General features: G+C 71.3%; 50 protein-coding genes (1 of these 50 running past the window's edge). 30 read left to right on the top strand and 20 right to left on the bottom strand.

Annotation, left to right across the window (positions count from 1 at the left end):
- Positions 1-78: 78 nt before the first annotated feature.
- On the bottom strand, positions 79-1,386 hold the full coding sequence (locus AC07FN_RS26565; protein WP_478398086.1) for an MFS transporter: 1,308 nt from the start codon (positions 1,384-1,386) through the stop codon (positions 79-81).
- A 459-nt stretch (positions 1,387-1,845) separates the two neighbouring features.
- Here AC07FN_RS26565 and AC07FN_RS26570 point away from each other — a divergent pair, with 459 nt between their 5' ends.
- From AC07FN_RS26570 to AC07FN_RS26600, 7 genes are all read left to right on the top strand, one after another.
- Positions 1,846-2,979, top strand: coding sequence for a lytic transglycosylase domain-containing protein (locus tag AC07FN_RS26570; RefSeq protein ID WP_478398087.1), 1,134 nt, complete (start codon positions 1,846-1,848; stop codon positions 2,977-2,979).
- Positions 2,980-2,996: 17 nt separating this feature from the next.
- The gene (locus tag AC07FN_RS26575) at positions 2,997-3,866 is read left to right on the top strand and encodes a helix-turn-helix domain-containing protein (RefSeq protein ID WP_478398088.1); all 870 of its coding nucleotides are present in this window, start codon (positions 2,997-2,999) and stop codon (positions 3,864-3,866) included.
- On the top strand, positions 3,841-4,284 hold the full coding sequence (locus AC07FN_RS26580; protein ID WP_478398089.1) for an acyl-CoA thioesterase: 444 nt from the start codon (positions 3,841-3,843) through the stop codon (positions 4,282-4,284). Before AC07FN_RS26575 ends, AC07FN_RS26580 begins: the two co-directional genes overlap by 26 nt.
- A gap of 263 nt (positions 4,285-4,547) precedes the next feature.
- The gene (locus AC07FN_RS26585) at positions 4,548-5,360 is read left to right on the top strand and encodes a hypothetical protein (RefSeq protein ID WP_478398090.1); all 813 of its coding nucleotides are present in this window, start codon (positions 4,548-4,550) and stop codon (positions 5,358-5,360) included.
- Positions 5,357-6,127, top strand: a complete 771-nt coding sequence (locus tag AC07FN_RS26590; RefSeq protein ID WP_478398091.1) for an energy-coupling factor transporter transmembrane component T family protein — start codon at positions 5,357-5,359, stop codon at positions 6,125-6,127. Before AC07FN_RS26585 ends, AC07FN_RS26590 begins: the two co-directional genes overlap by 4 nt.
- The gene (locus AC07FN_RS26595; RefSeq protein ID WP_478398092.1) at positions 6,124-6,978 is read left to right on the top strand and encodes an energy-coupling factor ABC transporter ATP-binding protein; all 855 of its coding nucleotides are present in this window, start codon (positions 6,124-6,126) and stop codon (positions 6,976-6,978) included. Before AC07FN_RS26590 ends, AC07FN_RS26595 begins: the two co-directional genes overlap by 4 nt.
- Entirely contained in the window at positions 6,975-7,769 is a 795-nt protein-coding gene (locus AC07FN_RS26600) for an energy-coupling factor ABC transporter ATP-binding protein (protein ID WP_478398093.1), read from the top strand. The genes AC07FN_RS26595 and AC07FN_RS26600 overlap by 4 nt, the downstream gene beginning before the upstream one ends.
- 97 nt (positions 7,770-7,866) lie before the next feature.
- Here AC07FN_RS26600 and AC07FN_RS26605 read toward each other — a convergent pair whose 3' ends face one another.
- Together AC07FN_RS26605 and AC07FN_RS26610 are read right to left on the bottom strand one after the other, a co-directional pair.
- On the bottom strand, positions 7,867-8,559 hold the full coding sequence (locus AC07FN_RS26605) for a DUF2306 domain-containing protein (RefSeq protein ID WP_478398094.1): 693 nt from the start codon (positions 8,557-8,559) through the stop codon (positions 7,867-7,869).
- A 57-nt stretch (positions 8,560-8,616) separates the two neighbouring features.
- A complete protein-coding gene (locus AC07FN_RS26610; protein ID WP_478398095.1) occupies positions 8,617-8,874 on the bottom strand; it encodes an SHOCT domain-containing protein in 258 nt (85 codons plus the stop codon).
- A gap of 239 nt (positions 8,875-9,113) precedes the next feature.
- On the opposite strand from AC07FN_RS26610, the gene AC07FN_RS26615 reads away from it, so the two are divergent.
- The 3 genes from AC07FN_RS26615 (at position 9,114) to AC07FN_RS26625 (ending at position 12,062) form a co-directional block, all read left to right on the top strand.
- Complete coding sequence (locus AC07FN_RS26615) at positions 9,114-10,106, top strand: NAD(P)-dependent oxidoreductase (protein WP_478398096.1); 993 nt, start codon at positions 9,114-9,116, stop codon at positions 10,104-10,106.
- A complete protein-coding gene (locus AC07FN_RS26620; RefSeq protein ID WP_478398097.1) occupies positions 10,103-11,089 on the top strand; it encodes a DUF1015 family protein in 987 nt (328 codons plus the stop codon). Before AC07FN_RS26615 ends, AC07FN_RS26620 begins: the two co-directional genes overlap by 4 nt.
- Positions 11,090-11,300: 211 nt before the next feature.
- Positions 11,301-12,062, top strand: a complete 762-nt coding sequence (locus AC07FN_RS26625) for an NPP1 family protein (protein ID WP_478398152.1) — start codon at positions 11,301-11,303, stop codon at positions 12,060-12,062.
- Here AC07FN_RS26625 and AC07FN_RS26630 read toward each other — a convergent pair whose 3' ends face one another.
- A complete protein-coding gene (locus tag AC07FN_RS26630; protein ID WP_478398098.1) occupies positions 12,063-12,905 on the bottom strand; it encodes an alpha/beta fold hydrolase in 843 nt (280 codons plus the stop codon). It abuts the gene before it with no gap.
- A gap of 117 nt (positions 12,906-13,022) precedes the next feature.
- Entirely contained in the window at positions 13,023-13,214 is a 192-nt protein-coding gene (locus tag AC07FN_RS26635) for a hypothetical protein (protein WP_478398099.1), read from the bottom strand.
- A gap of 118 nt (positions 13,215-13,332) precedes the next feature.
- On the opposite strand from AC07FN_RS26635, the gene AC07FN_RS26640 reads away from it, so the two are divergent.
- On the top strand, positions 13,333-14,295 hold the full coding sequence (locus AC07FN_RS26640) for a GlxA family transcriptional regulator (RefSeq protein ID WP_397528588.1): 963 nt from the start codon (positions 13,333-13,335) through the stop codon (positions 14,293-14,295).
- A gap of 4 nt (positions 14,296-14,299) precedes the next feature.
- Here the strand turns inward: AC07FN_RS26640 and AC07FN_RS26645 are convergent, their stop codons facing one another.
- The 5 genes from AC07FN_RS26645 to AC07FN_RS26665 form a co-directional block, all read right to left on the bottom strand.
- Positions 14,300-14,683, bottom strand: coding sequence for a TraR/DksA family transcriptional regulator (locus tag AC07FN_RS26645; protein ID WP_478398100.1), 384 nt, complete (start codon positions 14,681-14,683; stop codon positions 14,300-14,302).
- Positions 14,684-14,724: 41 nt separating this feature from the next.
- Entirely contained in the window at positions 14,725-15,744 is a 1,020-nt protein-coding gene (locus AC07FN_RS26650; RefSeq protein ID WP_478398153.1) for a TerC family protein, read from the bottom strand.
- Between the two features lie 311 nt (positions 15,745-16,055).
- Positions 16,056-16,739: a class I SAM-dependent methyltransferase gene (locus AC07FN_RS26655; RefSeq protein WP_478398101.1), complete on the bottom strand. Its 684-nt coding sequence runs from the start codon at positions 16,737-16,739 to the stop codon at positions 16,056-16,058.
- Positions 16,736-17,434, bottom strand: a complete 699-nt coding sequence (locus AC07FN_RS26660) for a TIGR04282 family arsenosugar biosynthesis glycosyltransferase (protein WP_478398102.1) — start codon at positions 17,432-17,434, stop codon at positions 16,736-16,738. The genes AC07FN_RS26655 and AC07FN_RS26660 overlap by 4 nt, the downstream gene beginning before the upstream one ends.
- Positions 17,428-18,081, bottom strand: a complete 654-nt coding sequence (locus tag AC07FN_RS26665; RefSeq protein WP_478398103.1) for a glycosyltransferase family 2 protein — start codon at positions 18,079-18,081, stop codon at positions 17,428-17,430. Before AC07FN_RS26665 ends, AC07FN_RS26660 begins: the two co-directional genes overlap by 7 nt.
- A 141-nt stretch (positions 18,082-18,222) precedes the next feature.
- On the opposite strand from AC07FN_RS26665, the gene AC07FN_RS26670 reads away from it, so the two are divergent.
- From AC07FN_RS26670 to AC07FN_RS26680, 3 genes are read left to right on the top strand one after another with little or no spacing between them, the layout of a single operon-like run.
- Positions 18,223-19,551 (top strand): hypothetical protein, encoded by a 1,329-nt coding sequence (locus AC07FN_RS26670; RefSeq protein WP_478398104.1) that lies wholly within the window; start codon positions 18,223-18,225, stop codon positions 19,549-19,551.
- Positions 19,552-19,555: 4 nt separating this feature from the next.
- Positions 19,556-20,260 carry a response regulator transcription factor gene (locus AC07FN_RS26675; RefSeq protein ID WP_478398105.1) on the top strand — a complete coding sequence of 235 codons (705 nt, stop codon included), beginning with the start codon at positions 19,556-19,558 and terminating at the stop codon, positions 20,258-20,260.
- Between the two features lie 58 nt (positions 20,261-20,318).
- A complete protein-coding gene (locus AC07FN_RS26680; protein ID WP_478398106.1) occupies positions 20,319-21,347 on the top strand; it encodes a sensor histidine kinase in 1,029 nt (342 codons plus the stop codon).
- Here the strand turns inward: AC07FN_RS26680 and AC07FN_RS26685 are convergent.
- A complete protein-coding gene (locus tag AC07FN_RS26685; RefSeq protein ID WP_478398107.1) occupies positions 21,309-22,373 on the bottom strand; it encodes an NAD-dependent epimerase/dehydratase family protein in 1,065 nt (354 codons plus the stop codon). The two genes, AC07FN_RS26680 and AC07FN_RS26685, sit on opposite strands and share 39 nt — an antisense overlap.
- A 136-nt stretch (positions 22,374-22,509) precedes the next feature.
- On the opposite strand from AC07FN_RS26685, the gene AC07FN_RS26690 reads away from it, so the two are divergent.
- Positions 22,510-24,030, top strand: coding sequence for a molybdopterin-dependent oxidoreductase (locus AC07FN_RS26690; protein ID WP_478398108.1), 1,521 nt, complete (start codon positions 22,510-22,512; stop codon positions 24,028-24,030).
- 294 nt (positions 24,031-24,324) lie between these two features.
- Here the strand turns inward: AC07FN_RS26690 and AC07FN_RS26695 are convergent, their stop codons facing one another.
- The 3 genes from AC07FN_RS26695 to AC07FN_RS26705 form a co-directional block, all read right to left on the bottom strand.
- Positions 24,325-25,086: an SDR family NAD(P)-dependent oxidoreductase gene (locus tag AC07FN_RS26695; protein WP_478398109.1), complete on the bottom strand. Its 762-nt coding sequence runs from the start codon at positions 25,084-25,086 to the stop codon at positions 24,325-24,327.
- Positions 25,087-25,156: 70 nt separating this feature from the next.
- Complete coding sequence (locus AC07FN_RS26700) at positions 25,157-26,008, bottom strand: helix-turn-helix transcriptional regulator (protein WP_478398110.1); 852 nt, start codon at positions 26,006-26,008, stop codon at positions 25,157-25,159.
- A 23-nt stretch (positions 26,009-26,031) separates the two neighbouring features.
- Complete coding sequence (locus AC07FN_RS26705) at positions 26,032-26,907, bottom strand: lysostaphin resistance A-like protein (protein WP_478398111.1); 876 nt, start codon at positions 26,905-26,907, stop codon at positions 26,032-26,034.
- Positions 26,908-26,952: 45 nt separating this feature from the next.
- Here AC07FN_RS26705 and AC07FN_RS26710 point away from each other — a divergent pair, with 45 nt between their 5' ends.
- A complete protein-coding gene (locus AC07FN_RS26710; protein WP_478398112.1) occupies positions 26,953-27,591 on the top strand; it encodes a TetR/AcrR family transcriptional regulator in 639 nt (212 codons plus the stop codon).
- 17 nt (positions 27,592-27,608) lie between these two features.
- On the opposite strand, the gene AC07FN_RS26715 is transcribed toward AC07FN_RS26710, so the two are convergent.
- Complete coding sequence (locus tag AC07FN_RS26715; RefSeq protein WP_478398113.1) at positions 27,609-30,998, bottom strand: NAD-glutamate dehydrogenase domain-containing protein; 3,390 nt, start codon at positions 30,996-30,998, stop codon at positions 27,609-27,611.
- Between the two features lie 686 nt (positions 30,999-31,684).
- Between AC07FN_RS26715 and AC07FN_RS26720 the strand changes: the two genes are divergently transcribed.
- The 7 genes from AC07FN_RS26720 to AC07FN_RS26750 all read left to right on the top strand — a co-directional run bounded on the left by AC07FN_RS26720 (position 31,685) and on the right by AC07FN_RS26750 (position 40,714).
- Positions 31,685-35,404: a nitrate reductase subunit alpha gene (locus tag AC07FN_RS26720; RefSeq protein ID WP_478398114.1), complete on the top strand. Its 3,720-nt coding sequence runs from the start codon at positions 31,685-31,687 to the stop codon at positions 35,402-35,404.
- 25 nt (positions 35,405-35,429) lie between these two features.
- A complete protein-coding gene (gene narH, locus AC07FN_RS26725; protein ID WP_478398115.1) occupies positions 35,430-36,998 on the top strand; it encodes a nitrate reductase subunit beta in 1,569 nt (522 codons plus the stop codon).
- A complete protein-coding gene (narJ, locus tag AC07FN_RS26730) occupies positions 36,995-37,612 on the top strand; it encodes a nitrate reductase molybdenum cofactor assembly chaperone (RefSeq protein WP_478398116.1) in 618 nt (205 codons plus the stop codon). The genes narH and narJ overlap by 4 nt, the downstream gene beginning before the upstream one ends.
- The gene (gene narI, locus AC07FN_RS26735) at positions 37,609-38,340 is read left to right on the top strand and encodes a respiratory nitrate reductase subunit gamma (RefSeq protein ID WP_478398117.1); all 732 of its coding nucleotides are present in this window, start codon (positions 37,609-37,611) and stop codon (positions 38,338-38,340) included. Before narJ ends, narI begins: the two co-directional genes overlap by 4 nt.
- A gap of 5 nt (positions 38,341-38,345) precedes the next feature.
- On the top strand, positions 38,346-39,278 hold the full coding sequence (locus AC07FN_RS26740; RefSeq protein WP_478398118.1) for a tellurite resistance/C4-dicarboxylate transporter family protein: 933 nt from the start codon (positions 38,346-38,348) through the stop codon (positions 39,276-39,278).
- A 251-nt stretch (positions 39,279-39,529) separates the two neighbouring features.
- Complete coding sequence (locus AC07FN_RS26745) at positions 39,530-40,369, top strand: endonuclease/exonuclease/phosphatase family protein (RefSeq protein WP_478398119.1); 840 nt, start codon at positions 39,530-39,532, stop codon at positions 40,367-40,369.
- 84 nt (positions 40,370-40,453) lie between these two features.
- Complete coding sequence (locus AC07FN_RS26750; RefSeq protein ID WP_478398120.1) at positions 40,454-40,714, top strand: hypothetical protein; 261 nt, start codon at positions 40,454-40,456, stop codon at positions 40,712-40,714.
- Here the strand turns inward: AC07FN_RS26750 and AC07FN_RS26755 are convergent.
- Positions 40,668-41,576 (bottom strand): LysR family transcriptional regulator, encoded by a 909-nt coding sequence (locus AC07FN_RS26755; protein ID WP_478398121.1) that lies wholly within the window; start codon positions 41,574-41,576, stop codon positions 40,668-40,670. The genes AC07FN_RS26750 and AC07FN_RS26755 overlap by 47 nt on opposite strands.
- 82 nt (positions 41,577-41,658) lie before the next feature.
- Between AC07FN_RS26755 and AC07FN_RS26760 the strand changes: the two genes are divergently transcribed.
- The 3 genes from AC07FN_RS26760 to AC07FN_RS26770 all read left to right on the top strand — a co-directional run bounded on the left by AC07FN_RS26760 (position 41,659) and on the right by AC07FN_RS26770 (position 44,992).
- Positions 41,659-42,570 carry a DMT family transporter gene (locus tag AC07FN_RS26760; protein ID WP_478398122.1) on the top strand — a complete coding sequence of 304 codons (912 nt, stop codon included), beginning with the start codon at positions 41,659-41,661 and terminating at the stop codon, positions 42,568-42,570.
- A 182-nt stretch (positions 42,571-42,752) separates the two neighbouring features.
- Positions 42,753-43,640, top strand: coding sequence for an AAA family ATPase (locus AC07FN_RS26765; protein ID WP_452614497.1), 888 nt, complete (start codon positions 42,753-42,755; stop codon positions 43,638-43,640).
- Positions 43,637-44,992: a vWA domain-containing protein gene (locus tag AC07FN_RS26770; RefSeq protein ID WP_358569314.1), complete on the top strand. Its 1,356-nt coding sequence runs from the start codon at positions 43,637-43,639 to the stop codon at positions 44,990-44,992. The genes AC07FN_RS26765 and AC07FN_RS26770 overlap by 4 nt, the downstream gene beginning before the upstream one ends.
- A gap of 64 nt (positions 44,993-45,056) precedes the next feature.
- On the opposite strand, the gene AC07FN_RS26775 is transcribed toward AC07FN_RS26770, so the two are convergent.
- The gene (locus AC07FN_RS26775; protein ID WP_478398123.1) at positions 45,057-45,857 is read right to left on the bottom strand and encodes an APH(3'') family aminoglycoside O-phosphotransferase; all 801 of its coding nucleotides are present in this window, start codon (positions 45,855-45,857) and stop codon (positions 45,057-45,059) included.
- Positions 45,858-45,968: 111 nt separating this feature from the next.
- Here AC07FN_RS26775 and AC07FN_RS26780 point away from each other — a divergent pair, with 111 nt between their 5' ends.
- Both AC07FN_RS26780 and AC07FN_RS26785 read left to right on the top strand, forming a co-directional pair.
- Positions 45,969-50,717, top strand: a complete 4,749-nt coding sequence (locus AC07FN_RS26780) for a CHAT domain-containing protein (protein WP_478398124.1) — start codon at positions 45,969-45,971, stop codon at positions 50,715-50,717.
- A 107-nt stretch (positions 50,718-50,824) separates the two neighbouring features.
- Entirely contained in the window at positions 50,825-52,543 is a 1,719-nt protein-coding gene (locus AC07FN_RS26785; RefSeq protein ID WP_478398125.1) for a hypothetical protein, read from the top strand.
- On the opposite strand, the gene AC07FN_RS26790 is transcribed toward AC07FN_RS26785, so the two are convergent.
- The 3 genes from AC07FN_RS26790 to AC07FN_RS26800 form a co-directional block, all read right to left on the bottom strand.
- On the bottom strand, positions 52,534-54,609 hold the full coding sequence (locus AC07FN_RS26790; protein WP_478398126.1) for a hypothetical protein: 2,076 nt from the start codon (positions 54,607-54,609) through the stop codon (positions 52,534-52,536). The genes AC07FN_RS26785 and AC07FN_RS26790 overlap by 10 nt on opposite strands.
- Before the next feature lie 92 nt (positions 54,610-54,701).
- Positions 54,702-55,148, bottom strand: coding sequence for a DUF3574 domain-containing protein (locus AC07FN_RS26795; RefSeq protein WP_478398127.1), 447 nt, complete (start codon positions 55,146-55,148; stop codon positions 54,702-54,704).
- Positions 55,149-55,221: 73 nt separating this feature from the next.
- Positions 55,222-55,983: an alpha/beta fold hydrolase gene (locus AC07FN_RS26800; protein WP_452614505.1), complete on the bottom strand. Its 762-nt coding sequence runs from the start codon at positions 55,981-55,983 to the stop codon at positions 55,222-55,224.
- A 211-nt stretch (positions 55,984-56,194) separates the two neighbouring features.
- Here AC07FN_RS26800 and AC07FN_RS26805 point away from each other — a divergent pair, with 211 nt between their 5' ends.
- Together AC07FN_RS26805 and AC07FN_RS26810 are read left to right on the top strand one after the other, a co-directional pair.
- Entirely contained in the window at positions 56,195-56,578 is a 384-nt protein-coding gene (locus AC07FN_RS26805) for a hypothetical protein (protein WP_478398128.1), read from the top strand.
- A protein-coding gene (locus tag AC07FN_RS26810) for a caspase, EACC1-associated type (RefSeq protein WP_478398129.1) crosses the window boundary here: on the top strand, positions 56,575-57,369 show its beginning. Its footprint extends 2,910 nt past the window's final position; 795 of the gene's 3,705 nt are visible here — the first part of the coding sequence; the start codon lies at positions 56,575-56,577; the stop codon falls past the right edge of the window. The genes AC07FN_RS26805 and AC07FN_RS26810 overlap by 4 nt, the downstream gene beginning before the upstream one ends.

Here is a 57,369-nt window from a genome sequence, read left to right on the forward strand (position 1 = left end):
CCTTTTGTGCCAACCCCTCCTGCGTGCGTCGCTCCCCCCACCCCTCCCCCCCCCCCCCCCCCCCCCACGACCGGTGGTTCAGCCGAGGATGCGCGCGGCGTCCCGGTCCGGGTTGACCAGCAGCATCGTCGCGATGCCGCCCACCATCACGGCGAGGCCGAAGACCTGGAACGCCAGCGCGAATCCCTCGCCGGGGCTGGCGGCCATGTCCACCAGCACACCGGTCAGCGCCGGGGCGATGAGCCCGGACGACGTCTGCAGCGCCAGGAACACGCCCAGCGCGCCGGCCTGCTGGCGAGGCGGGCAGATCTGCGACAACGCCGCGTTCGCCAGCGGCAGCGCCACGACGCCGATGCCGTATCCGAGCACGACCGCCGAGATGGCCAGCGCCGGCGAGCCGACGTACGGCAGCAGCGCCAGGAGCCCGCCGCCGATCAGCAGCGACACCGCGGGCACGATGCCGCGCTGCACGCGCGAGCTGGAGCCCGCCGACACGCGGCGGTCGCTGATCCACGACACGCCCAGCATCGCGATCATGCCCGAGATGCTGGGCAGGCCGAACATGGCGCCCGCCTGCAGCCGGTCGATGCCCAGGCCCACCTCGAAGTACGACGGCAGCCAGGTGAGGATCACCGACACCATCCCGTACATGGTGAAGGTGCCGATGACGCCGCCGACGAAGGTGCCGGAGAGCGCGATCTTGCGGAACGGGACCCGCTGCTGCATCGCGGGATCCTCGGCCGCGGCGGCCTGGCTCCGGTGCGGCGAGAACGGGCCCTCGCGGCCGATCAGCGCCCAGGCCGCGCACCACACCACGCCGATCAGCGCGAGCGACAGGAAGGCCGCGCGCCAGCCCCACATCGCGACGATCAGCGCCAGCACCGGGGCGATCGCGATCTTGGCGATGGAAGCGCCGGAGGACAGCCACGCCGACGGGAAGCTGCGCTTCTCCTTCGGGAACCACTCGAACGCCCCGGCGTTGGCCATCGCGCCGGCCGGGCCTTCCGCGGCGCCGAGGCCGATGCGGCTGATCAGCAGCGTCACCGCGCTGGCCGACACCAGCACCGGCACCATCGTCAGCGACCACAGCGCGGCCAGTGCCAGCAGCACCCACTTGGTCCGCACCCGGTTGCCGATGAACCCGACGAGGAGCCCGGTGATGCTGAACAGGAAGAAGAAGGCGCTGCCGATGAAGCCGATCTGCGACGAGGTCAGGCCCAGGTCTTCCTTCAGCGGCTGCGCGGCGATGCCGAACACCGTCTTGTCGGCCCAGTTGACCACGATGAACAGCACGAGCATGCCGGTGATCGCCCAGGCCATCACCGGCCGGAACTCCGGCGGCGCGGCGGTACCGGGGGTTGCTTCATGCACTCTGTTTGCGGACATGCGCACGTGGTCCCTTCGGCGGAAGCGGATTGCGGTGCGGATTGCCGGGCGTGGGCGCGCGGCGGCACCGGAGGATCACTACCGCCGATTGAACGAGACGCACGTCACATGGTCAAAGAGCGGGGCGCTAACGCACCGATAGGCAGCCACTATGGACGGTGGTGCCACCAATTCGACGAGAAACCCGTTACCGGTCAACTTATTTCGCGGAACGAAGCAGTTCAAGAGTCTCGATGGATCCGGTCGCCAAACCGGCGTCGTATATCCACATAGGACAATTCGCCGGATCGCGAAAGCGGGCCGCACGCCCGATCGGACGCCGCTTCGCTGATCCGTTCGCCGCAACCTGCTGGTCGCCTGGAATTCGTGGTCCGGACCTCTTCTGGTGGTTCACAAGGCCGTCACCTTCCGGAAAGGTCGGGGCCCAGCATGGCCAGACCGGCATGGAGGTGACGGAAGTTGGGCCCGGACGCGCAGAGCCGCGGCGAGCGCTTCACGTCGGTGACGACCGGTGTGCTGGTCGCGTTGCTGCCGCTGCTGGCGATCAGCGGCGACGCCCTGATCGACCCGGCAACCGGTCCCGCGCGGGCCGCACCGGAACTCCCGCCGGACGTGGGGACCAACGGCCGGTTGCCCGTCGACGACCGGCTCAGCCCGGAGTTCCTGGACGAGGTGCGCACCGAGCAGGACCTGGCCGCGCACGCCGAACCGGCCGACCGGGTGCCGGCCGGCCCGCTGGGCATCCCCGCGCCGGTGCTGGCCGCCTACCAGCGCGCCGATCGAACGCTGGCGAGCACCGATCCGGGCTGCGGACTGCACTGGTCGGTGCTCGCCGGGATCGGGCGCATCGAGTCGAACCACGCCCGGTCCGGCCGGGTGGACGTCAACGGCCGGACGCTGTCGCCGATCCTGGGCCCGCAGCTGGCCGGCGGGCCGGGGGTGGCCGCCATCCGCGACACCGACGGCGGCCGGCTGGACGGCGACCGCGCGTGGGACCGCGCGGTCGGGCCGATGCAGTTCATCCCGTCCACGTGGCGCAGCCACGCCGCCGACGGCAACGGCGACGGAACCCGCGATCCGCACAACGTCTTCGACGCGACGCTCGCATCGGGCCAATACCTGTGCAGCGGCGGCGGAAATCTGCGCGACCGAACCCAGCTGGCCGCCGCCGTGCTCCGCTACAACCACTCCGAGTCGTACGTCCGATCGGTGCTCAGCTGGGCCGACGCCTACGCCCGTGGCGTCATGCCGACCCCGAGCGATACGACGACCCCGGGCGACCCCGTGCTGCTCGCGTTCACCCCGCCGCTCCCTGGCGCTCCCCCACCGCCGGGCGCACCACTGCCGCCGGGTGCTCCGCCGCCCGCCGCCGGAGCTCCGCCCGCCCCCGCGCCGCCGCCCTGGACACCTCCGCCACCCCCACCACCAGGCACGACAGCGCCACCACCGCCGTCCGAACCGCCGCCGCCACCGCCGTCGTCGGCGCCGCCATCCGAGCCGCCGCCGTCCGAGCCTCCACCCACGAGCTCGGCGCCTCCGAGCAGCTCGCAACCACCGCCCAGCGGCGAATCGACCACGCCGCCGAGCGCATGACGAGGCATGCTGGGCGCATGGGAATCCCGCTGCGCCCCTGGGCCGCCTCGCCCGCCGGAACCGGCACGCGGTGGTCGCACTACCGCGAATTCGGCCCTGCGAAAGAGGTTTCGAGCGCCGTCTCGCTCTGCTGGCAGGGATTCGCCGGATGGGACCGGGAGTTGCGGATCCTCCCGGACGGCTGCGCCGACCTGGTGTGGGACGGGCGCAGCCTCGACGTGGTGCTCACCGCCGGAGCCCCGGCACGCCGCTGGCTGCCGGGAACCGCCCGGACGCTGGGCCTGCGGCTGCGCCGCGGCGGCGCAGGCTCGCTGCTGGGCCACGGGCTTGCCGAGCTGCCGACCGGGACGACGAGGCTTGTCGACCTGTGGGGCCGGCGAGCGGGGCGGGCCGAAGAGCTGCTGGCAGCGTCGAAGTCCTTCGAGGCGCGGCGGAACGTGCTGGAGGCGCTGGTCGCCGACCGGCTGCGAGACGTCCAGCCGGACCCACGGGCCATCGCTGCGGCGCACGGTCTTGGTACGCCTGGGGCGAAACCCGCGGACGCCGCCGACGAGCTCGGCATCAGCGAACGAGGACTCCGACGGCTCCTCCGGCGCGAAACCGGGTGCGGACCCAAGCAACTGCAACGCATCCTCCGCTTCCAGCGGTTCCACCGCCGCCTGCCCGCGCTGGCGCGCGGACGCACGTCGCTGGCGGTCGTCGCCGCCGAACTCGGCTACGCCGACCAGTCGCACCTGGGGCGCGAATGCCGCCTGCTGTCCGGCTCATCGCCCGCTGCGCTGGTGCGCAGCTGGGCCCGGCAGGACGCGTTGGCCGAAACGTTCCAGACGGCGCGGCCCGGGACGGCCAGGATCGGTCTCCGTGACAACCCGTTCCGAAACCGCTGAAGCCTTCCGCATCACCATCTCGGTCCGCAGCGACGACCTCGACGTCAACGGCCACGTGCGCGGTCCCGCGTACCTCGCCTACGGCGACCACGCGCGGTGGGCGTGCCTCGCCGCCGCCGGTGTCGACCCCGAGCGACTGCGCGCCCAGCACGACGTGGGCCCGGTCAACCTGGAGACCACCGTCCGCTTCCACCGCGAACTGCGACCGCTGGACCAGGTCGAGGTGACGTGCGCCTTCCGGTGGGGCGACGGCAAGACGTCCCGCGTCGTGCAGGAACTCCGCGCCCCGGACGGCACCCTGGTCGCGGAGGTCGAAAGCGTCTCCGGCCTCCTGGACCTCACCCGCCGACGCCTGGTCGCCGACCCGGCGCGCTACTGGCGCGAGCTGACCACCCACCCGGAACTGCTGGGCCTGTAAACCACTTCCACAGCGGGTTTCCGCTGATCACTGCGGAAACATCGCCCCGGAAGCCCGTCGCGCGCAAAACCGCCGGAACTCCCTTCAGCAGCACCCGAAACCGCGGGCCGGCCTTCGGGGGAAGCTCGGGGTTTACCGGCGGGGAACGGTGTGGCAGGCTGCTGCAAACGCTTGCAGTGGCCGGGCTGCCGCCCGTCGTCGCTGGTTATCGCCCGTCCAGGGCCGCTCGGCGCTCCGGTCGGGCCGGCGCGGGAGGAATGCCCATGAGCACCGTCCACTCCGGTCACCGGCTGCCCCCGTGGGGTTATGTCGCCGCGGGCACCGCCGTCATCCTGGCGACCTACCTCTACCTCCTGATCGAGCGACCGTCGAGCCTGCACGAGAGCGGGCACGGCAGCTCCGCCGCGCTGATCGCGCTCGGCGGCTACCTGATCGGCTCGCTGCTGGTCATCGCCGGCGCCAGCGCCCGGCTGCCGACCTCCACGGTGGCGATGCTGCCGGTGGCGATCGCGATCAACGTGGTGATCGGGCAGCTGGTCAACATGCTGGGCCTGCCGGTGTACCTGGACTCGATCGGCACCGTGATCGTCGGCGCGCTCGCCGGGCCCGCCGCGGGCGCGGCGACCGGGGCGCTGTCCAACATCATCTGGGGCTTGACGATTTCGCCGCCGCTGCTGCCGTTCTCGGTCGCCGCCGCGGCGATCGGCGCCCTGGCGGGGCTGGTCGCCCGCATCGGCGCGTTCCGCCGCCTGTGGACCGCGCTGCCAGCGGGCCTGCTCGCCGGTGTCGTCGCCGGGATGCTCTCCGCGCCGATCGCGGCGTTCGTCTTCGGCGGCGGCGGCTCGCCGGGCCGCACCGCGCTGCAGGCCGCCTTCCAGGCCTTCGGCAACAGCCTGCTGGACGCCGCGACGCTGACCGGGCTCGCCACCGATCCGCTGGACAAGGTGGTCACCTTCGCGATCGCTTTCCTGATCCTCGCCGCGCTACCGGCGAGGTTCCGGGAACGCTCGCCGTTCGTCCGCAGGCACGCGGTGTTCGGACGGCGCACCGCGGTGCTGGAAGGGCTGGCGCGATGACCTTCTACCAGTTCGGCGAGTCCAGGGTGCACGGGCTCAACCCGATCACCAAGCTGGTTTTCGCGATCGTCGTGATCATCGCCGCCTTCGCCATCAACGCGGTCTGGTTCCCCGCGCTGCTGTGGCTGCTGCTGGCCGCGGCGGCCGCGACGGCGGGAGTGCTGGGCCGGTTCGGCTCGGTGACGCTGAAGTTCTTCGCCCCGTTCCTGCTGCTGATCTTCCTCGCACAGGGCCTGTTCTACCCCGGCGAAGGACCGGTGCTCGCCGAGTTCGGCCCGCTGCAGGTGCAGCAGGACGGGCTGCTGTTCGCCACCCAGACGGGGCTCAGACTGCTGGTGCTGGTCGACGCTTTCTTGTTCCTGCTGCTGACCACGCACCCCGGCAGCCTGATGACCGCGCTGGTGCAACGCGGATTGCCGCCCAACATCAGCTACGTGGTGTCCGCGACGCTGCAGATCATCCCCACCTTCCGGGCCCGCGCGCAGCTGATCCGACAGGCCCAGCAGGCTCGCGGCCTCGCGCTCGACGGCGGCCCGGTGCGCCGCGCCCGGACGCTGCTGCCGCTGGTCGGGCCGCTGGTGCTGGGCGCCTTCACCGACGTCGAAGAGCGGGCGATCGCCATGGAAGCGCGTGCCTTCGGCGCCCCGACGCGGCGCACCAACTTCGAGGTCATCCCGGATTCGGCCGGGCAGCGGGTGGCGCGCTGGGCGTTGTGGATCTGCGCGGCCGCCGCCCTGGCCGCAAACGCGCTTGGAGTGTTCTCGTGATCGAGTTCAGCCGGTTCAGCTACGCCTATCCGACGAGCACCGCTCCGGTGCTGCGCGACATCGAGGTGGCGATCCCGGAGGGCCAGGTGTGCGGGCTGGTCGGCGCCGGCGGCGCGGGCAAGTCGACGCTGGGCTACGCCGCGGCGGGGCTGATCCCGCACGCGCTGGGCGGCGACTTCACCGGCCGCGTCACCACCGCGGGCCGGGTCGTGGCGGCCACGCCGCTGGCCGAGGTGGTCACCGAGGTCGGGCTGGTGCTGCAGAACCCGTTCAACCAGATCTCGGGCGCGAAGTACTCGGTGCGCGCGGAACTGGCCTTCGGGCTGGAGAACCTCGGCGTGGCGCGCACGGAGATGGTCGACCGCATCGACGGGATGCTGGAGCGGCTGCAGATCGCCCACCTCGCGGAGCGCTCGCCGTACGAGCTCTCCGGCGGCCAGCAGCAACTCGTCGCGTTGGCGGCGGTGCTGGTGATGAAGCCGCGGGTGCTGGTGCTCGACGAGCCGACGTCGCAGCTCGATCCGGCGGGCAGCCGCCTGGTGTTCGCGGCCCTGGAGGAGTTGCGCGGTACGGGCATCACGGTGCTGCTGATCGAGCACAAGCTCGAACAGCTGGCGGCGTACGCCGACCGCGTTCTGGTCCTCGCCGAAGGATCGGTCCGGCTCGACGGCGAACCGGAGCGCGTCCTGGCCGATCCTCGCCTGCCCGAGTGGGGCGTCGGCACGACGCGGTTCACCGACGCGGCCCGCAGGGCGGCCGAACTCGGGCGCTGGCCCGCGGGCCGGGATCTGCCGGTCACCCTGCCGACCGCCGTCGCCGGCTTCACCGAGGCGCTGGGAGAACCCCGATGAGCATCGAGATCGAATCGCTGGTCTACCGCTTCCCGAGCGGCGTGACGGCGCTGGACGGCGTTTCGCTGAGCATCCGCGCGGGCGAGAAAGTGGCCGTGGTGGGCCAGAACGGCGCGGGCAAGACGACCTTGGTGCGTCACCTCAACGGCATGGTCAAGCCCACCGCGGGCCGGGTGGTGGTCGACGGCTGGAACACCGCGGACCACACCATCGCCCAGCTGGCGACCAAGGTCGGCTACCTGTTCCAGAACCCGGATCAGCAGCTGTTCGCCCGAACGGTCCGCCAGGACGTCGAGTTCGGGCCCCGGAACCTGGGCCACCCGCAGGCCCGCCGGGCGGAACTGGTGACCTGGGCCCTCGAAGCCACCGGCCTCACCGCGCGCGCCGACGCGCACCCGTACGAACTGTCCCTGTCGGACCGCAAACGCGCCGCCCTGGCCGCGGTCCTCGCGATGGACGCCCCGATCGTCGTCCTCGACGAGCCGACCACGGGCCAGGACCACAACGCGGTCCAGAACATCGCGAAGATCATCGAAACCTTGCACGGCCGAGGCAAAACGGTCGTGGCGATCACCCACGACATGGACTTCTGCGCGGAGAACTTCGACCGGGTGATCTCGATGTCGGCCGGCCGAGTCCTGTCGGACGCCCCACCGGAGCAAGCCTTCGCCGACGAGGAAGCGGTGCGGAACGCGGCCCTGGAATCTCCCCAGATCCTCCGCCTGTCCCGAGCCCTGGCGCTGCCCCCGACCACCTCGGTCACCACCTTCACCGAGTACTTGACCAGGTGAGCAGCAACGTTTCCGCACCACTCCGGCCGTGAGCCTTTTGGTCGCCATAGCAGCGCAAAGGACTCACGGCCCGTGACCGGCATCGCGCCCCGGGCACTCACGCACGTGCTGCCTCGGGGCGGCCCTGTGAGCTGGGGATCGCGCGGGTTCTCTCGCGGCGGAGGACGAATTCCACGATCGTCAGGTTGATGATCCAGCCCAGCCACTGGCCGATCGGGATCGTCATGTCCACCGCCGCCGGGACCGAGCCACCGTACATCTCGCCGATGAACGGGAACTGGGCGAGCAGCAGCAGCGGCACCACGATGCGCGACGTCACGGCCAGGAACGTCAGCGCGTAGTTGCGCATCATCCACGCCCGGTGGGCCGCGAGGTCGCGCCGCCGCGCGGCCCGGACCGCCAGCGCGCCCGTCACCAGCCAGCCGACCGCCGGGATGAGCAGGCCGACCCTGGTGAGGGCGTGCTCGGCCAGCAGTGCCACCGGGATGCCGGTCAGGCCCGCCGGCAGCACCCCGGCCAGCAGGTAGGCCCGCCCGACCACCCGGTGCAGCCGGCGGCGGGCCCGCAGCGCGGGGATGAACTGCAGCGGCCCGAGCACGAGCGCGACCGCCGCCGTGAAGATGTGCACGAGCAGCAGGATCCAGTGCGCCTCGCCGCGCACCTGGATCCTGCTCGCGTCCACGTCGAGGAGCACGTACGGCACGACCAGCGCGGTTCCGCCGACGACCGCGGTGGTCAGCAGCAGCCAGCCGCGCCGCGCCGATCTCCGCACGCCCGATTTCGCCGTCATCGTTCCGCCTTCCGTCGAGGTGGCCGCCGGAACCGCGGTCCCGGCGGCCACCGGAGATCAGCCCAGCTCGGTCAGCCGCTCGCGGTACTCGTCGGCGCCGATCTCCCCCTTGGCGAACCGCTCGGCCAGGATCTCCTTCGCCCGCTCGACGGCGGAGCGCTTCCGCGGCCGGCCGCGAACCGCCAGCCAGACCACCGTCGCGATCAGCGCGGCGACCAGCACCAGGAAGAACAGCCCGATCAGCCATCCCGGGCCGCCGTGCGGCCCGTGCCAGCCGGGATTCGGGCCCCACTGCACCAAGAACTCGGTCAACATCACTGCCACCTCCGAAACCGCTCCCGTTCGTCGGATCGAGTCTCGGCCCGGCGGGCGGCGCTGTCGTCGGTCACCGAGCGACACCCGGACTACCGCGCACGACGTAGCCGGCGTACGCAGCACCGCGGATCGGGTGTTGACGCCGCTTCTCCCCGGCGGTCACCATTGCGCCATGCGCAGCTCGATGCGCATTGAGGAACAGTCCCGCTGCCGCTTCCGTTCCAGGTGGGGAGTTGCCGATGAGGATCCTGCTCGCCGACGCGTTCCCGGACGCGCACCTCGCGGAGCTGGCCGACCACGGCCACGACTGCGCCTACCGGCCGGACACCACCGCCGATCAGCTCCCCGACCGGCTCGACGGGTTCGACGCGCTCGTGGTCCGCAGCACCCGGGTCGCGGCCGCCTCGCTCGAACGCGCCGACGGCCTGCGACTGGTCATCCGGGCGGGAGCCGGCACCAACACGATCGACTGCGACGCGGCGTCCCGGCTCGGAATCCGCGTCTGCAACGTGCCCGGGCGCAACGCCGCCGCGGTGGCCGAGCTCGCGTTCGCGCTGCTGCTGGCGCTGGATCGCAACATCTGCGACAACGTCGCGGACCTGCGGGCCGGACGTTGGGACAAGAAGCGCTACTCGCGCGCACGCGGCATCTTCGGCCGCCGGGTCGGCGTCATCGGCCTCGGCCAGATCGGCCTGGCCTTCGCCGAACGCGCCGCGGCGTTCGGGATGGCGGTGCACGCCGTGGCCAGGCCCGGACGCGCGCCGGAGACGCTGGAGCGCGCGAACGCGATCGGCGTTCGCTTCGTCGACGACCTGACCACCCTCGCCCGCACCTGCGACGTGCTCTCCCTGCACGCGCCCGCGACCGACGCCACGCGGCACCTGATCGACGCCGACCTGCTGGCGCACGTGCAGCCTGGCACGATCATCCTCAACACCGCGCGCGGGGAACTCGTCGACGAGGAGGCGCTCATCGAGGCCATGGCGGACAAGGACATCCGCGTCGGCGTCGACGTCTACGCGGACGAGCCGGCGACGAGCACCGGGCGCATCGAGTCCCGGCTGGCCCGGCATCCGAACGTCTACGGCACCCACCACATCGGGGCGTCCACCGAGCAGGCCCAGCAGGCGGTCGCCGCCGAGGTGGTGCGGATGGTGGACGCGTTCGAGTCGGGCACGGTGCTGCACTGCGTGAATCCGCAACCCGCAACGCATTCCGGCGAGCGCTCGTGAACGCCACCCGGCAGGACGGCGCCGGGATCACCGCCCGGCCGCCGCGCGTGCTGCTGCGCGGGAGCGGAGACCCCGGACCGGCGGTGGTGGTCTACCGGCTGGAATCCGGCGGGCACCGGCAGACCGGTGTCGTGGTCGAGGTGTCGATCGACGACTACCGCGGCGGCCGGATCCGGCGCCACGAAGCCACCCAACCGGCCCGGGTGCGCGAGCTCGAAGAGCAGGCCGAGGCGACCGGGGTCGAGCGGATGCCGGTCATGCTCGTCCACAGAGGACACCTGTCGATCGCCGACATCACCGCGGAGGCTCCAAGCGCACGGCTGCACGACGGGAGCGCCACGCACACGGTGTGGGTCCGTCGCGACGAAGCGGGCGCGCGGGCGTTGTGCGACGAGATCGGCCGCATCGGCAACCTCTACATCGCCGACGGCCACCACCGGATGCTGGCCGCCGATCGCTACGCCGCCCGGCGCGGCCTCGCCTCCGACCACCCGAGCGCCTTCACACTCGCGGCGCTGTTCCCCAGCGACGAGATGCGCATCCTCGGCTACCACCGCTGCTTCGCCCTGGCACCGGGCAGCACCGCGCGGGACGTGCTGGACCGCCTCGCCGAGCATCCGCTGACCGAGCGGATCGAGGAATCCCCCACCGCGGACACGGAACCCGGTGTGGTGGCGGTCGGCCTCGGCGACCGGTGGTACCGCCTGCGGCTGCGCGCCTCGGGCGTTCTCGACGCCTTCGCCATCGAGCAGGAGCTCCTGCCGAAGCTGCACGACCTCACCGCGGGCGAGGCCGCGGCCGACCGGCAGCACGCGGTGGAGACCTGCTGGTGCGGCGACCGGAACGCGTTCCGCCTGATCCCGCACCCGCCGACGATCGACCAGGTGCTGACCACCTCGGACGAGGGCCGGCCGATGCCGCCGAAGTCGACCTGGTTCGACCCGAAACCGACCGCGGAGCTGTTCCTCCGCCCGCTCACCTGAGCGAGTTTCCGGAGCAGCTAGGGCACATCTCACTTCCCGACGGGACACCGGACCGCGAAACTCCCGCCCGCACGGCAGATTCCGCATTACGATCACGCGCCGACCGCGTCGATCAGGAGGTTTCGCCGTGCTGGAGAACGCCGCGGAGGAAAGACCGCGAACGAAGCAAGCCGAACACCCGAACGGCGCACCGGCCGGGCGCCGAAGCCGATTGCGGCCGGGCAGCCGGTCGTTGACCGCCATCGCGGGAGCCGCGCTGCTGGTCGTCGGGCTTCCGGGGACCGCCTACGCAGAACCGCCCGCGGCGCTGCCCGCGAGCTTCGACGAGGCAGACGGCAAGTGGCAGCCGGCCTTCGACTACGACGGCGACGGCTGCTACCCCACCCCGGCGATCGGCCCCGACGGCTCGATCGCCGAGGGTCTGAAGCCTTCCGGCGCGCTCGACGGGAACTGCCACGACCGGTCCGACCTCGACAACACCAACTCGTACTCCCGCGCCAAGTGCGACGACAACGGCTGGTGCGCATACCTCTACGACCTGTACTTCGAGAAGGACCAGGCCCTCGGCGGTGTGGACGACATCTTCGGACACCGGCACGACATCGAGCACGTCGTGGTGTGGGTGCGCGACGACGAGGCGAAGTACGTGTCGACGTCGGCGCACGGCAACTACTCCACACAGCCCGCTTCCGAGGTGTCCTGGGAGGGGAACCACCCCAAGATCGTCTACCACAAGGACGGCGCCAGCACGCACTGCTTCCGCCTGGCGGGCCGCGACGAGCAGCCGGAGAACCACTACGGGACCTGGCAGTACCCGGACCTGGTCAGCTGGGACAACTTCCCGCCCGGCATCCGGGACAGGCTGACCGGGGCCGACTTCGGCTCGGCCAGCCTGGCGATCAAGGACGGCGCCTTCGAGCAGAACCTGGCGAAGGCCAAGCCTGGCGAGGTCGAGTTCAACGCCTACGGGTGATCACTGCGGCGGCTGGAGGACGGCCTCGGCGAGCGCGTCCGGGGCCTCCTCCGGAATCCAGTGGCTGACGCCTTCGAGCTGCACGAACCGGTAGGGCGCCGCCACGTGGTCGCCGCACCGCAGCGCCCCCGCTCGGCCCAGGGCGCCGTCCTCGGTGCTCCACACGTAGGTCGTCGGGACGGTCACCGACGCGAGTTCGTCCATGCGGCCCATCGCCCGGTACCAGTTCAGGGCGGCCGTCAGCGCGCCCGGCTCGCTGAGCACCCGGATGTGCTCGTCCACCAGCTCCGCAGGGACGCCGTCGCTGAACACGGCCCGCAGCCGCTTCGCTTCGTCGGCCAGCAGCACCTGCTCGGCCTTGCCCTCCTGCCGGAAGAGCTTGATGTACTCGGAGCGGCGCTGCTGGTCGGCGTCGTTGCGCAGCGCCCAGCCGAAGGCGGCCGGGTGCGGCACGGACACCGCGGTCAGCGTGCGGACCCGGTCCGGGTGCCAGCCCGCGAGGTGCCAGGCCACCACCGAGCCCCAGTCGTGGCCGACGACGTCCACTTCGGACAGACCCAGCGCGTCGATGATGCCCACCGCGTCGGCGACCAGGTGCGCGATCCCGTACTGGTCGGCGCCGTCGGGCCGGGCACCGGGCGAGTAGCCGCGCTGGTTCGGCGCGATCGTGCGCAACCCGGCCGCGACCAGCCGCGCCGAGACGAGTTCCCAGCTCCGCGCCGTCTCCGGGAAACCGTGCAGCAACAGCACCGGGCATCCCTGCTCGCCGCCGGCGATGACGACGTCGAAGGCCAGCGGTCCGACGTCGATCCGTTCGTGGTTGCCCGAAACATCCTGCGTCATCAGCCGTCGCTCCGAGTCAGGTTCCGCATCCGAGGGCGCCAACATACCATCCGGTCGGTACGCTCCGCCAGCGCCGTCGCCACGACTGTCCACTAGGGACTCGACGCCCCGTCCGGCTCACCCCGGGAGCACTCCCCCGCGCAGTTCCCAGCGGCGGGTGACCGGGTTCCGGACCCACCGGAGTTCAGTCTCCTGCTCCCACGGCTGGAGCGCGTAGAGGTGGCGTGCCCACAGCCGGTTCTGGGTCGCGAAGTAGCGCCTGATGCCGGCGAGCCGGTTCTGCTGCTTGTTCCGAAGTGGCGTGCACATCGTGCTCATCCCCGAGAAGAGGTCCGTTCGATGGCACTCAGTTTCCGATGGACCAATTCCTGCCAACAGTGGCAGCGATGCCGTTGTGCCGCAAAATCCTGCCAGCTATCGTTCAGGCATGCTGCGTTCCGTGGCAGCGGTCGTCCTGGACGGCGCCGCTCCGTTCGAACTCGGCGTGCTGTGCGAGGTCTTCGGCCTCGACCGCACCGCCGACGGGGTTCCACCGATCGAGTTCCGGGTGTGCGGGCAGCGCCCGGGAGAGCCGCTGAGCACGTCGGTGGGGATGAACATCGTCCCCGAGCACGGGCTGGAAGGACTGGACGGGGCCGATGTCGTCGCGGTCCCGGCGGGCCAGATCCGGGACATCTACCCGGCGGAAGCGCTTGCGGGCCTGCGGGACGCCGTCGCCCGTGGCGCCACCGTTCTCTCGGTGTGCTCCGGCGCGTTCATGCTCGGCGCGGCCGGGCTGCTCGACGGCCGCCCCTGCACGACGCACTGGTACTACGCGACCGAGTTCCGCCGCAGGTTCCCGACCGCCCGGCTCGACCCGGACGTGCTCTACGTAGACGATGGGAACGTCGTGACCAGCGCGGGCACCGCCGCCGGGATCGACGCGTGCCTGCACCTGGTGCGCCGCGAGCTCGGTTCCGCCGCGGCGATGAAGATCGCCCGCCGGATGGTCGTCCCGCCGCAGCGCGACGGCGGGCAGCGCCAGTTCATCGACCTGCCGGTGCCCGAATGCTCCGGCGACAGCCTGCAACCGCTGCTGAGCTGGCTGCAGGAGAGCCTGGACGACGAGCACACGATCGCCAGCCTCGCGGGACGGGCGCAGATGTCGCAGCGCACGTTCGCGCGGCGATTCGTCGCCGAAACCGGGACGACGCCGAACCAGTGGCTGGCCACCCAGCGGGTGCTGCACGCCCGGCGGCTGCTGGAGGACACGCAGCTCGGCATCGACCAGATCGCGCGCGAGTGCGGGTTCAGCACCGCCGCGCTGCTGCGCCACCACTTCCGCCGCATCGTCGGCGTCACGCCGCGCGACTACCGGCGAACCTTCTCCCGGCCCGCCGAGGTGGGTTGAGCGCTCAGCGGCGGGTGGCGCAGGCGATGCAGGTCGTCGCGGCCGGCAGCGCCTCCAGGCGCTCCGGCGCGATGGGCTTCCCACATCGCACGCACACCCCGTAGGTGCCCTTGGCCAAGCGCGCTGCAGCCCGGTCCAGCTCGTCGAGCTCGTGGCGGGCGTCCGCGAGCAAGCCCTGCACCTGGGCGCGCTCGTACGCGAGCGTCGCGCCCTCCGGATCGTGCTCGTCGTCGGTGCCGGTCCACGTCGAGACCTCGCCGATGGACTCCAGGTGGCGCTCCAGGGACTCGACGCGTGCCAGCGCGCTGGCACGCTCCTCGGCCAGCAGTTCCGACGCCGTCCGCGGCCCGGGCGGGGACGGCGCGTCCTGCGACGTCCGCTTGTTCATAACGAGGTGAACGCCGCCGCCCGGCCACCTATTCCGCCGGTTCAGGCGTTGCGGTCGCCGCTGTGCGCCGGTTCCAGGGCATCGGCGGTCTCCTCCGCCGGGGCCTTCGCCGTGGAGCGGGATCGGAACAGGCTCGCCGCGGTCGTCACCGCCAGGGTGAGCACGATGAAGCCCAGCGAGGCGGCGATGCCGATGTCCGGGACGGCGAAGCGGATCTCGTCGATGTGCGAGCCGTGCAGCGCCTCGATGATCAGCTTCAGCCCGATGAAGCCGAGGACCACCGCGAGGCCGTAGCTGAGGTAGACCAGGCGGTCCAGCAGCCCGCCGATGACGAAGTAGAGCTGCCGCAGCCCCATCAACGCGAAGGCGTTCGCGGTGAAGATGATGAACCCGTCCTTGGTGAGACCGAAGATCGCGGGCATCGAGTCGAGCGCGAAGATGACGTTGGCCAGCCCGAGCGCGGTGACGACCACGATCATCGGGGTGAACATCCGGCGCCCGTCGACGCGGGTGGTCAGCTTGCCGCCGTCGTAGGTGTCGGACGTGGGCAGCACCCGTTGCAGTGCGCGAGTGATCGCGTTGTCCGGTTCCTCGGGCTCATCGCCGGCACCGTCCCTTGCGACCTTGATCGCGGTGTAGATGAGGAACGCGCCGAAGATGTAGAAGACCCAGTTGAAGGCGCTGAGGGCGGCGACGCCGGCGGCGATGCACACGCCGCGCAGCACCAGCGAGAGCACGATGCCGATGAACAGCACGCGGTGCTGGTGCTCCTTCGGCACGGCAAACCGCGACATGATGATGACGAACACGAAGAGGTTGTCGACCGAGAGGCTGTACTCGGTCACGTAACCGGCGAAGAACTCCGCGCCGCTGGTGGGCCCGGCGAAGACGAACAGGATCGCGCCGAAGACGGCCGCGAGGGCGACGTAGCCGGCGACCCACAGGCTCGCCTCCCGGACCCCGACCGCGTGCGGGCGACGGCCGACGAGCACCAGGTCACCCACGATGAGAACGGCCAGCGCCGCCAGGGTCGCGATCCACACCCACATCGGGAAGTTCATCGGCACGTCACCTCCGTGCGCCAACGCGCGCCGGGACCGGACACGATTCCAGCCCCGGACGATTTGCATGCAGTATACTGTATGACTTTATCCGCCGAACGAGACCACCGGGACGATTCCGCCCAGGAATCGGGAAGAATGCCCATTCGGAGCAAATATTCAAGGAACAAGGGAGAATTCAGCACCAACCGAACGAATCGGCTGCGACGACGCGATTCCGGCATTCGCACCCATATCCGGCTCTCCGATGCTCCACATAGGACACAAAATTCGTCCGCACCGGTGGATCATGGACGCCCGGACCGATGGCGTCAACGTTGGCCCGGCCACACCACCGGTCGTCCGGGGCGGGCGGCTCCCGCGGATTCCAGCGGCAACGCGCGGGAATCCAGCGCCGCGAACCACCTCCCGCAGCGTTCGACCAGGTGACGCAGCTCGAAACGACTCGCGACGGCCAACCTGCCGATCACCTCCGCTCCCACGATCGCCCAGCGGAACGCGGGACCGCACCCGCCGGCGTGCTCGACCCGGCCGGTGCCCTGCCACAGCCCGGTGCCCGGCGGTTCGACCTCCACCCAGGCACGCCCACCGGGCTGCAACAGCTGGCGCACCCGGCGGAGCAGCGCCCGCGGATCGCCGCCGATGCCGATGTTGCCGTCGACGAGCAGCGCCTCGCGCCAGTTGCCTTCGCCGGGGGCCCGGTGGAACACGTCGCGGCACAGCGCCATGGCGTTCCGGCCGGCCGTGAGGCGGACGGCGAGTGGGGAGGTGTCGATGCCGAGCGCCACCACACCGCTTTCGGTGAGCGCCGATGTGAGCCGCCCCGGACCGCAGCCGATGTCGAGCGTCGGGCCCCGGCACGTGCGCAGCAGATACCGATCGGCGGCGTCGGGCGCCGCGGACCAGCGATGCCCGGGCAGCGACCGGGCGAATCCGTCACTGGTCAGCAAAGTGCAGCCGCCACGGCGCAGGGCGACGTCGAACTCACCGCTCATCGGAGGCGATCCTTCGGCGCGCCACCGACTCGGGAAGCGAGCACGGGAAGGCTTGCGGTGAAACGGGAACGCGGCAGCGATTTCGCGACTATCAAGGCGTCTTCCATGGTGTCCACATCGGTCAGTCGCGGCAATGGGGCCACGCGCAGGCCTCCCGCACGCAGCGCGGCCAAGGTTCGCGCCCCCGTGTCGGCGCGCGACGTGGGCACCCCGCGAAGCAGTTGCGCATCGGCGGCGGACCGGAAGCCTGCCACCCACCATCCGCCGTCCTCGGCCAGGCCGAGTGCCGCGTCCGCGCTGCCGAGCGCCTGGCACGCCTCGGTGAGCAGCTCGGGTGTCACCTGCGGGGTGTCCATCCCGATCTGCACGATCGAGAGGCCGGGATGCGCGGCAGCGGTGTCGGCGTGCGCGGCGGCCAACCGCGCGGGGAAACCATCGCCGCGTTGACCGAGAACGGTCCAGTCGCGCAATGCGCTGCGCAGCTGGACCGAAGCGATGGCCGCGTCCAGGTTCCCGGCCATCGCGATCACCGGCCGGACACCGGGAGTGCTCCGCACGGCGTCCACTGTGTCCAGCAGGCTCGCGGCGGCGATGCGGGCCGCTTCGGCGTGCGTCGCCGGCGGGCACAACCGCGTCTTGACCAGACCCGGTACGGGAGCTTTCGCCACCACGAGGAGCGCCGTCGGGCTCACCACAGCACCCCTGCCATGTCGCGGACCGCGCGAACCGTGCCGAGCACCGAGCCGGAGACCTTCGACCGCGTCCCGGACGCGCGAGGCCGGTACGCCACGTCCAGCTCACGCACCCGCCAGTGCGCCTCCGCCGCCTTGCACAGCAGTTCGAGCGGATATCCGAAGCCGCGGTCCGCTACCCCCAGCCGCAGCAGGTCGGTCCGCCTGGCGGCGCGGATCGGGGCGATGTCGTGCACCGGCAGGCCCCGGCGCCGCAGCAACCCGGCGATCACCGCGTTCCCGGTCCTCGCGTGCCACGGCCACGCTTCGGCCGACACCGGAACCCGCCTTCCGACCGCGAGTTCCGCCTTCCCCTGGCGCACCACAGCGACCAGCGAGGGCAGCACGTCCGGGTCCAGCGAGCCGTCGCAGTCCAGGAAGCACACGAACTCCGCTGTCGCGGCCGTCAACCCGGCGTGCACGGCAGCGCCGTAGCCGCGCCGGGACTCCCGGACCACCGCCGCGCCGTGCGCCGCCGCGACCTCGGCCGAGCCGTCGGTGGAACCGTTGTCCACCACCAGCGGGCGGAATCCTGGCGGCATCGCGGCGAGCACGCCGGGCAGCGCGGCCGCCTCGTCCAAGCACGGCAGCACCACGTCCACATCGTCCATGCCAGCCAGTGAAACTCACCGCGGAAGGATCGGAAACTCGTGCCGCCCTTAAGGAATCATTACGTCCCGGGAAGTTCTTACGAGGTTCTGACGGATCGCACCGACGAGTTGGCCGACGAGCCTGACGGGTTTACCTTCGCAATGGTGCGACTCCTCCCCCGGCGCGCCGGAATCCGGCCGGCGCGCACCGATCTGATCGCGTTCGCCATCGCCATCACCGCGATCGCGGCAGCGGCGGTGGCCGGTTTCCTGCTGAACAGAGCGGGTGCTCCGCTGTACGCCGACGCGGCACCGCTGTTCGGGTACTGGCTACCCCGCGTCGGCCCGGGCACACCTCTCGCCCTGGCCACCGCGGGCGCCGTCATCGCCTGGGGCCCCGCGCTCGCCGCGCGCCTCCCCTGGGGAAGGCTGCTCGCGGCCGCATATCTCACCGCGTTGTCGTGGACCTTCTCGCTGGCGATGGTCGACGGCTGGCAGGACGGCTTCGCCGACCGGCTCACCGACTGGACGGAGTACCTGCACGACGTCCCGCGCGTGACCGACATCGGCGGCATGCTCGGGACGTTCACCGAACACGTCCTCGCCGGGCAACCCGGTTCCTGGACGGTCCACGTTTCCGGGCACCCGCCGGGTGTTCTGCTGGGCTACGTCTGGCTGGCGCGGATCGGTCTCGGCGGTGGCGAATGGGCCGCGGTCGTGACGGTGCTCATCGGCGCGCTCGCGGCGGTGGCGGTGCCGGTCACCGTGCGGGTCCTGGCCGGAGTCTCGGCGGCCCGGGCGGTCGTGCCGTTCGTGGTTCTGTTCCCAGGCGCGGTGTGGGCCGGGGTTTCCGCCGACGGGATGTTCGCCGGGATCGCGGCCACCGGCGTGGCATTGCTCGCCGTCGCATCGGTGCGGACCGGGCCGGTCGCCGGGCTCGCTGCGGTTATCGCCGGTGTTCTGCTCGGTTTCGGGCTGTTCCTGAGCTACGGCTTGGTGCTGATGTTCCCGATCGTGTGCGTGGTGCTGGTGCGCACCCGTGGGATCCGCGCGTTCCTGCTCGCGGCGGTCGGCGCTGCCTGCGTCGTCGCGGCGTTCGCGCTGCACGGGTTCTGGTGGCTGGACGGCTACCACCTGGTCGTCCAGCGCTACCAGCAGGGGGACTTCGCCCAGCGGCCGTACAGTTACTGGGTGGGCGGCAACATCGCCGCCCTGCTGATCTCGGCCGGTCCGCTGGCCGTGGTGGCGATCCGGCGGGCAGTCGTGGACCGGGGCGCCGCGGCGTGGCTGGTGCTGGCCGCCGCGACGGCGGTCCTGGCCGCCGATCTCTCCGGGCTGAGCAAGGCCGAGGTGGAGCGGATCTGGCTGCCGTTCGCGGTGTGGTTCGCTGTCGGGGCCGCGCTCCTGCCGGCCCGGTACCACCGCTGGTGGCTGGCCGGGCAGGCGATGACAGCGTTGGCGGTGAACCATTTGATCGCGACGAACTGGTGAGCCGATGAAGCACGAGGCCGAGATGCGACGGGTGCTCGTCGTCGACGACGACCACGCCGTCCGCGACGTGCTGCGCAGGTACCTGGAGCGCTCCGGCTACGAAGTCGGCCTGGCCGAGGACGGCGAGACCGCGCTTCGGCTGTTCGCCGATCGGGAACCGGATCTGGTGGTACTGGACCTGATGCTGCCCGGCATCGGCGGGCTGGAGGTGTGCCGCCGGGTGCGGGAACGCGGCCAGGTCCCGGTGGTGATGCTGACCGCGCTGGGTGAGGAGTCCGACCGGGTTCTCGGCTTGGAGCTCGGCGCCGACGACTACGTCGTCAAGCCGTTCAGCCCGCGCGAACTGGTGCTGCGCGTCGGCTCGGTGCTGCGCCGCTCCCGTGCCGCGCCGGCCGAAGTCCGCGAACCCCTGACCGACGGCGCCCTGCGGCTGGACCTGGAGGCGCGGCGCGGCACGCTGGACGGGGTCGAGCTGGCGTTGACCGGTCGCGAATTCGACCTGCTGGCGTTCCTGCTGCGCAACCCGGGCCGGGCCTTCAGCCGACCGGAACTGCTGGAAGCGGTGTGGGGCTGGAACTTCGGCGACCACTCGACCGTGACCGTCCACATGAGACGCCTGCGGGAGAAGATCGAGCCGGACCCGGCGCGCCCCAGCCGGATCAGCACGGTCTGGGGCGTCGGCTACCGGTACGACCCGGCGGGCTCGTGAGCGGCAGTGGCCGCTCGGGCGGCCATGAGCGCTCACGACGGAGCGGGATGGATTCGCGATGGACGTGATCACCGAGCTCACCCACGTCGTCCCGTACGCGATCGGCTTGTCGCTGCCGGTGGCGCTGGTGGGCGCAGGTCTGCTCGCCGTGCTGCGGCGCCGCTCGCTGGCCACGGCGTTGACCGTGCTCGTGCTGACCCCGCTGCTGGCCACGTTGGCCGGGGTCCTCGGCGTCACCGGGTTCATGTTCGGCCCGCAGCTGACGACCGTCGTCGTGATCTGCACGGCGGTCGCCGTGGTCACCGTGCCGGTCGCGGTGCTGCTGGGTCGCAGCATCGCCCGGCGCAGCGTGTGGGAGCGGGAGGCACGGGCCCGGGAACGAGCCGCCGAGGCGTCGCGCCGCGAGCTGGTCGCGTGGATCAGCCACGACCTGCGCACCCCGCTGGCGGGAATCCGCGCGATGGCCGAGGCGCTGGCGGACGGCGTGGTCGACGAGCCGGCCGAGGTGTGCGACTACGCCAGCCGCATCCGCGGCGAGACCGAGCGGCTGTCCGGCATGGTCGAAGACCTCTTCGAACTGTCCCGCATCACTGCCGGCTCGCTGCGGCTGGACTTCTCCGCCGTCCCGCTGCAGGACGTCGTCAGCGAGGCGGTCGCGGCGGAGAACCCGCTGGCCAGGCGACGGGCGATCCGGCTGCGGACCGAGACCAGCGACTGGCCGGTGGTCTCCGGCAGCGATCCCGAACTCGCCCGCGTGGTGCGGAACCTGCTGTCGAACGCGATCCGCCACACCGCTGCGGAAGGCTCGGTGGTGCTGGCCGCCGGCCGCGACGGCGCGCACGCCTGGCTCCGCGTGGACGACGCCTGCGGCGGGATCGCGCCCGACGAGCTGGCGCGGGTGTTCGACGTGGCGTTCCGGGGAAACCAGGCGCGGCGGGACGAGGCGGGCGCCGGGCTGGGCCTGGCGATCGCGCGTGGACTCGTGCAGGCGCACCACGGCACGATCACGGCCCGCAACCACGGGCCCGGCTGCCGCTTCGAGGTCAGGCTACCGCTCGCCCCCGCCGATCGCGGCGGGCTCCCGTAGCGGCGCGTGCGCGAAAGCCCGCACACCGGCGGCGAAATCGACCGATGCCCGGAATCCCAGCACCCGCGCCGCCTTCGCGGGATCGGCCACGATGTGCCGCACGTCGTTGGGCCGCGCTCCGCCCACGATGCGCGGAGCCGGGCCGCCGCAGGCCCGCGCGAGCTCATCCGCGAGGTCGCCGATCGTGTGCGGCCGACCGGAGCAGATGTTGAGCGCGTCCAGTTCTCCTTGCGGCGGTTCGGTTTCCAGCGCCGCGACGTTGGCAGCGGCGACGTCGGTCACGTGCACGAAATCCCGCCGTTGGCGGCCGTCCTCCAGCACGACCGGTGCTTCGCCGTTGTGCAGCGCGGAGCGGAACAGCGACGCGACGCCGGCGTACGGGGTTCCGCTGGGCATCCACGGCCCGTAGACGTTGTGGTAGCGCAAGGCCCACACGCCACCACCGGTTTGGCGGGCCCACGCCGCGGCCAGATGCTCCTGTGCGAGCTTGGTCGCTGCGTAGGTGCTGCGCGGGTCCAGTGCGGCGTCCTCGGGCACCAGCTCGGGCTCGAGCGAGGTCGCGCAGGTGGGGCATCGGGGTTCGAACCGCCCGGCGGCGATGTCGTCGGCTCGCCGCGGGGCGGGCCGGACCAGCGCGTGCTGCGAGCAGCGGTAGCGGCCTTCGCCGTAGACGACCATCGACGACGCCAGCACGAGGCGACGCACCCCGGTCGCGTGCATGGCGGCGAGCAGCACCGCGGCGCCGAGGTCGTTGTGCGAGACGTAGTCGGGCATGTCCGAGGGATCGACGCCGTGGCCGACCATGGCGGCCTGGTGGCACACGACGTCCACGCCGTCGAGCAGCTCGCGCACCGCGCTGAAATCCCGCACGTCGCCCCGCACCAACCGGTGGCGCGAGCGGGGTTCGGTGCCGTGCGCTTGCGGTAGGAACACGTCGAGCAGCACGACTTCGTGCCCGCGATCGGCCACGGCGTCCGCGATGGCCGCGCCGATGAACCCGGCCCCGCCTGTTATCAGAATTCGCACGCCCCGACCGTAAGGCCGGCCGACGCCGATCGGCGCGTCGAACGCCGCGACGTCATGATTCCGTCAGATCTTGCCGTTGTCTTACGGGGTCGGACGGCCACTGGCGAGGGCGGCCCGAGCGGCGTCGAATGGAGGCATGACCTCAGTACCGATCTCACGGCCGCGGGCCGCCGTGATCGGCCTGCTCGCCACCGCCGCCGCGCTCGGCGCGGGGCACCTCGTCGCAGGCCTGGCCGCCGTCCCGTCGCCGTTCGTCGCGGTGGGCGGCGCGTTGATCGACCTGACGCCGGAGCCGGTGAAGGAACTGGCCATCGCGCTGTTCGGCACTGCCGACAAGCTGGCGCTGCAGACCGGCATGGTCCTCGTGATCGCGGCCCTTGCGGTCGTGGCAGGGCTGCTGTCCCGGCGGCGCTGGTGGCCGGGCGCGGTCGTGATCGGCCTGTTCGGAATGGCCGGCGTGGCCGCGGCGATGTCCCGGCCGGAGGGCGGCGTGCTCGCGGCGCTGACGTCCGTGGTGGTCGGCGTCGTCGTGTTCTGGTGGCTGCACCGGGCCGCCCGGCCCGGTGCCGAGGCCCCGGCCGAGGTGGACGCGAGTCGGCGGAAGTTCCTGATCACGTCGTCGCTGGTGGTCCTCGGCGCGAGCGCCGCCGGCATCGTCGGCGGCTTCCTGCAACGCGGCGCGGACGTGATCTCCTCGCGTCTCGCGGCCGCCGCGCGCATCCCGAAGGTCCCGGAGCCGCCCATCCCGCCCGGCGCGGACTTCGTCTCCTCCGGCACCCCGACGTTCCTGACGTCGAACCGGGACTTCTACCGGATCGACACGGCGCTGGCGGTTCCGCAGCTCCGCGCCGAGGACTGGCGGCTGCGGCTGCACGGCATGGTGCGGCGCGAGCTGGAGCTGACCTACGACGACCTGCTGCAGCGCCGGGTGGAGGCCCGCCCGATCACGCTCACCTGCGTGTCCAACGAGGTCGGCGGCCCGCTGATCTCCACGGCGACGTTCGTCGGCGTGCCGGTGCGCGACCTCCTGCTGGAGGCCGGCGTGCGGCCCGGCGCCCAGCAGCTGTTCACCACCAGCGTCGACGGCTACACCGCGGGCACGCCCCTGGACGTGCTGCTCGAACCGGACCGGGGCGCGCTGCTGGCCGTCGGCATGAACGGCGAGCCGCTGCCCACCGAGCACGGCTTCCCGGTCCGCATGGTCGTCCCCGGGCTGTACGGCTACGTGTCGGCGACCAAGTGGCTGGTGGACGCCGAGGTCACCACCTTCGACCGGCAGCACTACTGGGAGCGGCGGGGCTGGGCCCGGCAGGCGCCGATCAAGACCGAGTCCCGCATCGACCGCCCGCGGCCGGGGAGAACGGTGCCCGCCGGTCCGGTGGTGCTGGCCGGCATCGCCTGGGCGCAGCACACCGGCATCGACCGGGTGGAGGTCCGCGCCGACGGCGGCGAGTGGCGGCCCGCCGAGCTCGCCACCGACGTCAACCGCGACACCTGGCGGATGTGGCGCGCCACCCTGGACCTCCCGCCCGGCGATCACGTCGTGGAATGCCGGGCGACCGACCGGACCGGCAAGCCGCAGACGCCGGAAAACCGCTCGGTCGTCCCGGACGGCGCAACCGGCTGGCACGCCGTGCGATTCACCTGCACCGCATGACGACTACGGCTGGCGCCGCGACCTCGGCGACGAACGTCGAGGTACCCGCCAATCCACTTTGGACGCGGAAGCGCCGCGGAACTCCCACGGGAACGGGACGGCGGCCAGCACCAGCAGCGCGTGCGAGCCGAAGAACGACCGCCGGCCGAGGTTGTCGGATGTGCGGCAGCGCCACGCCCGGCCCGGTAGCCGAAGTCGGCAGGATCGCGACCAGCGCGATCCCGGACACCCACGAGGGCACTCATCTTCCTTGCAGTTCCTTCGGATTCGCGAATACTCGGGCTGATCAGCAGCTCACGACGCCGGCGCGACGGGGAACGAGCCCACGAGGCCGCCGTCGACGAGGAGGTCCTGGCCGGTGATGTAAGCGGCGTCGTCGGAGGCCAGGAACGCCACCGCCGCAGCCACGTCGTCCGGGTGACCGAGAGAACCCAGCGGTACCTCGGCGGCGTTGCGCGCCTCGGCTTCGGGATCCTGGTTCGCGGCCCGGTACATCTCCGTGTCGATGTAGCCCGGGCTGACCGAGTTGACCCGGATGCCGCGCGGTGCGAGGTCGGCGCCGAGCGTGCGAGCGAGGTTGTGCACTGCGGCCTTGGTCGCGGAGTAGATCGAGGCGATGGGCAGCCCGCGCTGCAACGTCCAGGAGGCGTTGATGACGATCGCCCCGCCGTCGCGCATCAGCGGCAGGGCCTTGCTGATGGTGAAGAAGACACCCTTGAAGTTGACGTCGACGGTGCGGTCGAAGTCCGCCTCGGTGAGCTCGGCGCTCGGCTTGAAGATCCCGACGCCGGCGTTGGCGAACACCGCGTCCAGCCCGCCGCGCCAGGTCTCGATCCGCCGCACTAGGCGGTCCAGGTCGTCCTGCGAGGTCACGTCGGCGCGGACGGGGACGAGCCGGTCCGCGTCGAGCCCTGCGGCGGCGGCATCCAGGCGTGCCTGGTCGCGACCGCTGATGACGACGTACGCGCCTTCGTCGAGGAGCCGACGCGCGGTGGCGAGCCCCATACCGCTGGCACCGCCGGTGATCAGGACGGTCTTGTTCGTGAATCGCTTCATGCCAACGATCTTCAGGCGGCGCAAGCGCCTCCGGGAGTGTCGGCCGAGCCTGGGTCTGGCACCACCAGTCTCAGCGCGCCGCCGGTTCGGCCAGCAGCTCTTCCAGCCGCGGTTCGGTGGCGGTGCCCGGCTTCGGCACGTGCAGCAGCAGCCGGTGTCCCGGCTGATCGGCCAGCGGCAGCGAGCTGTACTCGAAGACCAGCTCCCCGACCGCGGGGTGGTCGACGACCTTGATCCCCTGGGTCGCGCTGCCGATCCCGTGCTCCGCCCAGATGTCGGCGAACGCGGCGCTCACCGCGCACATGTCCTCGGCCAGCCGGCCGAACTCCGGGTCGTCCGGGTAGCGCGCGGCATCCGCCCGGAACTGGCCGACGATCTTCCGCGCCGCGTCCTCCCAGTGGCAGATCGCGGCCCGGTAGCGGGCGTTGGTGAAGAAGCTGACCAGGCAGTTGTGATCGATCTGGCCGTAACCGAACACCTCCTCGGCCGCGCGGTTGACGGCGACGAGGTTCCAGTGCCGGTCGATGACGTAGGCGGGGCGCGGCAGCCAGCCGTCGATCACCCGCCGCAGCTCGGGCGCGACTTCCCGGTCCACCGGTGGCGCCTGCGGTGGGTTGAGCCCCGCCAGCAGGTAGAGGTGTTCGCGCTCGGCGGTGTCGAGCCGCAGCACGCGCGCGATGGCGTCCAGCACCTCGGCGGACACGTTGATCTCCCGGCCCTGCTCCAGCCAGGTGTACCAGGACGCGCCGACCCCGGCGAGCACGGCGACCTCCTCGCGGCGCAACCCCGGCGTGCGCCGCCCGCGCCCGGCCGGCATCCCGACGTCCTCGGGCGTCAGCCGGGCCCGCCGCGAGCGCAGGAACTCGCGCATCTCTGTACTGCGCCGCTCTCGGGCCGCTGCGGGAAGCCGCGAAACATCCATCCGCCCATGCTAGGAACACGCCGTCAGAGCACGCCGAGCAGGATCGGGGCGGCGTTGGTCGCGCCGTGGACGACCAGTAGCGGCCACATCAGGCGGTACTTGCTCCACAGGTACCCGAGGAAGAGCCCCAGAACGCCTTGGTTGACGACGACCGAGGCGAGATCGACGCCGAGTTCACCGTTGCCCTGGATGGCGACGTGCCACACCGCCCAGAGCAGCGAGGCGAGCACGATGGCGGGCCAGCGCCCGAGCAGGACCTCCCACCTGGTCTGCAGCCACCGCCGGTAGAAGACCTCTTCGAGAAAGCTGTTGATCAGGAAGCCCACCACCACCGCGACGATCAGCGTGACGAGATCGACGGTGAACGCCAGGTCGCTCGGCGGCATCGCCAGCGGGCCCGTGTAGCTGAGCACGAACCAGGTCACCACCGGGATCAGCGGCCCCCAGTTCCGCCACGACCCCGGCGCTTGGAGCGCCGACGTCCGAGCCGCGCCCTTGCGGCGCAGCAGCCAGAAGGTCACCGCCGGAACTCCGAGCAACAACACCAGCTTCAGCGCCACGTGAGCCGGTTCGCCGCCCCCGGCCGACCACAGCAGCACGGCGAAGAGCACGGCCGCCGCCGTGAGAACGGACGCCTCGATGCGGACCGCCTTCCCCGCGGGCAGACCGGCCGCCTCCCGCCGGGCATCCGGCGGCACGAGGCGGACGAGCACGATGCCGACGAGCGCCGGAATCCAGCGGTGCCACAGCGGAATGGTGTCGTCGTGGTCGGCGGAGTACCTGATGCCCGTGTTGCCGGTCAGGAACAGCAGGGCGATGGCTCCGGCGAACACGGCCAGCCCCGCGAGGAGCACGACCGTTCCACCGGGCGCGCTCGCCCGCCGCAGTTTATTCAGCACAGCTGTACCGTAACGGTTACCGCACAGATGTGCTATAAAAACGGCATGCCGAAGCTCGTCGACCACGACCAGCGGCGCGCCGAACTCGTCCGTGCCGCGTGGGCCGTGATCAGCCGCGACGGCATCGAGGGCGCCACGGTGCGGAAGGTCGCCGACGAGGCGGGCGTCTCCGCCGGCGGGCTGCGGCACTACTTCGACAGCCAGCGGGGACTGCTCCGCTTCGCGGCGGAAGCGGTGGCCACCAATGCCGGCGCGCGCCTCGCCGAGCACCGTCGCAACGAGCGACCCGGCATGCGGCGGGCCCAGCTGCTGCTGGAGGAGTTCCTCCCGCTCGACGACGAGCGGCGGGTGGAGGTGGACGTGTGGTCGGCCTGCCTGATGCGGGCGCGCGTCGACCACTCGCTCGACGGGCTGCGCAAGACCGCCTGGGAAGGCGAACGGCACGTCTGCCGGATCGCGGTCGCGGACTGCTGCGCCGTGCCACCCCCGGCCGCCATCGGCGACGAGCTCCCCGACGCCCGGCTGGAGCAGCTGGCCAGGCGCCTGCACGTCTTCGTGGACGGCATGACGCTGCAGGCGGCGACCTATCCGCGCGAGCTCCCGGCCGCCGAGGTGCGTCGTCTGCTCCGCGCGGAGCTGGAGCTCGTTTCCCGCTCCGCGAAGGAGAAGCCCCGGACGGGCTGAGCATCCACAAGAGACCGTCAGTCCGCGAGGCCGTCGAGTTCGGCCGCGTTTCCGCCGCCGCTCTGGGCCAGGTTGCGCAGTTCCTGGAGGGCCACCGACAGCATCGACACGTCCGGCTCCGCGGCATCCTTCAGCAGCACGAAGGTCTCCCGGTACATCCGGACGCGGTCGAGGTTGCCGTCGAGCCAGGCGTCGACGAGCCGATCCGGTGGCGTCGATTCGTCCGCGCCGTGCAGCGCGGCGGCGGTGAGCCTGCGGCGCTGGGTGAGCAGGTCGTCGCGCAGCGATGCCTTGGCCAGCATGGTCCAGTGCGAGTCGCTCACCTGTTCCACCGCCTGTTCCTTCAGCCAGTCGAGGTCGAGCCGCTCGCCCAGCGCGAAGTACAGCCCGGCCGTCCACTCCAGGTCGCGGCCGGATGCCCACGAGATCTCCGCGATGTCCATGCCCGAGCACAGCGGGTCGAGCACGAAGACCCGCTCGCACAGCCGCTCCGGGACGCCGGTCCCGGCTAGCGCGGCGATCGCCCGCTCCACCCGCCGCCGCTCCCGCCCGGTGAGCCGGCCGCGCAGGGTGTGGGCCAACCGCAGCATCGCCGGCCGGAACCGCCGCACCTCGACCGCCGTGTCGATCTCCCGGCGGTTGCGCAGCAACCACAGCGCCACCTGCTCGACGACCTCGCGGACCGCAGCCAGCAGCCGCAACTGGGCATGAGCGTGCCGGGGCAGCTCCAGGGCGTCGATCTCCGCCCAAATCGCGGGCAGGTCCAGCAGGTCGCGCGTCGCGACGTAGACCCGGAACGGCGCACTGAGATCGCCGGTGAGCTGCATCAAGCGGCGCAGCACCCCCGATCCCAGCCGGTTGATCATCTCGTTGGCCAGCACGGTCGTGGCGATCTCCCGGCGCAGCGGGTGGGCCTGGATCTCGTCGGCGAACTCGGTGCGCAGCGCCGGGGGCAGGTACTCGACGATCCCGGCCATCACCTGCGGGTCGTCCGGCACCGCCGAATCGAGCACCATCCGGTGGAACTGGTTCTTGCTGTGCGCGAGCAGCATGGCCAACTCCGGCCGGGTCAATCCCAGCCCCAGGGCCCGCCGTTGGGCGATGACCTCGTCGTCCGGCAGCGACTCCAGCACCCGGTCGAGGAAGCCCTCGCCCTCCAGGAATCGCATCAGCTGCAGGTTCCGGTCCAGGGTGGTCTGGCCGAGCGCTTCGCTGACGCTGATGGACTGCGCCTGCCGGTAGTTGTCGGCCAGCACCTGCTCGGCGACCTCGGCGTCGATTTCGGCGAGCAGCCGATCGCGGCGCTGCGACGGGATCCCACTGGCCGAGTCCAGCAGGATCTTGAGGTTCACCTCGCGGTCGGAGATGTCGACGCCCGCCGAGTTGTCGATGAAGTCGGTGTTGATGCGGCCGCCGCGCAGGGCGAACACGATCCGGGCGGGTTGGGTGAACCCGAGGTTCCCGCCCTCGGCGACCACCCGCGCCCGCACCTGGTCCGCGTCGACCCGGGCACCCTCGTTCGCCCTGTCGCCGACCTGTGCGTTCGACTCCGCGGCGGCCTTGACGTAGGTGCCGATGCCGCCGTTGAACAACAGGTCGACCGGCGCCCGCAGGATCGCCTGGATGAGCTCGTCGGCGGGCAGCGATGCCACGTCGACGTCGAGGACGCGTCGGACCTGCGCGGTCAGCGGGACCGACTTCGCGCTGCGGGCGAACACCCCGCCGCCGGGCGAGGTCAGCGTCGGGTCGTAGTCCGCCCACGAGGAGCGCGGCAGGCCGGACAGCCGGCGGCGCTCGGTCCAGGACACCAGCGGATCCGGTGCGGGGTCGAGAAAGATGTGCCGGTGGTCGAAGGCGGCGACCAGTTTCACGGTGCGCGACAACAGCATCGCGTTGCCGAACACGTCACCGGACATGTCGCCGATCCCGGCCGCGGTGAACTCGTCGCGCTCCGGGTCCACGCCCAGCTCGCCGAAGTGGCGGCGCACCGATTCCCAGGCGCCGCGCGCCGTGATGGCCATCGCCTTGTGGTCGTAGCCGCGCGAACCGCCCGACGCGAACGCGTCGCCCAGCCAGAACCCGTACTCCGCGGCGATCGAGTTCGCCAGGTCGGAGAACGCAGCGGTGCCCTTGTCCGCGGCCACCACCAGGTACGGGTCGTCGGAGTCGTGGCAGACCGTGTCCGCCGGCCGGAGCACCGCGCCGCCGCGGCGGTTGTCGGTGACGTCGAGCAGCCCGCGGACGAACATCGTGTAGCAGTCGCGCACTTCCGCGGCCACGGCCTCCGGGTCGGTGCTCGGCGGCGGTCGTTTGACGACGAACGCGCCCTTGGCGCCCTGCGGCACGATGACCGCGTTCTTGACCATCTGCGCCTTCAGCAGGCCCAGCACCTCCGCGCGGAAGTCCTCCGGGCGGTCCGACCAGCGGATGCCGCCGCGAGCCACCTTCGCCGCGCGCAGATGCACGCCCACCACGCGTGGCGAGTAGACGAACGTTTCCACGGCGGGCCGAGGCCCGGGAAGGAAGGGCAGTTCGCCCGGGTCGAGCTTGAGCGTCAGGTGCGGCTTGGCGTGGCCGTCGCGCCCGCGCTGGAAGAAGTTGGTCCGCACCGCCGCGAGCACCACGGTCCGCACCGCGCGCAGCACTCGGTCCTCGTTGAGGTGCACCACCGAATTGAGTGCCTCCTCGACGCGGGAGTCCAGCGCGACCTGCCGTCCGGGGCCGGCGACCGCCGGGTCGAAGCGGGTCCGGAACAGCGCCACCAGCAGCCTGGTCACCTCGCAGTGCGTGAGCAGCGTGCGCTCCACGTACGACTGGCTGAACGTGACGCCGCCCTGCCGCAGGTACGCGTGGATCGCGCGCAGCAGCACCACATCCCGCCAGCCGATCCCGGCCTTCAGCACGAGCTGGTTGAAGCCGTCGTCCTCCGCGTCCCCTCGCCACACCGCGGTGAACGCGGCCGCCACCAGGTCTCGGGCCACCGGGTCGGCCAGCAGCGCGGAATCCCTCGGCAGCAGCTCGAACTCCTCGACCCGGACAGCGCCGCGGCCCGCCGGACGCACGTCGAACGGCCGGTGGTCGGCGATGCGCAGGCCCATGTTCTCCAACACCGGGAACACGTCGGCGAGCAGCGCCGGACGCGGGCTCGACCACAGCAGCGCGAACCGGGCGTTCGCGCCGGAACCCAGCAGCGGCAGCATCGTCAGCCGGGGCCCCGCACCGGGCCGGAACTCCTCCAGCGCGCCGACGTCCAGGGCCGCTTGGCCCGCGGAGAACACGTCCTGGTAGCCAGCGGGAAACGCCTCCGCGTACCGGGCGAACAACCGGCGCCCTTCGGCGGAGCCGTACCGATCCGCCAGCTGGACGCGGAGCTCGTCCTGCCACGACTCGGTCGCGGGAACGACCACCGGCCACCACCCCCTCGACGAAACGAGGGCCGCATCGACGGTCCTGGCCCGAGTCTAGGCGGCCGCCACCGGGCCCACATCGCGCCGGGCACCACCCGCCACGGCACAGCATCTCCGCCCCAGCCGCCCCCGCCGACGGCCCCGGCCGTTCATCCACATCGGACGATCACCGAGCAGGCCCGGACCGCCGAACAGATCAACGACGCTGCGCCGACCGAGCGGCGTCGCAGAAGTGCGGCCGGGCACCGGGACGACCCGCGATCGGGCCCACCCCGGCCGATTCCTCCGATTGATCGACGACTAATGGTGGTTCACTTGAGCCGAATAGCGGGCGAGGCGTAGCTCAAAAGGACATGCCACCGACATCGGGCCGATCGAGAATCCTTCAAGGGTTTCCAAAGCAACGTAAAATATTGCTGGTATATACCTGCAATAAGTCACCCATTAGTACGAATCCGCTGTTCATGCAGCTTTAAATGGAATATCAATTCATCGACAAATTGGACAAAAGAAATTCAACTAACCGCAGTAGCGCAAATCGGTCACCGAGATTTTTCGCAATTAAAGCGTGTGAAGTTTCCCATACTTAATGACGATGCGCGGCGGATAGCGCGACCCTAGGTTGTGATCGCGGACCAACGCGGTATTCGCCGCGACGTTTCTCCGCGAGACCGGGAGAAGTGACCATGTGCGCAGCACCGATCCGGGATGCCGAAGGAGCACCCGGACGATTCCCCGAAGACCGGACGGAAGGCAACGCCGGTGACGCACTGCTGAGACTGGGCCGCCTGGTGTCCAAAGCGGACACCTCCGCGGACCTGCGCGCGGTGTACCGCAAGGGCGGCCGCGAGGGCGACGCCTTCTACCGCGACCGGTGGAGCCACGACAAGGTGGTGCCCTCCACGCACGGCGTGAACTGCACCGGCTCCTGCCGGTGGAACGTGTACGTCAAGGACGGCATCATCACCTGGGAGGCGCAGGACACCGACTACCCGAGCGTCGGCCCGGACCGGCCCGAGTACGAACCGCGCGGCTGCCCGCGCGGCGCCTCGTTCTCGTGGTACTCCTACTCCCCCACCCGCATCCGCTTCCCGCACGCCCGCGGCGTGCTGGTGGAGATGTACCGCCGGGCCCGGCGGGAGACCGGCGATCCGGTCGCCGCCTGGAAGTCCATAGTGGACGATCCGGAGCAGCGGGCGCGCTACCAGCGGGCGCGCGGCAAGGGCGGGCTGGTCCGCATCACCTGGGACGAGGCGGTCGAGATGATCGCCGCCGCGCACGTGCACACCATCACCGCGCACGGCCCGGACCGGATCGCCGGGTTCTCCCCGATCCCGGCGATGTCGATGGTCTCGCACGCGGTCGGCTCGCGGTTCATGGCGCTGATCGGCGCGCCGATGCTGTCGTTCTACGACTGGTACGCGGACCTGCCGGTCGCCTCGCCGCAGGTGTTCGGCGACCAGACCGACGTGCCCGAGTCCGCGGATTGGTGGGACGCCGCCTACCTGATGATGTGGGGTTCCAACGTGCCGGTGACCCGCACCCCGGACGCGCACTGGATGACCGAGGCCCGCTACCGGGGCCAGAAGGTCGTGGTCGTCTCGCCCGACTACGCCGACAACACCAAGTTCGCCGACGAATGGCTCGCGCCGCACCCAGGAACCGACGCGGCGCTGGCGGTGGCGATGGGCCACGTGGTGCTCAAGGAATTCTTCGTCGACGACCCGACGCCGTTCTTCACCGACTACGTGCGGCGCTACACCGATCTGCCGTTCCTGGTCAGCCTCGTCGAGCGCGGCGGCGGGCTCGTGCCGGGCAAGTTCGTCACCGCCGCCGACCTCGGCGGCGAAGGCGCCCACGAGGAGTGGAAGACGGTGCTCCTCGACGACGCGACCGGCGAACCCGTGGTGCCCAACGGATCCATGGGATTCCGCTGGAACGACGGCGAAACCGGGCGGTGGAACCTCGACCTCGGCGCCGTGACACCGCGGCTGAGCCTGCACGGCCACGACGCCGAAGCGGTCGAGGTGATGCTGCCCCGCTTCGACGCCCCGGACGGCACCGGCGCGGCGGTCACCCGCGGTGTCCCGGCGACCCGGCTGCGCCCGGACGGCCCGCTGGTGACGACGGTCTTCGACCTGCTGCTAGCGCAGTACGGGGTCGGCCGCGAGGGCCTGCCCGGCAGCTGGCCGGCCGGCTACGACGACGCGGACCAGCCCGGCACGCCCGCCTGGCAGGAGCAGATCACCTCGGTGCCCGCCGCGCGGGCGGCGCGGATCGCCCGCGAGTTCGCCGACACCGCGATCCGCTCCAAGGGCCGGTGCATGATCCTCATGGGCGCGGGCACCAACCACTGGTTCCACTCCGACGAGGTGTACCGGACTTTCCTGACCCTGCTGATGCTCACCGGCTGCCAGGGCCGCAACGGCGGCGGCTGGGCGCACTACGTCGGCCAGGAGAAGGTCCGGCCGCTGACCGGCTGGGCCACGCTGGCGTCCGCGGCGGACTGGCAGCGCCCGCCCCGCCAGATGATCGGCACCGCCTGGTTCTACCTGCACACCGGGCAGTGGCGCTACGACGGGCTCACCGCGGACGCGCTCGCCTGGCCCGGCGCGGCCGGGACGCTCGCCGGCGCGACGGCCGCCGACTGCCTCGCCCGCTCGACGCGCGCGGGCTGGATGCCGTCCTACCCCACCTTCGACCGCAATCCGCTGGACCTCGCCGACGAGGCCGAGGCCGCCGGGCTCGAACCCGTCGAGCACGTCGTGCGGGAACTGCGGGAGGGGCGGCTCGGTTTCGCGGGCGAGGACCCGGACGCGCCGGCGAACTGGCCGCGGGTGCTGACGGTGTGGCGCTCCAACCTGCTGGGCTCGTCGGCCAAGGGCAACGAGTTCTTCCTCAAGCACCTGCTGGGCACCGACGCGGCGCCGCGCTCGACGGAGCCCGAACAGCCGCCCGCCGAGGTGCACCGCGCCGAGGCGGCCGAGGGCAAGCTGGACCTGCTGCTGTCGCTGGACTTCCGGATGACCAGCACCACGCTGTTCTCCGACGTCGTGCTGCCCGCCGCCACCTGGTACGAGAAGCACGACCTGTCCTCGACGGACATGCACCCGTACGTGCACTCCTTCACCGCCGCCGTCGACCCGCCGTGGCAGTGCCGCACCGACTTCGACGCGTTCCACGCCATCGCCGCGAAGTTCAGCGAGCTCGCCGAACGGCACCTCGGCGTCCGGCGGGACGTGGTGGCGACCGCGCTCGGCCACGACACCCCGGGCGAGGCGGCGCAACCCGGCGGCGTGCTGCGCGACTGGCGCAGCGGCGAAGTCGACCCCGTTCCCGGCCGCACCATGCCGGCGCTCACCGTCGTCGAGCGCGATTATCCCGCGGTGGCCGCGAAACTCGGCGCGGTCGGCCCGCTGCTGGACAAGCTCGGCACCACGACCAAGGGCTACACCGTCGAGGTCGGCCCGGAGCTGGCGTGGCTGGCCGAGTCCAACGGGGTCGCGGTCGGCGGGCCGGCCGCGGGCCGCCCGCGGCTGGACACCGACCGCCGGGCCGCCGACGCCATCCTCGCGCTGTCCGGCACCACCAACGGCCGGCTGGCAAACGAGGGCTTCCGGGCGCTGGAAGAGCGGGTCGGACGCGACCTGACGCACATCTCGACCCACCACACCGGACACCGCGTGACCTTCGCCGACACCAGGTCCCGGCCGGTGCCGGTGGTCACCAGCCCGGAGTGGTCCGGCGACGAGTCCGGCGGCCGGCGCTACTCGCCGTTCACCATCAACGTCGAACAGCTCAAGCCCTGGCACACCCTCACCGGCCGCCAGCACTTCTTCCTGGACCACGACTGGATGGCCGAGCTCGGCGAGCAGCTGCCGCTGTACCGGCCGCCGCTGGACCTGCACCGCCTGGCAGGCGAACCCCGGCTCGGCCCGGACGGCACCGCCGAGGTGGTGGTGCGGTACCTGACGCCGCACTCGAAGTGGTCGATCCACAGCGAATACCAGGACAACCCGATCATGCTGACGCTCTCCCGGGGCGGGCCGACGTTCTGGATGAGCCCGGCGGACGCCGCCGCCATCGGAGTCGCCGACAACGACTGGGTGGAGGCCGTCAACCGCAACGGCGTCGTGGTCGCCCGCGCGGTCGTGTCGCACCGGATGCCCACCGGCACCGTGTTCATGTACCACGCGCAGGACCGGACGGTGAACGTGCCGAAGAGCGAGACCACCGGCCGGCGCGGCGGCATCCACAACTCGCTGACCCGCGTGCAGATCAAGCCGACGCACCTCATCGGCGGCTACGCCCAGCAGTCCTTCGCGCTGAACTACCACGGTCCCACCGGGAACCAGCGCGACGAGATCACCGTCATCCGCCGCCGCGACCAAGCGGTGGAGTACTGACGCGGAGCGTCGAAAAGGAGTACTGATGCGCGTCATGGCACAACTGGCCATGGTGATGAACCTGGACAAGTGCATCGGCTGCCACACCTGCTCGGTCACCTGCAAGCAGACCTGGACCAACCGGGGTGGCGTCGAGTACGTCTGGTTCAACAACGTGGAAACCCGCCCCGGACAAGGATATCCGCGCCGCTACGAGGACCAGCGGCAGTGGCGCGGCGGCTGGGAGCTCGACCGCCGCGGCCGGCTGAAGCTGCGCGGCGGCGGGCGGCTGCGCAAGCTCGCGACGCTGTTCGCCAACCCGGACCTGCCGGAGCTCGACGACTACTACCAGCCCTGGACCTACGACTACCGGATGCTGCTCGAAGCGCCGCTGGGCGACGACACCCCGGTGGCCCGCCCCAACTCGGCGATCACCGGGCGCCCGGCGAACGTCCGATGGGGACCGAACTGGGAGGACTCGCTGGGCGGCACGCCCGAGCACGGCGAGGCGGATCCGGTGGTGGCGAAGCTGCGCGACGAGCTGGGCACCCGCATCCGGTTCGAGTTCGAGCAGTCGTTCCTGTTCTACCTGCCGCGGATCTGCGAGCACTGCCTCAACCCGTCCTGCGTCGCGTCCTGCCCGTCCGGCGCGATGTACAAGCGCGCCGAGGACGGCATCGTGCTCGTCGACCAGGACCGCTGCCGCGGCTGGCGGATGTGCGTTTCCGGCTGCCCGTACAAGAAGGTCTACTTCAACCACAAGACCGGCAAGGCCGAGAAGTGCACCTTCTGCTACCCGAGGATCGAGGTCGGCCAGCCGACGATCTGCTCGGAGACCTGCGTCGGCCGGCTGCGCTACATCGGCGTGCTGCTCTACGACGCCGACCGGGTCGGCGAGGCGGCGGCGGTGACCGACGAGCACGGGCTCTACCCGGCGCAGCGCGATCTCTTCCTCGACCCGGACGACCCGGAGGTGGCGGCGGCGGCCGAGCGGGCGGGCATCCCGCACGACTGGGTCGAGGCGGCCCGGCGCTCCCCGGTCTACGACCTGATCTGCCGGTACCGCGTCGCGCTGCCGCTGCACCCGGAATACCGCACCATGCCGATGGTCTGGTACATCCCGCCGCTGTCGCCGGTGGTGGACGCCGTCGCCGAGACCGGGTTCGACGGCGAGGACGCCGGGAACCTCTTCGGCGCCATCGACGCGCTGCGCATCCCGATCGAGTACCTGGCCGAGCTGTTCACCGCGGGCGACATCGGCCCAGTGCGCGACTCCCTGCGGAAGCTCGCGGCGATGCGCTCCTACATGCGGTCGGTGAACCTGGACGAGCCGCCGGACGAGGGTCCGGTCCGGGCGGCCGGGCTGGACACCGCGGAGCTGCGGTCGATGTACCGGCTGCTGGCCATCGCGAAGTACGACGACCGCTACGTCATCCCGACCGCGGGCATCGGCGACGCGCACGAGCTGGAGGCGCTGGCGACGACGTGCAGCCTGGACACCGACGGCGGCCCCGGCATGGGCGGTCTGCGCTCGGGCAGCACCGACCTGGTCGTGTGGGACGAGGGCGGGCGCCCGGAGGGCATGTTCCCGACGCTGCGCGGGGAGAAGTCGTGAGGCGCCGCCGACCGGATTCCCGGTCGCGCGCGCTGGTGCGCCAGATCGCCGCGTGGTGCCTGCACTACCCCGACGCCGAGCTGGCTGGGCGGATGGGCCTGCTGCGGGAATCCCTCGGCGAGATCGCCGGGACCGACCCGGCGCAGCACCTGCGCCGCATCCTGGATCACCTCGCGGGAACACCGGCGCAGGAGGCCGAGCAGCACTACGTCGAGGTGTTCGACGTCAGCCCCCGCCGCGGGCTGTACCTGACCTGGTACGTGCACGGCGACACCCGGTTGCGCGGTGGCGCGCTGGCCGAGCTGGCGGGCCTCTACCGCTCGCACGGATACCGCGTCGGCGGCGGTGAGCTGCCGGACTACCTGCCCGCGCTGCTGGAGTTCTCGGCCGCCGAGCGGCGCGAAGGCGAGCGCCTGCTCGGCCAGTTCCGGCCGGCGATCGAGGTGCTGCACCGCAAGCTGGCCGAGCTCGGCACGCCCTACGCCGGGGCCGTGCAGGCCGTGCTAGACGTTGTGCCGCAGCAGCGCGAACGCGATGTCGTTCCCGCGCAACCGCCGACCGAGCAGGTCGGCCTGCAGCCCTTTTCGCTCACCCTCCAGGAAGGCCGCCGATGACCAGCCCGATCGATGTGGTGCTGTGGGCCGTGCTGCCGTACGTCGTGCTCGCCGTGTTCGTCGGCGGCGCGGTGTGGCGGTACCGGTATGACAAGTTCGGCTGGACCACCCGGTCCAGCCAGCTGCACGAATCCCGCCTGCTGCGGATCGGCAGCCCGCTGTTCCACTACGGACTGCTGTTCGTCGTCGGCGGGCACGTGCTCGGGCTGGTGGTGCCGAAATGGCTCACCGAGCTGTTCGGCGTGACGGAGTCGAACTACCACCTGGTGTCGCTGGGCATGGGCACGTTCGCGGGTTGCGCGGCGCTGGCCGGGCTGCTGGTCCTGCTGTGGCGGCGGCTGCGCAACCACGCGGTGCGCGCCGCGACCAGCCGCAGCGACCTGTTCACCTACACCGCTTTGACGGCCACGATCTGCCTCGGCCTGTGGACGACCGTCATCGACAACGGCGTCCGCGGCCCGTACGACTACCGCGACACGATCGGGCCGTGGTTCCGCGGGATCTTCCTGCTGCAGCCGCACCCGGAGCTGATGGCGCACGCACCGCTGGACTACCGGCTGCACGCGCTGCTCGGCCTCGCCCTGTTCGCGCTGTGGCCGTTCGGCCGGCTCGTGCACGCCTTCAGCGCACCGGTGCACTACCTGTTCCGCCCCTACGTGGTCTACCGCAGCCGCAGCGGTGACCGCGTGGGCACCAGGCAGGCGCCGCGGGGCTGGCAGCGGCTGTAACGCGGATGATCTGGCAACGCGTGCCGCCCGAATCCGGGGCGGCGGTGATGGGCCTCGGGGTGATGTCGGTCGCCGCGCACCTGGCGGGTTTCCCCGTGCTGTCGGCGGTGCTGCTCGCGGTGGCCGCGTTGTTGTGGGCACTGCTGGGCGCGGCGTTCCTGGCGCGGCTGGTCTTCGACACCGAGCGATGGAGGTCGGAGGCCGGCCGGCCCGGCGCCCTGACGTGCGTCGCCGGGACCGGTGTCCTCGGCCTCGCCCTGGTCCTGCACGGCTGGCCCGCCGGCTGGATCTTCCTCGTGCTGACGGCGCTGCTGTGGTCGGGGCTGATGCCCCGGGTGCTGCGCGGCCTGGCCACCCCGACGGTCGGGGTGAGCTTCCTGGTCTGCGTCGGCACGCAGTCGCTGGCGGTGCTGGCCGGTCAGCTGGCCGCCGACGCGCGATCTCCGTTCCTGCTCGCGGTTTGCGCGATCTCGGCGGCGATCGGCCTGGTGCTCTACGTCCTGGTGCTCGTCCGGTTCGACTTCCGGCAGGTGGCCCGCGGAGCGGGTGACCACTGGGTCGCTGGCGGGGCGCTCGCGATCAGCACGGTGGCCGTCGCCAAGCTGCACGCCGCGGTGCGGGAGCTGGCCGCGCCGGCCGAACTCGCCACCGCGGTGCGCGCGATCGGCATCGCGCTCTGGTTGATCACCATGTGCTGGTACGTGGTGCTGGCGGTGGCGGAACTGCTGGCGCCGCGCCTGCGCTACGACTTCCGCCGCTGGGCAACGGTCTTCCCGCTCGGCATGACGTGCGCGGCGAGCTTCGGCACGGCCGCGGCGACGGGCATGGTGTGGATGGCCGACGCGGCCCGGATCCTCCTGTGGCCGGCCCTGGCGGTCCTCTGCCTGACCGCCTGGGGCACCATCCACAACCTCACAAGCCCGAAACCCGGCCCGTGATCGGACGATTTCGCCGGGATCCGCGACGACGCGACCGAGTTGGCGATCCACCAGGGCGACCTGAGCTGGTCAACGGCCGGATGGCGGACTCCATGGCGGCAGCGGGCTGAGCCGGCGGGGATCGTGAGTGGATACGGCCGCTCTGGCGACCACGACCGCTCACGACAGGCTCCCGGTCGTGATCCGCGCTTTTCGCTTCCGCAAGGCGGAATCCATGACGGCGTCACCGGCGGCTCGTATGCTGCCGGCTCGTGACCGCCTCTCGCCGGAGCAATGTCGTCATCGCCCTCGCCGCGGCGCTGATCTCGCTGCTGCCGCACACCGCGCAGGCCGCGCCCCACCGCGGCATGGACGTCCTCGACTTCAACATCCACACCGGCATCGGCGCCGACGGCCGGCTCGACCTGGCCCGCACCGCCGAGGTCATCGCCGGCGCGGACGTCGTCGGCCTGCAGGAGGTCGACGTGCACTGGGCGGCGCGCAGCGGGTACGCCGACCAGGTCGCGCAGCTGGCCCGGATGACCGGCATGCACTCCTACTTCGCGCCCATCTACGACCTCGATCCGGAGCCCGGGCGCACCGAGCGCCGCCGGTACGGCGTCGCGCTGCTGAGCCGGTTCCCCATCATCGGGGCCGAGAACCACGAGATCACCCGGCTCTCCACGGTCGATCCCGAGCCGGTGCCGAAGCCGATGCCCGGCTTCGCCGAAGCCGTCCTCGCGACTCCCGGCGGGCCGACCCACGTCTACGTGACGCACCTCGACTACCGGCCCGATCCGGCAGTCCGGCGGACGCAGGTCGCCGAGACGATCCGCATCCTGGACCAGGATCCGCCGCACGCCCGGCAACTCCTGCTCGGCGACTTCAACGCCGGGCCCGACGCGCCGGAGCTGGCGCCGCTGCTGGCGCGCATGCGGGACGGCTGGGCCGCCGCGAACGGGCCGGGCGGCGGGCTGACGTTCCCCGCCCCGGATCCCGAGAAGAGGATCGACTACGTGACCTTCGCCGGGCGGCTGCGCGCGACCCGCGCCGAGGTGCCCGGCACGCAGGCCTCCGATCACCGGCCGGTGCTCGTGACCATCACGGGATAGGCCTTCCTACTCTTCCCGCCCGGCCGCGGCGGTTGGGAGACTCTGCTCCCGAACGTCGACGACGTCGGGAGGGAGCTGGGGGCGATGTCCGACGTGCGTTTCGAACTCAACCACCGGGAGCGCGCCGCGCTCCAAGCGGTGGCCGCGGGGCGGGTGAAGATCACCTGCAGCTGCGAGCCCGATCTGTTCATCGACGGCGTGGCCTTCTGCGATCAGCAGACGGCGCACCGTCTCGTGCACCAGGGCCTGATGCGCCCGGCCGCGCCCGGCGTGCCCGGCGAACTGGTGGCCGCCGAACTCACCGGGCCAGGGATGGAGACGCTCGGTACGGCGGTTCCAGGGTGAGCGCGTGGAGCAGTTCGACGGTGCGTTCGGCCGCCGGGTGCTCCGCGATCGACTTCTTGACCGCCACGCTGATCCGCCGCATCGGGGTCGGTGACACCACGGGCACCGAGCGCAGCCCGGCGGGCAGGTTCCCGATACCAAGCCCGGGGATCACCGTGATGCCGATTCCCGTTGCCACGAAGGGGATCGCCGTCTGGTAGTCGTGCGTCTCCACGACGAACCGCGGGGCGAACCCGGCCTCCGCGCAGGCCGCGAGGAGCACCTGGCGGCAGGCGCCCTCGACGATGTCGTTGTCGACCCAGTTTTGCTCCGCCAGCTCCGCCAGCGGCACCTCGGCGCGCTGCGCGAGCGGGTCGTCGTCGCGGACGATCGCGAGGTACGGGTCGTCGATGAGCCAGTGCACGTCGACCAGCTGGGAGTGCTCGGTGTCCGGGTACTCGACGAAGATGTCGATGTCGGGTTCGGCGTCGACGATGTCGGTCATCCGCAGGTCGAGCCGCAGTTCGGGGAACTCGGTGCGCAGCGCGGCCACGAGCGCGGGCAGCCAGGTCGCGCCGGCGGAACCGAAGTAGCCGATCGAGAGGCTGCCGACCCGGCCGGCGCGCAGATCTCCGACGACGCCTTCGACCCGGCTCAGGGCCTGGAACAGCGGTTCCGACTCGGTCGCGAGCGTGCGGCCGGCCTCGGTCGGTTCGATGCCCCGGCCGGCCCGTTCGAACAGCCGGAGCCCGGTCTCGCGTTGCAGCGAGGCGAGCTGCTGGCTCACCGCCGATGGCGTGTAGCCGAGCGCCGCCGCGCTCGCGCGGATCGATCCCGTTGCGACAACCGCCCGCAGCACGCGGAGCCTGGGTACGTCGAGCATGCCCCGACTGTACAGGTGAGCTTAATCATTGTGCAGAATTAATCGCTTGTCCTTGCCAATCGGGCTGGCGACGATAGCTGGCGTGACCGGACAGCTCCAGATCTCCGAAACCGCCCCGGCCGGGGCACAACGCGGCAAGGCCGCCGCGGCCGTCATCGTGACCGTGCTGCTGTGGGCGTCGGCGTTCGTCGCCATCCGCGGCATCGGCGAAACCCTCTCCCCAGCGCCGATGGCACTGATCCGGATCGCGGTCGCCGCCGCCGCGCTGACGATCCTGGTGCTGGTCCGGCACCGCGGCTCCGCGCCGGTTCCCCGCAACCGCCGCACGCTGACGCTGATCGCGGTGTACGCGGTGCTGTGGCTCGCCGGGTACACGGTCGTCCTCAACGCCGCCGAGCGGCACATCGACGCGGGAACCGCCGCGCTGCTGGTGAACATCGCGCCCCTGCTGATCGCGTTCGGCGCGGGGCTGTTCCTCGGCGAGGGCTATCCCAAGGCGCTCGTCGCCGGCTCCGTGGTGGCGCTGGGCGGCCTGTCGGTCATCGCGCTGGGCTCCTCCGGCGACCGGGACTGGCTCGGCGCGGCGCTCTGTGTGCTGGCCGCCGTCCTGTACGCGGCGGGGGTGCTCGTCCAGAAGGCCGCGCTTCGCGGTGTGGACGGCACGATCGCGATCTGGCTCGGCTGCCTCGTCGCCACCGCGGTGCTCCTGCCGTGGACCCCGCAACTGATCGCCGAACTCCAGGCAGCGCCCGCCGGCGCGATCCTCGCCTCCGTCTACTTGGGACTGTTCCCGACCGCAATCGGCTTCACGACATGGGCCTACGCCCTCCACCGGATGCCGGCGGGCAGGCTCAGCGTCGCGAGCTACGCCGTACCGGTGGTGTCGATCCTGCTGTCCTGGCTGCTGCTGGGGGAGATCCCGACGACGTACGGCCTGATCGGCGGAGCGATCTGCCTCGTCGGAGTCGCCATCGCCCGCCGCTCCGGCCGCTAGCGCCGGTTTCGCGCGAAACCGCCGGCCTTCGCGAGGCGTGACGCCGATTTCGCGCGAAACCGCCGCCCCACCCCCGCGCGTCGCGTGACGCACAGCCTCGTTGACAAAGTGACGCCGCCTGAGCAAGTGTTCAGTTCGGTGGGGCCTGGGCACGCCGGGCCGGGTGGACGGGAGTTTGCGGCATGACCGATGGCGGCGCACCAGCGGCCGGGACCGGGTTCTTCTCGTCCGTGGACGACGTGTCCGCGAAGCTGGCCGAGGCCGGCTACCTCGCTTCGACCGCCGTCGCCACCACCGTGTTCCTGGCCGACCGGCTCGGCAAGCCGTTGCTGGTGGAGGGCCCGGCCGGGGTCGGCAAGACCGAGCTGGCCAAGGCCGTCGCGCAGGTCGGCGGCGCTCGCCTGGTCCGGCTGCAGTGCTACGAGGGCGTCGACGAGGCCCGCGCGCTCTACGAGTGGAACCACGCCAAGCAGCTGCTGCGGATCACCGCCGGGCGCGACGAGACCTGGGACGAGGCGCGCACCGACATCTTCAGCGAGGAGTTCCTGCTCGCCCGGCCGCTGCTGACCGCCATCCGCGGCGAGGAGCCGACGGTGCTGCTGATCGACGAGACCGACAAGGCCGACGTCGAGGTGGAGGGCCTGCTGCTGGAGGTGCTCAGCGACTTCCAGGTCACGGTGCCCGAACTGGGCACGATCACCGCGGCGCGGCGCCCGTTCGTGGTGCTCACCTCCAACGCGACCCGCGAGCTCTCCGAGGCGCTGCGCCGCCGCTGCCTGTTCCTGCACATCGACTTCCCCGACGCCGAGCTGGAGCAGCGGATCGTCCGGCTCAAGGTGCCCGGGCTCGACGATGCGCTGGCCGATTCGCTGGTCGAGGTGGTCGGCGCGCTGCGCGGGATGGAGCTGCGGAAGGCGCCGTCGGTGGCCGAGACCATCGACTGGGCCCGCACGCTGCTCGCCCTCGGCGCGGACAGCCTGGACGAGGCGATCGTCCGCGACAGCCTCGGCGTGATCCTCAAGCACCAGGACGACGTCAGCAAGGCCGCCGAGAAGCTGACCGTGGGATGACCGAGCCGATCAACGGCCTCCCCGAACGGCTGACCGGGTTCGCCCAGGCGCTGCGGTCCCACGGGATCCGCATCGGGCCGGGCGAAACCGTCGATGCCGCCGCCGCTCTGGACGTGCTCGGACTGGCCGACCGGGAGCGCATCCGCGAGGGCCTCGCCGCGGCGCTGCTGCGCACCGACCGGCAGCGCGCGGTGTTCGACGCGACCTTCGACCTCTACTTCCCGCTCGGCGTCGGCCGTCCCGAAGGCACCGGGGACGAGCAGGACCTGGAACAGCGGCTGGTCGAGGCGCTCGCCGCCAACGACCGGTCGGCGATGACCCAGCTCGCCGGTGAGGCCGTGGACGCGCTCGGCCGGTTCGGCTCCGGCGACGGGCCGCAGGGCTGGTCCGCGCACCAGACGCTCGACCGGCTGCAGCCGCAGACGCTGCTGGCGCGCGTGCTCGCGGCGATGCGGGCCGGCGAGGCCGCCGACTTCACCGACCGGCTCGACCGGGACGAGATCCGCCGGCGCATCGAGGACTTCCGCAACCGGGTGCGCACCGATGCCCGGCGCCGCTCGGCCGAACTGCGCGGCACGGAGCAGATCGCGAAGCACGCCATCGCGCCCAGCGCCGACCAGATCGACTTCCTCAACGCCGGACGCGAGCAGCTCGCCGACCTGCGCCGCGCGGTGCAGCCGCTGGCCCGCAAGCTCGCCACCCGGCTCGCGGCGCGCCGCAGGCAGGCCGCTCGCGGCCGGATCGACCTGCGCCGGACGCTGCGCCGTTCGCTGTCCACCGGAGGTGTGCCGCTGCGCCCGGCCTACCAGCGCCGTCGGCCCGGGCGACCGGAAATCGTGCTGCTGTGCGACGTTTCCGGGTCCGTGGCGGGCTTCGCGAACTTCACGATGCTGCTGGTCCAGGCGCTGCACGACCAGTTCAGCAAGGTCCGGGTGTTCGCCTTCGTCAACCGCACCGACGAGGTGACCGGCCTGATCACCGGCGGCTCGGCCGACCCGGTGGAGCTCGGCCGCCGCATCCTCACCGAGGCGGCGGTGACCGGCTGGCACGACAGCAGCGACTACGGGGCCGCCCTGGGTGAGTTCGCCGAACGCCACCTGGACGCGGTCGGCCCGCGCACCTCGGTGCTGGTCCTCGGCGATGCCCGCACCAACGGCTGGGACCCGAACCTGGCCGCGCTGGGGCAGGTCGTCGACCGGGCGCGCCGGGTGTTCTGGCTCAACCCCGAGCCGACGGCCCGCTGGTCGACCGGCGATTCGGCGGCCCACGCCTACGCCGGGGTCGTCGAGATGCACCAGTGCCGCAACGCCCGCCGCCTCAGCGAACTGGTCGCCCGCCTGCTCCCGGTCTGAACGGCCGCATTGGAGGTGGCGGTGCGGGCCGTTCGCCTTCGAAGCGGCGCAGCCGCTTCTGAGCTCAGCCCCAGGTGAGCGGGTCCAGGTGCAGGTAGAACCGCTGCCGGTCGGCGTCGAGCTCGATGCCGTACCGGCGGGCGAAGGTCTCGTCCGCGACGGACGCGCTGCTCTCGTCTGGCCACGTTTCGCGGGAATTGGCCAGCAGCAGCGCGATGTCGGCGTAGGGGTCGGCCGTGCCGAGCCTGCCGAGGTCGATGAAGCCAGCCACCTCCATCGCGTCCGGGTCGAGGATGATGTTGGGCAGGCACAGGTCTCCGTGGCAGACCACGGTCTCCGCGGCTTCCTGTTCGAGCCGCTGCGGCAGCTGCGGGGCCAGGTCCGCGAGCAGCGCGACGGGCTCCTCCTGCTGCTGTTCCACCGCCAGGAACTCGGGATTGACCGCGCCGCGGGCGACGACGTCCTGCGCGATCGCGAACATCTTCGACAGGTCGCGGCTGAACGGGCAGGAGTCGGCGGGCAGTTCGTGCAGGCGTCGCACGGCATCGGAGATGGATTCCCAGGCGCGAGCGAGGGATTCGGCCGGAACCGCGTCTGCGGGCACGCCCGCCACCGCGCTCGTCACCAGGCACGCGCCCTCGTCACCGGCGCTCCAGTCGAGGACGCGGGGGCCGGGAATCCCGTTGGCGCAAAGCCATTCGGCCTTGTCCCGTTCCTGTTCGAGCTCTCCGGCCTGGTCAGGCGCGACGCACTTGGCGTAGCGCGAGCCGTCCGCGGAGCGGAAGGTGCCGGCACCGGACTCCCCGCCCAGGACGGGATGCCACTCGTGGCCGGCGGGAAGCACGGCGCGCAACGATTCGGACATATGCCCGACCCTATCGGAGACCGGAAATGCGGTGCCGCGTGGTCGAATCCGGGCTGGACGTAGATCAGAAGGCGCTAGCTTGGTCCAAGAGCGCTGTAGCGGGGAGCAAGGATGACCGAGGTTCCGGCGGAACTCACCGAAGCGATTGCCGCGCTGCGCGAAGAGCTACGGGGCGACCTCAGCGATGAGCAGCGCTACTACGCCAGCGTCCAGCTGGTGGAACTGCTCCTGCAGCGCAACGAACTGGACGGCGCGGAGCCGGACGAGGCAATCGCCATCGCCGAATGGCTGGCCGGGGCGTTCGACGAGGACTCCCCCGCGCGCATCCCGCCGCTCTACGACCTCTGCCTGGCGCACCTGCTGCGCGCGGCCCACCGCGGCGAGGACGATCTGCGCGCCGCCGCGGGGTATTGGCGTCAGCTGCGGCCGCTGCTCACCGCGGAACACCCGGGGCGCGCCGAGATCGGCGCCCGCAGCGCGCTGATCATCGCCGATGCGGTGGTCCGGCTGGCGGACCCGGCCGATTTCGCCGCGGCGATCGCGGATCTGGACGTCGCCGTCGACGAGCTCCCGGACGGCGACCTGCGGCGCGGTGCCGTGCTGACCCGCGCCCAGCTGTGGGCGGCGAGGTTCCGCTTGCTGGGCGGCGACGATGCCGATCACCGGCGCGCGGTCGCGGCGTTCACCGAATCCCTCGCGTGGCCGGAGGTCCACCTCCGCGATGTCTGCCACCGCGAGCTCGCCCTGCTCATCCTGCTCGAGGACCTGCCGGCCGCCTCGCGCCGCGCGGAGCTCACCGACGAACAGCTCCGGCAACTCCTCAACGGCCGGGCGAAGTCCGAACTCCGCGCCGTGCGAGCGCATCTCGACGCGCTCTCCGCCGACCTGATCGCGATGCCGGACATCGCCGCCGCACGGGTCGGCGTCGTGCTCGCGCAGGGAGCCGAAACCACACCGCAGGACTGGCACGTCCTGGCCGCGGACCTGGGCACGCTGATCGAGCACGCCCCGGACGGCGATCCCGGCAGGTACCGGTCGGTCGTGCTCCGGGCCGCGTTCTCGTCGGACCCGCGACCGGCCACGTCGGTCCCCAGGGTCGCCGAGCTCGACGAAGCCATCGTCGCGCTGCGCCGGAAGGTGATCTCGGACATCGACGCGGAATCCGTCAGCGGCGACCTGCTCGGGATCTCCGCGCTGCTGCTGGAACGCGCCGCCCTGACCGACGGCGACCCCACCAGGACGATCGAGATCGCCACGAGCATGGCGGCGATCCACGAACACGAGCCGGGCGCGCAGCTCCTCCCGCTCTACCAACTCGCGCTGGCCCACTCGTTGCGCGGCGACCTGCGCCTCGCCGTGGATCTCTTGCGCGAGCTGCGCCCGCAGCTGACCGCAGGCGATCCGAGCAGCGCGGAGATCTTCGCCCGCAGCGGCATGATCATCGCCAAGCTGGTGGCCGATTCAGACAAGCTGGACCACATCGACGAGGCGATCGCCGACCTGGACATCGCGCTGTCCGGGCTCGCCGAAGGCGAACTCCGCCGCCGCACGGCGATGGCCCGCGCGACGATGCAGCTCGCCCGGTTCACCATGCAGGGAGGCGGCGAGGACGACCGCCGGAACGCCATCGCGACGTACGAAGAAGCGTTGCAGCACAGCGATATCAGCACCCACCTGCGCGACACCTGCCACACCGGGATCGCGTTCCTCGCGCTGTCGAAGAACCTGCCCGCCGAACACCGCCAGACGCGGCTCGGTGTGGACCGGCTCGACGAGATCGTCGACTACCTGGACGAAGCCGATCTCCCCGCGGCCCGGCGGCACCTGGCCGCGGTGTCGGCGCACGCGTCGAGCCCCGAACTCGCGGCGCTGCGACTGCTCGTCTGGGCGAAGAACACCGGCGAGGAGCAGGATCTCGCCGTCGCGCTCGACGACCTGGCCACAGTCTCCGATGACGCCGAGGACGGCGCGCTGACCGCGGCGGAACTGGAAGCCATCCGCGCCGTCAAGTCGGCACTGGCGGGCGACGACGCCGGCCGGTTGATCAGCGCCGCCACGGCGGGCCTCCCGATCGAATCCCCGGTCCGCCTGCTGGTCACGATGCAGCGGCTGTCCACCGAGGGAGTGCCCGGATTCAGCTCCGAGGAGATGGCGGAGCTGGTCAGGTGGCAGGAGCAGCAGGTCAACGCGATGCCCGACGACGATCCGGACCGCGCCGAGGCGCTCGCCGGGCTGGCCGGGGCGCTGCTGACGCAGGCCCGGCGCGACGGCGAGGTTCCCTCCGACGCGCTGGCCCGGATCAGGGCGATCGCCGAGCAAGTGGTGCGCGAGTACCCGTCCGACAACATCGCCGCCGGGTTCAGCCACACCCTGCTCGCCTTCGACGAGAAGGCGGAGGTGGACCTGGAGTCCGTGGAGGAGACGCTCGGCCACATCCAGCGCGCCACCGAACTCCTGCCCGCCGAGCACGAGATGCGGATGGACTTCGGGCCCACCCTGGGCAGCATGCTCCTGGTGCGCTTCGCGCTGACGGGCAACCGCGAGGACGTCGAAGCCGCCGGCTACTACGCACCGGACGGCAGCTCGCTCGCCAACCTGATCAACGACGTGTCCGCCCGGGTCAGGGAGAGCTCCATCGGCGAACCGGACGTCGTGCTCCGCGACCTGCGCCCGGCCCTGGAGGGGCTCGTCCCGGAGGACCGCATCCGGTGGATAGCCAGGATCACCGCCTCGGTGCGGCTGCTCGGCATGGTTCCCCTCTACAGCGAGCTCCTGCCGACGGCGGAGCAGCTGGACTCCCTCGCCGACGGCGTCGGCGCGGTGACGGCCGGCCTCGAACCCGAGGTGCAGGTTCGGGTGTCCCACGGCATCGCCCTCGTCCGCGAGCTGAAGCGGCGAACCGCCCGTCGCTTCACCGGCAAGATCGACCTCGACGGCGCCCGCGAGGCCCTGGACGCGGCCCGGCGGCTGCCGCGGACCCGGGCCGATCACGCCACCGAGAACATCGGCGCCGCCAGCCTCTGCATGAGTTTCGGCCTGGTCGCGGGAGATCTGGAGCTGGCGGACTACGGGTTGGAGGTGCTCGCGGAGGTCGTCGAGGCTCCGGTGCGCCCGGCGCACGACCGGCACCTGGCGATGCGGCTGCTGACGTTCGGGCGGCAGGCCCGCTTCGCGCGCGGCATGTCGCCGGTCGACCTCGGCCCCGCCATCGAAGGGCTGGAGCGGTTGGTGGCCGATTTCCGCTCGGGATCCGGCGACTTCCTGGTCGGCGACCTGGAGCTGCTCGCGATGAACTACCGGCATCGCGACGATCCGGAGCGCGGCGACCGGCAGCGGGCGATCGAGACGAGCCTGGAAGCGCTTCGGGTGCGCGCCCGCGGCGTTCTGCTGCAGTCCAGCCCCGGCCGCGCGATGCACGCCGCGGCGGATGCGGCCGGCAGGGCCGTGCGCACCGCGCGCAGGTGCCTCGACGCGGAACGACCGGAGTCCGCGATCCGCGCGCTGGAGCTGGGCCGCGGCATGGTGCTGCACGCCGCCACCACCGCGGCGAGCATGCCGGAGTTGTTGCGCGCCAACGGAAGTCCTGAGCTGGCGGATCGCTGGGAGGCCGAGGTCGACCGGCGACAGCCGTGGGACACCCATGCCGAGTGGACGGATCCGACCAAGAGCCCGCTGCCCAGCGACCTGCGCCACAAGGTGTTCCGCGCGCTCGAAGGCACGGATGCGGACGACAAACTGGTCTCGGCCACGGCGGTGGCCGACATCGGCGCGGCGCTGCGGGCACGGCGCACCCGGGCGTTGGTGTACCTGATCGAAGGGGAGGCGGTGCTGGTCACCGACCGCGGGACCACCCACCGGCTCCCCTGCCCGCAGCTGTCCGAGCACCGCGAGGCGGCCCGGCACTTCGACCTGCTGCAGCAAGAGCTCGCCAGCGTCGGCGCGGCGGCGCAGCAGCCGTGGCAGGCCGCGCTGGAGGCCGTGTGCGACTGGGCGTGGGAGGCCGCGCTCGGGCTCCTCCTGGAGTGGCTCGACGATCCCGGCACACCCCGGATCGTGCTGGTGCCGACCGGGAAGTTCACCGTCGTGCCATGGCACGCGGCCCGCCGCCGGGCACCTGCCGGCGACATCCGCTACGCCTGCCAGGACGTCGTCATCGCATACGCCGCCTCGGCGCGCCAGTTCGTGGAGGCGGCCCGCCGGCACCCGCGGCCCTGGCCGCACAAGCCGGTCCTGGTGCGCACCCCCGAACTGCACTGGACCCGCCACGAGCTCGGGCACATCCACGACGCCCACTACCCGGACGGCAGCTACCTCGGCCGCCCGGGCCCCCGCCGCCGGTCGGTGCCGACGCCGGAGGACGTCCTGGCCGCGCTGCCGGGCGCGTCGCTGCTGCACTTGAGCTGCCACGCCGATCAGGCTGAGATCCCGGTCGAATCCGCGCTGCGGCTCGGTGCCGGCCGGGCCCTGCCGGTGCGCGACATCCTGCGCCAGCACCGCGAGAGCGGACCGCACGCGGCGCTGGTCGTGCTCGCGGCGTGCGCCAGCGACCTGACGATCCGCGCGCACGACGAGGTCCTGACCCTGGCCACGGCGTTCCTCGCCGCGGGAGCCAGCGGCGTGGTCGGCACCAAGTGGGAGATCGACGACTTGGCCACGGCGATGTTCATGATCGTGTTCCACCACCACCTGAACACGAGCCATCCGGACCCGGCGGAGGCCCTGCGCGCCGCTCAGCTGTGGATGCTCGACCCGGACCGCCGACCGATCCCGGGAGCACCTGCGGAACTGACCGAGCACTTCGCGGAAATCGACCCGACGCCACCGATGCGCTGGGCGGCATTCACCTACCACGGCCGCTGAATGTCCACTATGGATCACTGTGGGCGATGGCAGACCGCACGGGCGCCGTCGTGCACCACCAGGCCGCAGCCGACCGGCTCGAGCGAAGCGGCGGATAGGATGACGCGGTGTCTGCGCTGAAGTGGGACGACCTGCTGATCGGGGAGCCGGGCAGGCAGTGGCGAACCGTCTCGACGGACCGGCGAGTGCTGGTCGTCGTGCACAACGTCACCGCCGCCACGCGACTGCTCGACGTGGTCCCGCTATGGGCCGGCGACCCGCGCATCCAGACGGTGTTCACCTGCATCGGATCCAGCGCTTTCACCACCGGTACCACGGAATTCCTCGCCGGTCGCGGCATCACGCCGGTCGACTGGGAGACGGCCACCTCGGACTCCTTCGACCTCGCCGTATCGGCCAGCTACGGCGGACCGCAGCACGAAATCCGCGCTCCATTGATCATTCTCCCTCACGGAATGGGCTACAATAAATTCTTGGGATCCAAGAATCCAAGAATCCAAGAATCCAAGAATCCAAGAATCCAAGAATCCAAGAATCCAAGAATCCAAGAATCCAAGAATCCGGTTTTCGGTCTTTCCGATGCGTGGTTGCTGCACGACGGTGAGCTCGTCCCGTCGGTAGCGGTGCTGTCGCACGACGAGCAGCGCGACCGGCTGGCGCGGTACTGCCCGGCCGCCCTCGAAGCGGCGTTGGTGGCGGGCGATCCCTGCTTCGACCGGATGCTGGCGGGCCGCCCGCTGCGCGACGCCTACCGGCACCGCTTCGGGATCAGGCCGGAACAGCGCTGCGTCGTCGTCTCGTCGACCTGGGGCGCCGCTTCCTTGTTCGGGCAGCACCCGTCGCTGGTGCTCCGCCTCGCCCGGGAGCTGCCACTGGACGAGTACCGCGTCGTCGTAGCACTGCACCCGAACATCTGGCACGGGCATTCGCCGTGGCAGGTCCGCATGTGGCTCGCCAAATGCGCCCGCGCCGGAGTGGTGGTGCTGCCGCCGGAGGAAGGCTGGCGCGCGGCGCTGGTCGCCGCGGATGTCACCATCGGCGACCACGGTTCGGTGACGTTCTACTCGGCCGCGCTCGGCACACCGGTTCTGCTGGCGGCCTGGCCGGAGGAAACGGTCGATGCGGCTTCCCCGATCGCCGCCCTGCTTCGCACGGCACCGCGGTTCGACGAACATGCCGCGCTGCGGGAGCAGCTGGAGGACACGATCGGCGATCATTCGGCCGAGCGGTACGCGGACATCACCGAGCTGGCCACGTCAGTTCCAGGCGAGTCGGCCGCTTTGCTGCGCGCCGAGGTATACACACGCCTAGAACTGGAAGAACCCGCCGTTCCAGCGGATTCCGCGGCCGTCCCACTGCCCACAGTGGACGTACCGATGGTCGGCAGCCAACTGGTGCAGCTGCGGCTGGACGAGCACGGCGCGTCGGCCGTCCGCTTCCCCGCCGCCGCGTTGGACTCGATTCGCGACGGGATCCTGGTGACGGACTCGGCCGAGCCCGACCGCCGCTGGCTGGAGCTCGCCGAGGTGCTCGTCGACGACGACCGGCACGACGATCCGCTGTCGTGGATCCGCTCGTCGCTGCGCGGGCTCCCCGGCTGCCTGCTGGGCGCGGCCCGGGACCGGGCCGGTGCGTGGATCGTCACCGGTGCCGATCTGCCGGTGGTGCGCTGGCGCGGCGCCGACGACCTCGGGCCGGTCTGCGCCGCCCTCGTGCACGCCTGGCTGTGCACCGGTAGATCACTGCGCGAACTACCCGCGCTGACCCGAATCCAGCTCGGCCGCCGCGTCGAGCCGATCCGGCTCGAAGTCCGCGCTCAGGACTGATCCTCGTCGAGCCGGCCCTGCACCCGCTGTGCGAGTTCGGCGAAGCCCCACATCCGGCACAGCGCAACGGCATCCGTGAAGTTCTGCCGCGCGGCCGCCACATCGCCGGCCGCGTGCGCGTTCTCGCCAAGGAAGAGCAGAACCTGAGCCCGGTCGAAGTGCTTGTGGTGGGCAGTCATGTACACCAGGGCCGCGGTCAGGTCGGCTTCCGAGTCGGCGTACCGGCCGAGTTCGGCGAGCCGCTCTCCACGCCACATCCGGGTTTTCGCCGCGTTGTAACCCTCGCCGAGTTCCTCGAACGTGCTGAGCGCCTGGTCGAGCAACCGCACACCGGACTCGGGCTCATCGACAGAGCCCAGGTGCATCCGTGCCAGCGCCGTGCGCCGCGGAACGTCCAGCACCTCGGCCATCTCCAAGTTCCGCCGCAAGGCGATCAGCGCTTCGCCGCGGTCGCCCTGGTCCCGCAGGCTGATGCCGAGCGACTCCACGGCGGTGGCGGCCAGGTCGACGCGCTTGCTCTGGCGGGCCAGTTCCTCTCCTTCTGCGAACAGCGTCGCCGCCTTGTCGTACTCGCCCCTGGCGCGGAAGGCGAATCCACGCTGTACGGCGGCGAGCCCGGCCACGAAGGTCCAGCCGTGCGCGGCGGCCACCTCGACGGCGTTCTTGTTGAAAACGTCCATGTCATCGACGTACTTGGCCTGCTCCTGGAACGGCCACAACGCTACGGCCAGCCGGCAAAGCTGCTCGCTGCCGCTGTCGTGAAGCCCGCGGGCGACGGCGCGAACGTTGGCCCGCTCGGTGTCCAGCCAATCCCACCCGTCGCCGCTATCGGCCAGTTCGTCACGCAGTTCCGGCCACAGCTCGAACAACCAACCGCGCCGAGGCTGCACCGCGTGCCCGGCGGCGATGGCTTTGCGCAGGTAGAACTCATCGAAACGGGTACGCACCGCGGGGTCGGGGAAGCGCGCGCGGGAATGCTCGCGGACCAAGCTGTAAGCGAAGTAGCGGTCCTCACCGACTTCCCGAACGAGGTGCGCGGCGCACAACCGGTCCAGCGCATCCTGAACGTCGCCCTCGTCGAAGGCGACGGCGGCCGACAACGCCGCCAGGCTCACATCACCCGTTCCGGGATGCTGCCCGAACGCCGCGTACACCTGCTGGGCGCGGTCGTCGAGACGCCCCACGGCGGTGTTGAAGACCGCCAACACGGACAGGTTCTCGTCGCGGGACAGCGCGGCCAGGCGCCTGCCTTCCCGCGAGAGTTCGCGCACCCACCGGGCAACCGGCCGGTCCGGGAACTCCACCAGCAGCGAAGCGGCGATGCACAACGCGGTGGTCTGCCCGTCGCACAGACCGATCAACTCGTCGATCTGCTCGGATTCCCGTGCCAGATCCCGGGTCTCGCCGACGATCCGGGACACCAGCAGCCGTGCGGAGTCCGCCGACAACGGATCGAGCGGGACGAACTCGGCTCCAGCGCTCGCCCGCAACGCGCCCAGCGAACGCGCCTCGGTCACCAGCACGACCGAATTGCCCATCCCCGGCAGCAAAGCGCGGACCTGAGCCGCGCTGATCGCGTCGTCGATCACGACTGCCACGCGCTTGTCGGTGCTCCACGACCGGTAGAGGGCGGCGCGACCGTCCAGCGTCGCCGGGATCTGGTCACGCGTGTAACCCACGCCGAGAAGCCAGTTGTGCAGCGCCTCGCTCTCCAGACCGGTTTCACGCGTTCCGGCGGTCAAGGAGGCGTAGAACAAGCCGTCCTGGTAGTGCTTGCCATGCTCGTGGATCCACTGGTAGGCCGTCGCGCTCTTACCGCCGCCGGGTTCGCCGCGGAGCACGACCAGGCCCGACCGCTGGTGGTCCCGGGCCTCGCCGGGCCGGAGGAATTTGGTGATTTCGGCCAGCTGCCGTTCGTTGTTCGTGTAATGCGGGCTCGGCGGTGGCACGTGGCGCGGTGGCGCCTTGGGGCTGCTCGGCGGGTAGAAGTAGATGTCGCCGTGGAAATCGCGCCCCTGCACGACGGCGTCCGCCGTGCCGTCGAACCGATTGCCGCCGTCGGCCATCGTCCGCTCCCTCCGCCGAGATCACCCGGGCCAGGGTAACGCTTCGTGATGGCCGACATCCGGCATGTCACCGGACTTCCCCGCGGCTGCCGTCAGAAGTCGACGGCGGTGCGATCGTCGACGCGCGCCACCGATTCCTGCGCGAACCGCTTCTTGTACTCCTCCCGGATGCCCTCGATCTTCGGGTCGTTCGCGCCGTGCTCGGCGACCGGGTAGAGCAGGACCAGCTCGAACGACTTCTCCCGCTCGATCACGCCATGCGCGTCGCGGTACTGCCCGTACCCGTCCTGCACCGTCAGCCCCGCCGGGAACTGCGGCGTGACGACCTCGTCGACGAACGCGTGGAACTGCTCGTCCGACACCGGCTCGCCGCCGCCAGGAATGGCGGTGCCGAAGAACAGGCTGGTCTCCAGGTACGCCGCGCCGGCCCGCTCGGACGGCGCCTCGTCGCCGAGGGCGCCGTAGGCCACCGGGCCACCCACTCCGATGAGCCCGGCGGCCAGCACCGCGGCGGTCAGGCGAACAGGCGACTTGATCATCCGGGCTCTCCATCCACAGTGGATTAGCGGGTCGGCTGGAGGATATCGGCCCGGGTGCGCGGGCGCACCGCGACTATTCGGCCTTCGCCAGGAAGGTCTCGATGCTGGTGGCGAGGGCGACCGGGGTCTCGTCGATCGCGTAGTGGCCGGCGTTGCGCAGGACCTCCAGCTCGCAGCCGGGGTACGACCGCTGGAAGGTCTCGCGCATCGTCGACTCGCCGAGCGCCGGGTCGTGCTCGCCGACGATGACCTTGACCGGCAGCTCGCGGCCGTCGATCTCGGCCTGGAAGTCTGCCTTGGCCCACGCCGACAGGTAGTCGCCGAAGGCCCGCGGATCCGAGGAGTCCAGCGAGTGGCGCACCATCGCGTCCAGCCACACCCCGGTCAGCCGGTTGCCGGTGGTGAAGTCGATGATGGCTCGCCGGTTCCCGGCGTCGGCGGCGGCGCCCGAGAACAGCGCCCAGCCCTGTTCGTCGAACGGCACGCCGCCGGCGGGCACCGGCGAAACGCCCACCATGGCGCGCACCCGATCGGGTGCGTCCGCCAGGACGCGCTGCATGACGGCGCCGCCCATCGAATGGCCGATCAGCGAGAACCGGTCGAAGCCGAGCTCGTCGGCGAGCGCGAGCACGTCTCCGGCGGCCTCTTCCAGCGTGTGCGCACCGGATTCGCCGACCCGGGCGCCGTACCCGCGGTAATCCGGGAAGACGTACCGGAAACGGGTGCCGTCCAAGTGCGGCTGCAACGGCCGCCAAGCACGACCCGAACCGAACCAACCGTGCAGCGCGATGACCGGGTGCTCCCCGACGCCGACTTCCTCACGCCCAGCAGGCATTCCCACCTCCAACGGAGAAGTTCCGGCCACCAGCATGGCGCACCGGTCAACCTCGGGCGGGCGGAAATCAGGTGACCAGGACTGCTCCGTTCCAGTGATCGAATAGCGAAATCTGATCTTGGTTCACGTAAGCGCCACCCAGCGGTCGGCAATCCGTGTAGCGTGCCCGGATACCGGATCACGACGCTCAGGCATTGTCACTGGAGGGTTAATGACGCCGCCTGCTCCGGCATTCACGCTGGAAGTAGTAGCCGACGGAAACGCAATTCTGGGCGAACGGCTCACTCGCTCGTTGCGCGCCGAACTGAACGAGATCGCGGACGTCGAGGTCGAGTTCGCCGACTCCACGCCCACTACCGCTGCCGGAGCCAAGGGCGGACTCGCGGCGGACCTGGCCCTGTGGGTGTTCCTCGGCGGAGCAGGTGTGAAAGCGCTGACCCCGGTGGTCGTGGCTGGCATCAAGGCCTGGTCCGAGCGAGAGCGGAACCGGAAGGTACGGCTGACCCGCGGCGACGAGACGCTCGAGATCCAAGGGAAACCGGACGCGGCGCAGGAACGGATCGTGACGAAGTTCCTCGAAGGCGGGGACGCGTGACGGCTCTCGGCAAACGAGCTCTGCTAATCGGCACTGCGGTCTACCAAGACCCCAACTTCTCGTCTCTGGCCTGCACCAGAGCGGACACAGCGCAGCTCAAGCAGGTTCTGGAACACCCCGCGATCGGAGCCTTCGACAGCACCGACGTCCTCGACAGCCCGACGGCCGATGAAATGCGGTCCGGTATCCGCGACTTCCTCGAGAAACTGGGCCCGGCCGACCTGGCACTGCTCTACATCAGCGGGCACGGTATCCGGTTGTCCCGAACCACGAGTGAATTCTTCTTCATCGCAGCGGATACCGATGGCAACGCGATCGAGCAAACCGGCGTGGGCGCGTCCTTCGTCAACGAACAACTGGAGCAATGCCTCTCTCCGCAGAAGGTGGCCATCTTCGACTGTTGCTACAGCGGCGGCTTCAGCCTCGGGTTCCGCACCCGTGACGCCAAGTCCATGTCGAGCTCGGCGGCGCCGGTGCGCGGCCGCGGGGTGTTCGTCATGTCCTCGTCGGGATCTGATGAGAAATCGTGGGGCGACGGCGACTCACATCCGGATCCGCGGCCGTCGGCGTTCACGGGCGAAATCATCGATGCGCTGCGGACCGGCCGAGGCGACACCGGCAACGACGGAATCGTGTCTGCCGAGGAACTCTTCCACTACGTCGCGGACCGGGTCCGCAAGCTCGAACTGGCAGAACCGCAGACTCCCACCTACTCGACGGACAAGGTCGACTGCCGCATCGATCTCGCCCGCAGCTACGCCGGACCACCGCTGACGCCGCCCACCGTGCAA

This window comes from Saccharopolyspora sp. NPDC045941 (assembly GCF_056431445.1).

Coding starts and splice junctions, on each gene's coding strand:
- AC07FN_RS26630 (WP_478398098.1), bottom strand. CDS start 12,905: ATGACGCAGGATGTTTCGGGCAACCACGAACGGATCGACGTCGGACCG.
- AC07FN_RS26635 (WP_478398099.1), bottom strand. CDS start 13,214: ATGTGCACGCCACTTCGGAACAAGCAGCAGAACCGGCTCGCCGGCATC.
- AC07FN_RS26775 (WP_478398123.1), bottom strand. CDS start 45,857: ATGTCCGAATCGTTGCGCGCCGTGCTTCCCGCCGGCCACGAGTGGCAT.
- AC07FN_RS26800 (WP_452614505.1), bottom strand. CDS start 55,983: ATGCCTGCTGGGCGTGAGGAAGTCGGCGTCGGGGAGCACCCGGTCATC.
- AC07FN_RS26710 (WP_478398112.1), top strand. CDS start 26,953: ATGCCGAAGCTCGTCGACCACGACCAGCGGCGCGCCGAACTCGTCCGT.
- AC07FN_RS26585 (WP_478398090.1), top strand. CDS start 4,548: ATGAGCACCGTCCACTCCGGTCACCGGCTGCCCCCGTGGGGTTATGTC.
- AC07FN_RS26790 (WP_478398126.1), bottom strand. CDS start 54,609: ATGGCCGACGGCGGCAATCGGTTCGACGGCACGGCGGACGCCGTCGTG.
- AC07FN_RS26720 (WP_478398114.1), top strand. CDS start 31,685: ATGTGCGCAGCACCGATCCGGGATGCCGAAGGAGCACCCGGACGATTC.
- AC07FN_RS26690 (WP_478398108.1), top strand. CDS start 22,510: ATGACCTCAGTACCGATCTCACGGCCGCGGGCCGCCGTGATCGGCCTG.
- AC07FN_RS26675 (WP_478398105.1), top strand. CDS start 19,556: ATGAAGCACGAGGCCGAGATGCGACGGGTGCTCGTCGTCGACGACGAC.
- AC07FN_RS26750 (WP_478398120.1), top strand. CDS start 40,454: ATGTCCGACGTGCGTTTCGAACTCAACCACCGGGAGCGCGCCGCGCTC.
- AC07FN_RS26780 (WP_478398124.1), top strand. CDS start 45,969: ATGACCGAGGTTCCGGCGGAACTCACCGAAGCGATTGCCGCGCTGCGC.
- AC07FN_RS26645 (WP_478398100.1), bottom strand. CDS start 14,683: ATGAACAAGCGGACGTCGCAGGACGCGCCGTCCCCGCCCGGGCCGCGG.
- AC07FN_RS26640 (WP_397528588.1), top strand. CDS start 13,333: ATGCTGCGTTCCGTGGCAGCGGTCGTCCTGGACGGCGCCGCTCCGTTC.
- AC07FN_RS26615 (WP_478398096.1), top strand. CDS start 9,114: ATGAGGATCCTGCTCGCCGACGCGTTCCCGGACGCGCACCTCGCGGAG.
- AC07FN_RS26680 (WP_478398106.1), top strand. CDS start 20,319: ATGGACGTGATCACCGAGCTCACCCACGTCGTCCCGTACGCGATCGGC.
- AC07FN_RS26605 (WP_478398094.1), bottom strand. CDS start 8,559: ATGACGGCGAAATCGGGCGTGCGGAGATCGGCGCGGCGCGGCTGGCTG.
- AC07FN_RS26795 (WP_478398127.1), bottom strand. CDS start 55,148: ATGATCAAGTCGCCTGTTCGCCTGACCGCCGCGGTGCTGGCCGCCGGG.
- AC07FN_RS26610 (WP_478398095.1), bottom strand. CDS start 8,874: ATGTTGACCGAGTTCTTGGTGCAGTGGGGCCCGAATCCCGGCTGGCAC.
- narH (WP_478398115.1), top strand. CDS start 35,430: ATGCGCGTCATGGCACAACTGGCCATGGTGATGAACCTGGACAAGTGC.
- AC07FN_RS26695 (WP_478398109.1), bottom strand. CDS start 25,086: ATGAAGCGATTCACGAACAAGACCGTCCTGATCACCGGCGGTGCCAGC.
- AC07FN_RS26740 (WP_478398118.1), top strand. CDS start 38,346: ATGATCTGGCAACGCGTGCCGCCCGAATCCGGGGCGGCGGTGATGGGC.
- AC07FN_RS26590 (WP_478398091.1), top strand. CDS start 5,357: ATGACCTTCTACCAGTTCGGCGAGTCCAGGGTGCACGGGCTCAACCCG.
- AC07FN_RS26665 (WP_478398103.1), bottom strand. CDS start 18,081: ATGGACGATGTGGACGTGGTGCTGCCGTGCTTGGACGAGGCGGCCGCG.
- AC07FN_RS26565 (WP_478398086.1), bottom strand. CDS start 1,386: ATGTCCGCAAACAGAGTGCATGAAGCAACCCCCGGTACCGCCGCGCCG.
- AC07FN_RS26600 (WP_478398093.1), top strand. CDS start 6,975: ATGAGCATCGAGATCGAATCGCTGGTCTACCGCTTCCCGAGCGGCGTG.
- AC07FN_RS26770 (WP_358569314.1), top strand. CDS start 43,637: ATGACCGAGCCGATCAACGGCCTCCCCGAACGGCTGACCGGGTTCGCC.
- AC07FN_RS26650 (WP_478398153.1), bottom strand. CDS start 15,744: ATGAACTTCCCGATGTGGGTGTGGATCGCGACCCTGGCGGCGCTGGCC.
- AC07FN_RS26700 (WP_478398110.1), bottom strand. CDS start 26,008: ATGGATGTTTCGCGGCTTCCCGCAGCGGCCCGAGAGCGGCGCAGTACA.
- AC07FN_RS26655 (WP_478398101.1), bottom strand. CDS start 16,739: ATGAGCGGTGAGTTCGACGTCGCCCTGCGCCGTGGCGGCTGCACTTTG.
- AC07FN_RS26670 (WP_478398104.1), top strand. CDS start 18,223: ATGGTGCGACTCCTCCCCCGGCGCGCCGGAATCCGGCCGGCGCGCACC.
- AC07FN_RS26755 (WP_478398121.1), bottom strand. CDS start 41,576: ATGCTCGACGTACCCAGGCTCCGCGTGCTGCGGGCGGTTGTCGCAACG.
- narI (WP_478398117.1), top strand. CDS start 37,609: ATGACCAGCCCGATCGATGTGGTGCTGTGGGCCGTGCTGCCGTACGTC.
- AC07FN_RS26765 (WP_452614497.1), top strand. CDS start 42,753: ATGACCGATGGCGGCGCACCAGCGGCCGGGACCGGGTTCTTCTCGTCC.
- AC07FN_RS26805 (WP_478398128.1), top strand. CDS start 56,195: ATGACGCCGCCTGCTCCGGCATTCACGCTGGAAGTAGTAGCCGACGGA.
- AC07FN_RS26575 (WP_478398088.1), top strand. CDS start 2,997: ATGGGAATCCCGCTGCGCCCCTGGGCCGCCTCGCCCGCCGGAACCGGC.